This is a genomic window from Winogradskyella sp., assembly GCF_965656915.1.
Classification (GTDB): domain Bacteria; phylum Bacteroidota; class Bacteroidia; order Flavobacteriales; family Flavobacteriaceae; genus Winogradskyella.
Genome location: NZ_CBFHMI010000016.1, coordinates 1 through 51,531, shown reverse-complemented (window position 1 = coordinate 51,531; position 51,531 = coordinate 1). Strand labels below are relative to the sequence as shown.

55 protein-coding genes and 1 pseudogene are annotated in these 51,531 nt (G+C 33.0%); 17 read left to right on the top strand and 39 right to left on the bottom strand.

Annotation, left to right across the window (positions count from 1 at the left end; all coding sequences use genetic code 11):
* Positions 1 to 997, top strand: a 997-nt coding sequence (locus tag ACTG3Y_RS06605) for a glycoside hydrolase family 3 C-terminal domain-containing protein (protein WP_439152135.1), incomplete at its 5' end; no start/stop codon positions are given.
* 43 nt (positions 998 to 1,040) lie between these two features.
* On the opposite strand, the gene ACTG3Y_RS06600 is transcribed toward ACTG3Y_RS06605, so the two are convergent.
* The 6 genes from ACTG3Y_RS06600 to ACTG3Y_RS06575 all read right to left on the bottom strand — a co-directional run bounded on the left by ACTG3Y_RS06600 (position 1,041) and on the right by ACTG3Y_RS06575 (position 6,893).
* Complete coding sequence (locus tag ACTG3Y_RS06600; RefSeq protein WP_439152134.1) at positions 1,041 to 1,166, bottom strand: hypothetical protein; 126 nt, start codon at positions 1,164 to 1,166, stop codon at positions 1,041 to 1,043.
* Between the two features lie 241 nt (positions 1,167 to 1,407).
* On the bottom strand, positions 1,408 to 2,061 hold the full coding sequence (locus ACTG3Y_RS06595; RefSeq protein ID WP_439152133.1) for a 3-oxoacid CoA-transferase subunit B: 654 nt from the start codon (positions 2,059 to 2,061) through the stop codon (positions 1,408 to 1,410).
* Positions 2,062 to 2,063: 2 nt separating this feature from the next.
* Positions 2,064 to 2,765, bottom strand: a complete 702-nt coding sequence (locus ACTG3Y_RS06590; RefSeq protein ID WP_439152132.1) for a CoA transferase subunit A — start codon at positions 2,763 to 2,765, stop codon at positions 2,064 to 2,066.
* Between the two features lie 89 nt (positions 2,766 to 2,854).
* The gene (locus ACTG3Y_RS06585; protein WP_439152131.1) at positions 2,855 to 5,212 is read right to left on the bottom strand and encodes a penicillin-binding protein 1A; all 2,358 of its coding nucleotides are present in this window, start codon (positions 5,210 to 5,212) and stop codon (positions 2,855 to 2,857) included.
* Between the two features lie 3 nt (positions 5,213 to 5,215).
* Complete coding sequence (locus ACTG3Y_RS06580) at positions 5,216 to 5,722, bottom strand: gliding motility lipoprotein GldH (RefSeq protein WP_439152130.1); 507 nt, start codon at positions 5,720 to 5,722, stop codon at positions 5,216 to 5,218.
* Positions 5,706 to 6,893, bottom strand: coding sequence for a PSP1 domain-containing protein (locus tag ACTG3Y_RS06575; protein ID WP_439152129.1), 1,188 nt, complete (start codon positions 6,891 to 6,893; stop codon positions 5,706 to 5,708). The genes ACTG3Y_RS06580 and ACTG3Y_RS06575 overlap by 17 nt, the downstream gene beginning before the upstream one ends.
* A 140-nt stretch (positions 6,894 to 7,033) precedes the next feature.
* Here ACTG3Y_RS06575 and ACTG3Y_RS06570 point away from each other — a divergent pair, with 140 nt between their 5' ends.
* The 3 genes from ACTG3Y_RS06570 to ACTG3Y_RS06560 all read left to right on the top strand — a co-directional run bounded on the left by ACTG3Y_RS06570 (position 7,034) and on the right by ACTG3Y_RS06560 (position 8,488).
* Positions 7,034 to 7,240 carry a hypothetical protein gene (locus ACTG3Y_RS06570; protein WP_439152128.1) on the top strand — a complete coding sequence of 69 codons (207 nt, stop codon included), beginning with the start codon at positions 7,034 to 7,036 and terminating at the stop codon, positions 7,238 to 7,240.
* Between the two features lie 93 nt (positions 7,241 to 7,333).
* Complete coding sequence (locus tag ACTG3Y_RS06565; RefSeq protein WP_439152127.1) at positions 7,334 to 8,083, top strand: M23 family metallopeptidase; 750 nt, start codon at positions 7,334 to 7,336, stop codon at positions 8,081 to 8,083.
* A gap of 42 nt (positions 8,084 to 8,125) precedes the next feature.
* The gene (locus ACTG3Y_RS06560; RefSeq protein ID WP_439152126.1) at positions 8,126 to 8,488 is read left to right on the top strand and encodes a T9SS type A sorting domain-containing protein; all 363 of its coding nucleotides are present in this window, start codon (positions 8,126 to 8,128) and stop codon (positions 8,486 to 8,488) included.
* A 36-nt stretch (positions 8,489 to 8,524) separates the two neighbouring features.
* Here the strand turns inward: ACTG3Y_RS06560 and trhO are convergent, their stop codons facing one another.
* The gene (trhO, locus tag ACTG3Y_RS06555) at positions 8,525 to 9,595 is read right to left on the bottom strand and encodes an oxygen-dependent tRNA uridine(34) hydroxylase TrhO (RefSeq protein ID WP_439152125.1); all 1,071 of its coding nucleotides are present in this window, start codon (positions 9,593 to 9,595) and stop codon (positions 8,525 to 8,527) included.
* 383 nt (positions 9,596 to 9,978) lie between these two features.
* Between trhO and recA the strand changes: the two genes are divergently transcribed.
* The 4 genes from recA to ACTG3Y_RS06535 all read left to right on the top strand — a co-directional run bounded on the left by recA (position 9,979) and on the right by ACTG3Y_RS06535 (position 13,688).
* Positions 9,979 to 10,980, top strand: a complete 1,002-nt coding sequence (gene recA / locus ACTG3Y_RS06550) for a recombinase RecA (protein ID WP_439152124.1) — start codon at positions 9,979 to 9,981, stop codon at positions 10,978 to 10,980.
* Between the two features lie 123 nt (positions 10,981 to 11,103).
* Entirely contained in the window at positions 11,104 to 11,535 is a 432-nt protein-coding gene (locus ACTG3Y_RS06545; protein WP_439152123.1) for a hypothetical protein, read from the top strand.
* A 24-nt stretch (positions 11,536 to 11,559) separates the two neighbouring features.
* Positions 11,560 to 12,105, top strand: a complete 546-nt coding sequence (locus tag ACTG3Y_RS06540; protein ID WP_439152122.1) for an RNA polymerase sigma factor — start codon at positions 11,560 to 11,562, stop codon at positions 12,103 to 12,105.
* Positions 12,106 to 12,107: 2 nt separating this feature from the next.
* Positions 12,108 to 13,688, top strand: a complete 1,581-nt coding sequence (locus ACTG3Y_RS06535) for a hypothetical protein (RefSeq protein WP_439152121.1) — start codon at positions 12,108 to 12,110, stop codon at positions 13,686 to 13,688.
* Positions 13,689 to 13,760: 72 nt separating this feature from the next.
* Here the strand turns inward: ACTG3Y_RS06535 and ACTG3Y_RS06530 are convergent, their stop codons facing one another.
* Positions 13,761 to 14,513, bottom strand: a complete 753-nt coding sequence (locus tag ACTG3Y_RS06530; protein WP_439152120.1) for a lysophospholipid acyltransferase family protein — start codon at positions 14,511 to 14,513, stop codon at positions 13,761 to 13,763.
* 122 nt (positions 14,514 to 14,635) lie between these two features.
* On the opposite strand from ACTG3Y_RS06530, the gene trpS reads away from it, so the two are divergent.
* Entirely contained in the window at positions 14,636 to 15,607 is a 972-nt protein-coding gene (trpS, locus tag ACTG3Y_RS06525) for a tryptophan--tRNA ligase (RefSeq protein WP_439152136.1), read from the top strand.
* On the opposite strand, the gene dprA is transcribed toward trpS, so the two are convergent.
* Positions 15,604 to 16,707 carry a DNA-processing protein DprA gene (gene dprA, locus ACTG3Y_RS06520; protein WP_439152119.1) on the bottom strand — a complete coding sequence of 368 codons (1,104 nt, stop codon included), beginning with the start codon at positions 16,705 to 16,707 and terminating at the stop codon, positions 15,604 to 15,606. The genes trpS and dprA overlap by 4 nt on opposite strands.
* Before the next feature lie 108 nt (positions 16,708 to 16,815).
* Between dprA and ACTG3Y_RS06515 the strand changes: the two genes are divergently transcribed.
* The gene (locus ACTG3Y_RS06515; RefSeq protein ID WP_439152118.1) at positions 16,816 to 17,754 is read left to right on the top strand and encodes an SPOR domain-containing protein; all 939 of its coding nucleotides are present in this window, start codon (positions 16,816 to 16,818) and stop codon (positions 17,752 to 17,754) included.
* A 58-nt stretch (positions 17,755 to 17,812) separates the two neighbouring features.
* Here ACTG3Y_RS06515 and ACTG3Y_RS06510 read toward each other — a convergent pair whose 3' ends face one another.
* The 3 genes from ACTG3Y_RS06510 to ACTG3Y_RS06500 form a co-directional block, all read right to left on the bottom strand.
* Positions 17,813 to 18,412 carry a DUF6705 family protein gene (locus tag ACTG3Y_RS06510; RefSeq protein WP_439152117.1) on the bottom strand — a complete coding sequence of 200 codons (600 nt, stop codon included), beginning with the start codon at positions 18,410 to 18,412 and terminating at the stop codon, positions 17,813 to 17,815.
* Between the two features lie 11 nt (positions 18,413 to 18,423).
* Positions 18,424 to 19,497, bottom strand: coding sequence for a hypothetical protein (locus tag ACTG3Y_RS06505; protein ID WP_439152116.1), 1,074 nt, complete (start codon positions 19,495 to 19,497; stop codon positions 18,424 to 18,426).
* A 177-nt stretch (positions 19,498 to 19,674) separates the two neighbouring features.
* Positions 19,675 to 19,881 carry a hypothetical protein gene (locus tag ACTG3Y_RS06500; protein ID WP_439152115.1) on the bottom strand — a complete coding sequence of 69 codons (207 nt, stop codon included), beginning with the start codon at positions 19,879 to 19,881 and terminating at the stop codon, positions 19,675 to 19,677.
* Between the two features lie 429 nt (positions 19,882 to 20,310).
* Between ACTG3Y_RS06500 and ACTG3Y_RS06495 the strand changes: the two genes are divergently transcribed.
* Together ACTG3Y_RS06495 and ACTG3Y_RS06490 are read left to right on the top strand one after the other, a co-directional pair.
* Positions 20,311 to 20,820, top strand: a complete 510-nt coding sequence (locus ACTG3Y_RS06495; RefSeq protein ID WP_439152114.1) for an acyl-CoA thioesterase — start codon at positions 20,311 to 20,313, stop codon at positions 20,818 to 20,820.
* A gap of 145 nt (positions 20,821 to 20,965) precedes the next feature.
* Positions 20,966 to 21,181 carry a DUF6515 family protein gene (locus tag ACTG3Y_RS06490; RefSeq protein WP_439152113.1) on the top strand — a complete coding sequence of 72 codons (216 nt, stop codon included), beginning with the start codon at positions 20,966 to 20,968 and terminating at the stop codon, positions 21,179 to 21,181.
* 53 nt (positions 21,182 to 21,234) lie between these two features.
* On the opposite strand, the gene ACTG3Y_RS06485 is transcribed toward ACTG3Y_RS06490, so the two are convergent.
* The 14 genes from ACTG3Y_RS06485 to atpB form a co-directional block, all read right to left on the bottom strand.
* Positions 21,235 to 22,455: a murein hydrolase activator EnvC family protein gene (locus tag ACTG3Y_RS06485; protein WP_439152112.1), complete on the bottom strand. Its 1,221-nt coding sequence runs from the start codon at positions 22,453 to 22,455 to the stop codon at positions 21,235 to 21,237.
* Positions 22,455 to 23,246 (bottom strand): DUF4292 domain-containing protein, encoded by a 792-nt coding sequence (locus ACTG3Y_RS06480; protein ID WP_439152111.1) that lies wholly within the window; start codon positions 23,244 to 23,246, stop codon positions 22,455 to 22,457. Before ACTG3Y_RS06480 ends, ACTG3Y_RS06485 begins: the two co-directional genes overlap by 1 nt.
* Positions 23,247 to 24,608 carry a tetratricopeptide repeat protein gene (locus tag ACTG3Y_RS06475; RefSeq protein WP_439152110.1) on the bottom strand — a complete coding sequence of 454 codons (1,362 nt, stop codon included), beginning with the start codon at positions 24,606 to 24,608 and terminating at the stop codon, positions 23,247 to 23,249.
* A 46-nt stretch (positions 24,609 to 24,654) separates the two neighbouring features.
* The gene (locus ACTG3Y_RS06470) at positions 24,655 to 25,674 is read right to left on the bottom strand and encodes a sugar phosphate nucleotidyltransferase (protein WP_439152109.1); all 1,020 of its coding nucleotides are present in this window, start codon (positions 25,672 to 25,674) and stop codon (positions 24,655 to 24,657) included.
* Positions 25,675 to 25,699: 25 nt separating this feature from the next.
* Entirely contained in the window at positions 25,700 to 26,134 is a 435-nt protein-coding gene (gene dut, locus ACTG3Y_RS06465) for a dUTP diphosphatase (protein WP_439152108.1), read from the bottom strand.
* A 4-nt stretch (positions 26,135 to 26,138) separates the two neighbouring features.
* On the bottom strand, positions 26,139 to 27,599 hold the full coding sequence (locus tag ACTG3Y_RS06460; protein ID WP_439152107.1) for an oligosaccharide flippase family protein: 1,461 nt from the start codon (positions 27,597 to 27,599) through the stop codon (positions 26,139 to 26,141).
* Between the two features lie 116 nt (positions 27,600 to 27,715).
* Positions 27,716 to 28,243 carry a hypothetical protein gene (locus tag ACTG3Y_RS06455; protein ID WP_439152106.1) on the bottom strand — a complete coding sequence of 176 codons (528 nt, stop codon included), beginning with the start codon at positions 28,241 to 28,243 and terminating at the stop codon, positions 27,716 to 27,718.
* Positions 28,244 to 28,382: 139 nt separating this feature from the next.
* Positions 28,383 to 28,865 carry a hypothetical protein gene (locus ACTG3Y_RS06450; protein ID WP_439152105.1) on the bottom strand — a complete coding sequence of 161 codons (483 nt, stop codon included), beginning with the start codon at positions 28,863 to 28,865 and terminating at the stop codon, positions 28,383 to 28,385.
* A 108-nt stretch (positions 28,866 to 28,973) separates the two neighbouring features.
* Positions 28,974 to 29,834, bottom strand: a complete 861-nt coding sequence (gene atpG / locus ACTG3Y_RS06445; protein ID WP_439152104.1) for an ATP synthase F1 subunit gamma — start codon at positions 29,832 to 29,834, stop codon at positions 28,974 to 28,976.
* 78 nt (positions 29,835 to 29,912) lie between these two features.
* Entirely contained in the window at positions 29,913 to 31,493 is a 1,581-nt protein-coding gene (gene atpA / locus ACTG3Y_RS06440) for a F0F1 ATP synthase subunit alpha (RefSeq protein ID WP_439152103.1), read from the bottom strand.
* A gap of 27 nt (positions 31,494 to 31,520) precedes the next feature.
* Positions 31,521 to 32,057, bottom strand: coding sequence for an ATP synthase F1 subunit delta (gene atpH, locus ACTG3Y_RS06435; RefSeq protein WP_439152102.1), 537 nt, complete (start codon positions 32,055 to 32,057; stop codon positions 31,521 to 31,523).
* 6 nt (positions 32,058 to 32,063) lie between these two features.
* Entirely contained in the window at positions 32,064 to 32,558 is a 495-nt protein-coding gene (locus tag ACTG3Y_RS06430) for a F0F1 ATP synthase subunit B (RefSeq protein WP_439152101.1), read from the bottom strand.
* 78 nt (positions 32,559 to 32,636) lie between these two features.
* Positions 32,637 to 32,858 (bottom strand): ATP synthase F0 subunit C, encoded by a 222-nt coding sequence (gene atpE / locus ACTG3Y_RS06425; protein ID WP_439152100.1) that lies wholly within the window; start codon positions 32,856 to 32,858, stop codon positions 32,637 to 32,639.
* Between the two features lie 19 nt (positions 32,859 to 32,877).
* Positions 32,878 to 33,963, bottom strand: a complete 1,086-nt coding sequence (gene atpB, locus ACTG3Y_RS06420) for a F0F1 ATP synthase subunit A (RefSeq protein ID WP_439152099.1) — start codon at positions 33,961 to 33,963, stop codon at positions 32,878 to 32,880.
* A gap of 211 nt (positions 33,964 to 34,174) precedes the next feature.
* Here atpB and ACTG3Y_RS06415 point away from each other — a divergent pair, with 211 nt between their 5' ends.
* A complete protein-coding gene (locus ACTG3Y_RS06415; RefSeq protein WP_439152098.1) occupies positions 34,175 to 34,321 on the top strand; it encodes a hypothetical protein in 147 nt (48 codons plus the stop codon).
* A 191-nt stretch (positions 34,322 to 34,512) separates the two neighbouring features.
* Here ACTG3Y_RS06415 and ACTG3Y_RS06410 read toward each other — a convergent pair whose 3' ends face one another.
* From ACTG3Y_RS06410 to ACTG3Y_RS06390, 5 genes are all read right to left on the bottom strand, one after another.
* Positions 34,513 to 34,770, bottom strand: coding sequence for an AtpZ/AtpI family protein (locus ACTG3Y_RS06410; RefSeq protein ID WP_439152097.1), 258 nt, complete (start codon positions 34,768 to 34,770; stop codon positions 34,513 to 34,515).
* The gene (locus tag ACTG3Y_RS06405; protein ID WP_439152096.1) at positions 34,712 to 35,149 is read right to left on the bottom strand and encodes a bactofilin family protein; all 438 of its coding nucleotides are present in this window, start codon (positions 35,147 to 35,149) and stop codon (positions 34,712 to 34,714) included. Before ACTG3Y_RS06405 ends, ACTG3Y_RS06410 begins: the two co-directional genes overlap by 59 nt.
* A 14-nt stretch (positions 35,150 to 35,163) precedes the next feature.
* On the bottom strand, positions 35,164 to 37,773 hold the full coding sequence (locus ACTG3Y_RS06400; RefSeq protein WP_439152095.1) for a tetratricopeptide repeat protein: 2,610 nt from the start codon (positions 37,771 to 37,773) through the stop codon (positions 35,164 to 35,166).
* 188 nt (positions 37,774 to 37,961) lie between these two features.
* Positions 37,962 to 38,684, bottom strand: a complete 723-nt coding sequence (locus ACTG3Y_RS06395) for an ABC transporter ATP-binding protein (RefSeq protein WP_439152094.1) — start codon at positions 38,682 to 38,684, stop codon at positions 37,962 to 37,964.
* A gap of 14 nt (positions 38,685 to 38,698) precedes the next feature.
* Positions 38,699 to 40,177, bottom strand: coding sequence for a DUF5687 family protein (locus ACTG3Y_RS06390; protein WP_439152093.1), 1,479 nt, complete (start codon positions 40,175 to 40,177; stop codon positions 38,699 to 38,701).
* Positions 40,178 to 40,284: 107 nt separating this feature from the next.
* Between ACTG3Y_RS06390 and ACTG3Y_RS06385 the strand changes: the two genes are divergently transcribed.
* Entirely contained in the window at positions 40,285 to 41,343 is a 1,059-nt protein-coding gene (locus ACTG3Y_RS06385) for a 2Fe-2S iron-sulfur cluster-binding protein (protein WP_439152092.1), read from the top strand.
* Here ACTG3Y_RS06385 and ACTG3Y_RS06380 read toward each other — a convergent pair.
* Positions 41,340 to 42,374 carry a glycosyltransferase family 9 protein gene (locus ACTG3Y_RS06380; RefSeq protein WP_439152091.1) on the bottom strand — a complete coding sequence of 345 codons (1,035 nt, stop codon included), beginning with the start codon at positions 42,372 to 42,374 and terminating at the stop codon, positions 41,340 to 41,342. The genes ACTG3Y_RS06385 and ACTG3Y_RS06380 overlap by 4 nt on opposite strands.
* Before the next feature lie 45 nt (positions 42,375 to 42,419).
* On the bottom strand, positions 42,420 to 43,028 hold the full coding sequence (locus ACTG3Y_RS06375) for a DUF4254 domain-containing protein (RefSeq protein ID WP_439152090.1): 609 nt from the start codon (positions 43,026 to 43,028) through the stop codon (positions 42,420 to 42,422).
* 70 nt (positions 43,029 to 43,098) lie between these two features.
* Here ACTG3Y_RS06375 and upp point away from each other — a divergent pair, with 70 nt between their 5' ends.
* Positions 43,099 to 43,758 (top strand): uracil phosphoribosyltransferase, encoded by a 660-nt coding sequence (gene upp / locus ACTG3Y_RS06370; protein ID WP_439152089.1) that lies wholly within the window; start codon positions 43,099 to 43,101, stop codon positions 43,756 to 43,758.
* On the opposite strand, the gene ACTG3Y_RS06365 is transcribed toward upp, so the two are convergent.
* Positions 43,747 to 44,664, bottom strand: coding sequence for a DUF6427 family protein (locus ACTG3Y_RS06365; RefSeq protein ID WP_439152088.1), 918 nt, complete (start codon positions 44,662 to 44,664; stop codon positions 43,747 to 43,749). The two genes, upp and ACTG3Y_RS06365, sit on opposite strands and share 12 nt — an antisense overlap.
* 40 nt (positions 44,665 to 44,704) lie before the next feature.
* Between ACTG3Y_RS06365 and ACTG3Y_RS06360 the strand changes: the two genes are divergently transcribed.
* Positions 44,705 to 44,932, top strand: a complete 228-nt coding sequence (locus ACTG3Y_RS06360) for a DUF6341 family protein (RefSeq protein ID WP_439152087.1) — start codon at positions 44,705 to 44,707, stop codon at positions 44,930 to 44,932.
* Here ACTG3Y_RS06360 and purD read toward each other — a convergent pair.
* Positions 44,927 to 46,198 (bottom strand): phosphoribosylamine--glycine ligase, encoded by a 1,272-nt coding sequence (purD, locus tag ACTG3Y_RS06355; RefSeq protein ID WP_439152086.1) that lies wholly within the window; start codon positions 46,196 to 46,198, stop codon positions 44,927 to 44,929. The genes ACTG3Y_RS06360 and purD overlap by 6 nt on opposite strands.
* Positions 46,199 to 46,282: 84 nt before the next feature.
* Here purD and ACTG3Y_RS06350 point away from each other — a divergent pair, with 84 nt between their 5' ends.
* On the top strand, positions 46,283 to 47,590 hold the full coding sequence (locus ACTG3Y_RS06350) for a phenylacetate--CoA ligase family protein (protein ID WP_439152085.1): 1,308 nt from the start codon (positions 46,283 to 46,285) through the stop codon (positions 47,588 to 47,590).
* Here the strand turns inward: ACTG3Y_RS06350 and ACTG3Y_RS06345 are convergent.
* The 4 genes and pseudogenes from ACTG3Y_RS06345 to ACTG3Y_RS06330 all read right to left on the bottom strand — a co-directional run.
* Entirely contained in the window at positions 47,574 to 48,353 is a 780-nt protein-coding gene (locus tag ACTG3Y_RS06345; protein ID WP_439152084.1) for a glycosyltransferase family 2 protein, read from the bottom strand. The two genes, ACTG3Y_RS06350 and ACTG3Y_RS06345, sit on opposite strands and share 17 nt — an antisense overlap.
* 4 nt (positions 48,354 to 48,357) lie before the next feature.
* A complete protein-coding gene (locus tag ACTG3Y_RS06340) occupies positions 48,358 to 49,713 on the bottom strand; it encodes an undecaprenyl-phosphate glucose phosphotransferase (protein WP_439152083.1) in 1,356 nt (451 codons plus the stop codon).
* A gap of 380 nt (positions 49,714 to 50,093) precedes the next feature.
* On the bottom strand, positions 50,094 to 51,365 hold the full coding sequence (locus ACTG3Y_RS06335) for an O-antigen ligase family protein (RefSeq protein ID WP_439152082.1): 1,272 nt from the start codon (positions 51,363 to 51,365) through the stop codon (positions 50,094 to 50,096).
* Positions 51,349 to 51,531: pseudogene (locus ACTG3Y_RS06330) on the bottom strand (DUF1972 domain-containing protein); the annotation flags it as partial. The pseudogene ACTG3Y_RS06330 and the gene ACTG3Y_RS06335, both read right to left, overlap by 17 nt.

The following is a 51,531-nucleotide window of genomic DNA, read 5'->3' as shown; positions in this document are numbered from 1 at the left end:
CCCTTTGGGTAGTTGGAGAATCGCCTCTGATGATTATACTGCAGTTTCAGTGTTAGAAGGCATGAAAGCATATGAATGTAATACTATAAACAGTAGCAAAGGTGTAAATCTTTTTGAAGGAGAAACAGCCTTTATTAAAGAAGTAAAAATCAACACAACTGATAATTCTGGAATTAAAGAAGCTGTTGAAACAGCAAAATCTGCAGATGTTGTTGTTATTGTACTAGGGGAACACGGTTTTCAAAGTGGAGAAGCAAGAAGTAGAACTCAATTAAATTTGCCAGGCCTACAGCAAGACTTGTTAGAAGAGGTTTATAAGGCAAACAAAAATGTAGTTTTAGTACTAAATAATGGCAGACCGCTTGCTATTGAGTGGGCTGCTGAAAACATACCATCTATTGTTGTTGGTTGGCAATTGGGAACACAAACTGGTAATGCTATTGCTCAAGTACTATATGGAGACTACAATCCTAGTGGTAAACTACCTATAACATTCCCAAGAAATGTTGGGCAAATCCCAATTTATTATAACCATTTAAATACTGGTAGAGCTACAGACAGAGAAAATAATGTCTTTTGGTCTCACTACATTGACAAAGAAAACTCACCTCTTTATCCTTTTGGATTTGGTCTTAGTTATACCAAGTTTAAGTATAGTAACTTTAAGATTGATAAAGCTAATTATTCAATCAATGATACAGTAGAGGTAACAGTAGATATTACTAATATTGGTGATTTTGATGGTAAAGAAGTTGTTCAACTTTACATAAGAGACCTTTATGGTAGTATATCACGACCGGTAAGAGAGCTCAAAGGATTTGAGTTAGTACATCTCAAAAAGAACAGATCAAAAACCGTAACATTTAATTTGACAAAAGGTGAATTAGGTTTTTATAACAACAACGGAGAATATATAATTGAGCCTGGTGATTTTGAAGTTTTTGTAGGAGGTAGCTCTACTACAACCCTTAAAACTCAATTTACTTTAACAAAGTAATTTTTTACTATTAACATAAAATATTCATACTCTAAACAAATGTTTAAAGCATGAATATTTTTTTAGTTAATTTTAAAACACCTGAAATTACTCTCATGGTATTCTTTAAATTAGATAACATTACGTTATCTTCAAAAGTAGGTTCTGGTAGATTTGGTTTTGTTTTCATAAGCAGAAATTCATGATAGATTTGGGGCAAATCATAAATTGAGTTTATGGCAAATTTGGTTAATTTAATTTAGTTCGATTTGAGACTGCTAATATGAAATATATTTTCAATATATCAGTCAAGATACATTAAAAATCGATGAAATACATTGTTTTTTAACATTTTAATGTAGTAATGTAGATTTATCTTACAATTAAAGTTAACTTAGTGAAGAGGAAAGTACAAATCTTTTGTTTTATATTTATAAAGTCATTTCTGGAATTTCACCATCGATTATTAAATGACCTTCTGTAGCATTTTTAATATCATCAATTGAAACGCCAGGAGCACGTTCTAATAACCTAAACCCATCAGCAGTAACTTCTATAACAGCCATATTGGTTACAATTTTCTTCACACAAGCGACTCCTGTTAATGGTAATGAGCATTCTTCTAGTAGTTTAGAGGCTCCTGCTCTATTTGTATGCATCATGGCCACAATTATATTTTCAGCACTTGCCACCAAATCCATAGCTCCGCCCATTCCTTTAACCATTTTTCCAGGAATTTTCCAATTGGCAATATCTCCGTTTTCTGACACTTCCATAGCTCCAAGAATTGTTAAATCAACGTGTTGACCTCTAATCATTGAAAAACTCATGGCTGAATCAAAGAAAGAAGCTCCCGGTAGTGTTGTTATGGTTTGTTTCCCCGCATTAATAACGTCAGCATCTTCTTCTCCTTCAAATGGGAAAGGCCCCATACCTAAGACACCATTTTCACTCTGAAATTCTACTTCAATATCATCTCTAACAAAGTTAGCCACCAAAGTTGGTATACCTATTCCTAGATTAACGTAGTAACCATCTTTTACTTCCTTTGCAATTCGTTTTGCAATACCATTTTTATCTAACATAATTAATTGCGTTGTCTAACCGTTAAATTTTCAATTCGCTTCTCGTAACGTTCTCCCTGAAATATACGTTGCACAAAAATTCCAGGTATATGAATTTGATTAGGATCTAATTCTCCTGCAGGAACTAATTCTTCCACCTCAGCTACAGTAATTTTTGCGGCTCCACACATATTAGGATTAAAATTACGAGCCGTGCCTTTAAAAATTAAATTACCTGCTTCGTCTCCTTTCCATGCTTTTATAAACCCGAAATTTGCATTAAATGCTTGTTCTAAGACGTACATTTTTCCATCAAATTCTCGCGTTTCTTTTCCTTCTGCAACTTCGGTACCATATCCGGCAGGAGTATAAAAAGCTGGAAAACCAGCTTGAGCCGCTCTAGCGCGCTCTGCCAATGTACCTTGTGGAATCAATTCTACATCTAACTCACCATCTAACATCTGACGTTCAAATTCATCATTCTCTCCGACGTAAGATGAAATCATTTTTTTTATTTGCTTTTGTTGTAATAGTAGGCCAAGACCAAAGTCATCTACACCTGCATTATTAGATATGCATGTAAGTCCTTTTATATTTAGTCGTACGAGTTCTGCAATAGCATTTTCAGGAATACCTGAAAGTCCAAATCCACCAAACATAAAGGTCATATCATTGTCTACACCCTTTAGAGCTTCAGTGACAGAAGCTACTTTTTTATTAATCATAAATCACGAAATTTAGCTTCTGAAAAATACGAAACTAAGTGGAGAAATCATATGAAAAATATCCAAAAAAAGAGAAGAACTAATGCTAGTTATCGAAAATCTACCTCTATTTCATCATCATCAGATTCTTCCGTTTGGTCAACTAAATCACCCTCATCTTCTGCTGTACAATCTACATTTATCGATAGGTTAGAAGGTTTTTCAAAATTATCGGTTGAAACATTTAACGTTTCATCGGCATAGCACGCTTTCATATATAAGCCCCAAATTGGTAAAGCCATTGATGCACCTTGTCCATAGGAAATACTCTTAAAGTGAGCAGCCCTATCTTCTGCGCCAACCCAAACACCTGTTACAAGATTAGGTACCATTCCCATAAACCATCCATCACTTTGATTTTGAGTTGTTCCGGTTTTTCCTGCGATAGGATTTGTTAGTTCATACGGATAACCCGTGATAATCTCCCTATAGATAGCGTTCCATTTATCAAATCCTTTGTGTCTTAATCTTCTACCAGATCCTGCCTGAGTTACTCCTTCCATTAGATTGACTGTAACATAGGCAACCTCTTCACTTAATACATCTTTACTTTCTGGGGTAAACTGAAAAAGTACGGTACCATTTTTATCTTCAATACGTGTCACCATTACAGGTTTATTGTAGACACCTTTATTTGCGAATGTAGAATAAGCAGCAACCATTTCATAGACACTAATGTCGGGTGTTCCTAATGCAATCGCTGGTACAGGTAAAATTTCTTGTTCTACACCTAGTTTTTTAGCCATCTCAACAACAGGTTGTGGTCCAATTTCGTTCATAAGCCTTGCAGTTACCGTATTAGTAGAACTTGCTAAAGCATCTTTTAAGGTTTGTGTACCAGAATAATTACCATCAGAATTTTTAACGGTCCACGGTTCGGGGTTTCCGTATTTCTCTGCCTCAATGGTAATAGGTGTTCTCGGAAATGAATCGCATGGAGATAATTGTAATTGATCAATCGCCGTGGCGTAAACAAATGGTTTAAAAGTAGAACCTACTTGACGCTTTCCTTGTTTAACCATATCGTACTTAAAGTGCTTGTAATCCATACCTCCTACCCATGCTTTTACATGACCAGTTAATGGATCCATAGACATCATACCTGTGCGCATAAACGATTTATAATATCTCATAGAATCAATTGGCTTCATAACGGTATCTACCTCACTTGCTTTCCCATCTACCCACTTGAATACGCGCATTTCAGTCGGTTTCTTAAATGACGCTCTTATCTCCTTATCTGATTTTCCTTGTTCTTTTAATATTCTCCATCGTTCACCACGTTTCATACCATCATTCATCAATTTGGTGATTTCTGCTTGATCGAGTTCTAAAAATGGTGCGGTTTTATTTCTATCTGGTGTATTTTGATCGTCAAATTCTGCCTGAAGTTTGGGCATATGCAATGCCACGGCTTCTTCTGCATATTTCTGCATACGTGAATCTATAGTCGTATAGACTTTTAAGCCATCACTATACAAATCGTATTTGCTACCGTCTGGTTTACGGTTGTTTTTATCATTAGCCCAATCTTTCATAAAAGATCGCAAATATTCTCTAAAATAAGTCGCAATACCTTCTTTATGTGATTCTGGCGTATAGTTTAAATCCAACTCAGTATTTTGTAATGAATCCTTAACTTCTTCAGAAATGTATTCATACTTGTACATTTGGGCTAAAACCACATTGCGTCTGTTTTTAACACCAACAGGGTTTCTCCTTGGATTATAAAGCGAAGAATTTTTAAACATTCCAACCAGCATTGCCGATTCTTTCATATCCAAATCTTTCGGCTCTTTACCAAAATATATTCTTGAAGCTGATCTAATGCCATCACCATTATTTCCAAAATCATAAATATTAAAATACATCGCAATGATTTCTTCTTTGGTATACTGTCGCTCCAAGCGTATAGCAATAACCCATTCTTTGATTTTTTGAATAGATCTTTTAACAATATTTCCTGCAGCCTTCTTTGTAAACAATAACTTTGCTAATTGTTGGGTAATGGTACTTGCACCTCCTCTTTTTCCAAGGAAAAATGCTGCCCTCAGTGTTCCACGACCATCAATCCCAGAATGATCATAATAACGTGCATCTTCAGTAGCAATTAAGGCGTCTACTAGATTTTTAGGCAAATCATCATATCCTACTGGCGTTCTGTTATCATTAAAATAAAATTTTCCGAGTGTTTGCCCATCAGAGGAAATTATTTCAGTTGCTAAATTAGTTTCTGGATTTTCTAATTTAGTATGATCTGGCATTTCACCTAAAAGTTCCCAAGAAGCAAATAGAAATAACAATACAATTGCTAAGATTCCACCAGAAAACACCATCCAAAACCAACGTACGTATTTTGAAAAATCTAATTCCGTTTTTTTATTTTGAGTTGCTTTTTTTCTTGCCATATCTTAATTGTTTGCTACACTTTCAATTCTAAAACCAACGTCAGTTATTCCTTCTAAGTTTTCTACTCCATCAACTTCTCCATTTTTTCTCATAGCATGTTGAATATTGACTATATAGTCACCATTTTCAGTAAACTTAAATGGTGATTCGTATCCTTTGTACCACAATTTATTTTCTTTAATATCAGAAAATCCGGCGCCTAACAACTCTCCGTTAGGTGCCGCCATGTTATATTTTAGGGTATCCTTTACTGCTTTTCCATTAGGATAGTTTAATTCTACAATTAAAAATAAGTTATTGAATTGATAATCGTTTGTGTTTCTGAGATTCACAAAAAGATTGTAATTATTTAAAGTATCGGGTGCGGTAAAATTAAAACTAGCTAATGAATCTTTATGCCATTGATTTGGCACTGACTTATACTTATCAAAAACTGCATTAGAGTCGCAGCTTTGAAACAGAAAACATACAATAACAATTACAAATAACTCACTAATTCTTTTTTGCATTTTGTCTTTGATTTCTATTACGATTGTGGTTTTTGTTTCTACCCTTCCTATTGTTTTTACGTTTCCTTTTGGATTTTGGACTATCGAAACGTGTTAAACTATCTTGACCTACAACGTTTTCAAATTCATTTTTAGTGTCTTGTATGTGCTCTGCCGCATATTCTTCGAGACTTGCTACTTTTTCTTTTTTCTTATTTTTTTCGATTATTTCATTGGCTTGTTCTGTTGTAATTACGTGCCAATTCATCCATTCTCCTTCATAAGCGTACCACATTAATCCTTTAAAAATATCTGTTTTCTGACATACTGCAGTTCCTTTTTCAGTATACAGTTTAGTATCATTTTTTGGAAAAGCCTTTAAGGCATCTAAATAAGCGTCTAGTTCATAATTTAGGCAACACTTTAATTTGCCACACTGACCAGCTAACTTTAAAGGATTTAAAGACAATTGCTGGTATCGTGCTGCAGATGTACTTACGGATCTAAAATCTGTGAGCCATGTAGAACAGCAAAGTTCTCTACCACAAGACCCAATACCGCCAAGTCTTGCTGCCTCTTGTCTGAAACCGACTTGACGCATTTCAATACGTGTTTTAAACTCTCTGGCAAATACTTTAATGAGTTCTCTAAAGTCTACTCGCTCTTCGGCGGTGTAATAAAACGTAGCTTTACTACCATCTCCCTGATACTCAATATCAGAAATCTTCATCTTTAGATTAAGATCTATAGCAAATTGACGTGCTTTAACCTTCATGGGTTCTTCCTTGTCTCTAGAAGAGGACCATACATCAATATCTTTTTGAGAAGCTTTTCTATATATTTTTAACAAGTTTTCAGAGTCTTCAATATCTATTTTTTTTCGCTTCATTTGTACACGGACAAGTTCACCTGTAAGTGTTACCATACCAATATCGTGACCAGATTTTGCCTGGGTAGCGACGATATCTCCTATGTTAAGTGTAAGGTTTTCTGTATTCTTATAATAATGTTTTCTGCCGTTTTTATAACGTACTTCAACACCTATAAAAGGTTCTTGTCCGTTAGGAAGTGACATATTAGCCAACCAGTCAAAAACAGTAAGTTTATTGCAGCTATCTGTGCCACAAGTGCCATTGTTTTTACACCCTTTTGGTTGGCCATCTTTACCAGTTGAGCAACTGTTACAAGCCATAAAAAGTTATATATATTTAATCTAGAAGCTTAATCGACTAGATAAAGGATTCATAATTTATTAATAAGTAAAGATAAGATTATTTATTTAGTTAAATAACTAATTGTCTTTCAATACATTAAAATATATTCATTACCTTAATGCTCACATTTTCAGAATACTTCGATGTAAACATAAACCAACACATTAAAGACATGAAACCAAAAATTACTCTATTTTTCTTTCTGATACTTTTGTCAATTAGTTATTCTCAAAATCCCTTTTCTGAACTTGTACACGGAAAATACACAAATAACCCATCCGAAACACCTTGCTTAACTGCAGAACAACGCCATGAAGTAGAGTAATTAACTTCTGCAGGAATTGAATCGTTAAGATTACAAAACAGGTTAGGCTATAACGAAGCTAACCGAGGAACACATCCTTTATTTGCAAGGCCTGTGCAAAAAGCAACTAATGCCTCTTATAATGATGTTTGGGCAATTTCTAACTATGTAGATCATAATCCTGTTGCGCCAGACGCATTATCTGATTATAATTGTGGTCCTAGAACTTATGATACAACAAGTGGTTACAATCATCAGGGTTTAGATATTTTTTCCTGGCCATTTACCTGGCATATGATGGATAACAATTATGTAGAAATCATATCAGCAGCACCAGGACAAATCATTGCTAAAAATGATGGTCAATTTGATAGAAGTTGTGATTTTAACAGCAACTTTTGGAACGCGGTTTATATACAACATAACGATGGAAGCATTGCATGGTATGGGCACTTAAAAAATGGCTCATTAACTAGTAAAAATGTTGGAGATATGGTTTCTGAAGGAGAATTTCTAGGTGTTATGGGAAGTTCTGGAAATTCTACAGGACCACATTTACATTTTGAAGTTTGGGTTGATGCGACTTATACACAATTGGTAGATCCGTATATTGGTACATGCAATACAATGGATAGTGAAACCTGGTGGCAATCTCAGAAACCGTATGTTAATCCTGGGATAAATGCAGCCTTAACTCATTCCGATGCACCTGTATTCCCTAATTGCCCAACTCAAGAAATCACTAATATCAGTGAACAGTTTGATATAGATGACACCATTTATTTTGGTCTTTATTTAAGAGACCAGGTTATGGGTGAAAGTGTAAACTTAAAAATCATAAGACCAGATAATTCTATTTTATAAAATTGAAATTATACACTTACTGCAACTTATTACGCTTCATGGTTGTATTGGTTTTATCAAGGTGTATATAATATGGAAGGTGAATGGAAATGGGAAGCCACATACAATGGTGAAACAGTTACACACTCATTTAATATCGGAACTTTTAGTGTTGATGAAGAATCCTTAGAATCGACTTCAGTTTATCCTAATCCATCAAATGATGTTGTTAATATTTCTTCTACTTCTAAAATTAAGTTTGTACAAATTTTCGATGTCTTAGGAAAAAATGTGTTTACACAGGAGGATAGCACTGGAAATGGCATACAAAAAATGAATTTAACCAGTCTGTCGAAAGGAGTCTATTTTATTAAACTTGAAGGAGAACAAAATCAGACAAAAACAATAAAACTCATTAAGAAATAAACTAAAAAAGGCTCTAATTTAATTAGAGCCTTTACTTTATTTAGTTGTATTTAAGGTGTCAAAAATATTGCGTAAATCTTTTTTATAGGGCAAATAATCTGCTCTTCCTTTTTTAAATATATCATTACTATTGCCTTGCCCTTTTCGTAATACCTTTTGTTCTTCGTAAGGTAATTTTATAATGTCCTGACAATTGGAAGAACAGCAATTATCCATTTTTTCTTTGCACTCATCACATTGAATAAATAATAAATGGCAAGCTTCATTAGCACAATTTGTATGTAAATCTGCTGGTTTACCGCATTGGTGACAATTAGCAATGACATCATCTGAGATACGTTCCGAACGTCTTTGATCAAACACAAAGTTTTTCCCTATAAATTTATTTTCTATACCTTCAGATTCTACTTGTCTTCTATAATTAATAATACCACCTTCTAATTGAAATACGTTTTTAAACCCTTTATGCTTGTAATAGGCACTGGCTTTTTCGCAACGAATACCACCAGTACAATACATCACTAATTTTTTATCCTCTTTATGTTCTCTTAAGTCTTCCTCAATTAAGTCTAAAGATTCTCTAAAAGTGTCTACATCTGGAGTAATGGCATTTTTAAAATGACCGATTTCACTTTCGTAATGATTACGCATATCTACCAGTACTGTATCTGGGTCTTCAATTAACTCATTAAACTGTTCTGCACCAACGTGTATTCCTTTGTTAGTAACATCAAACGTAGTATCATTTAATCCGTCCGCAACAATTTTAAGTCTCACCTTCACTTTTAATTTTAGGAATGCGAAATTGTCGTGCTCAATAGCAATATTTAATCGTACATTTTCTAAAAACGTGATGGTATCCAGATGCTTTTTAAAAGCATCAAAATTTTCAGCAGGTACCGAGAGTTGTGCATTTATGCCTTCGTTGGCCACATAGATTCTACCTAAGACATCTAAATTATCCCAAGCTAAATACATGTGATTTCTAAAAATTTCTGGATTACCAATTTTGGCGTACTTATAGAAAGAGATTGTTAAGCGTTCTTTTCCCGCTTGTTTAATAAGTTCTGCTCTTTCTTTAGCACTTAAGTTATTGTACAGTTGCATGCTATACTAATTTTTAAGGTTAAAGAATAATAAAGGACAAAGGTATTATTTTTAAGCAATTAGGCATAAAAAAAGCACTTTGATAATGTCAAAGTGCTTTTTTAGATTAACTATAACTAAAACTAAATTTAAAAAAGGTTAATCTTTTGGCTTTACAGCTGCTGCATTAATCAGCAGCCGTTCTACCTTGTTTTTGCTAATTTGTGTTTAAAAAGTAGAAAATTTTTACAAGACCTATCTCGACTTTTTAAGGGGTTTTCATAGCAACTATTTCCTTTTTCATTTAGTAGATGCAAAAAGTGCAAAATGGTTGCGTCATAAAATTGAAAAAATTAAAATAAGTGGTATTTTTGATGTCAATATAATTTAGAACATAGAAAGAAATGAGTAGTGAAAAAGACGCAAAATTAAAAGCCCTAAAACTTACGTTAGACAAATTAGATAAAGCCTATGGTAAGGGTACCGTAATGAAAATGAGTGACCAGGCGATTGAAGATGTTGACGCTATATCTTCTGGATCATTAGGCTTAGATATCGCATTAGGTGTAGGTGGTTATCCAAGAGGTAGAGTAATAGAAATCTATGGACCAGAATCATCTGGTAAAACAACTTTAACGCTTCACGCTATTGCAGAGGCACAAAAAGCTGGTGGAATTGCTGCATTTATAGATGCAGAACATGCCTTTGACCGTTTCTATGCTGAAAAATTAGGTGTGGATATTGATAATTTAATTATTTCACAACCAGATAATGGAGAACAAGCTTTAGAAATTGCAGATAATTTAATCCGCTCTGGAGCTATCGATATTGTTGTTGTTGACTCCGTTGCAGCATTAACTCCTAAAAGCGAAATTGAAGGCGAAATGGGAGATTCTAAAATGGGTTTACATGCACGTTTAATGTCTCAAGCTTTAAGAAAATTAACGGCGTCTATAAGCAAGACGCATTGTACTGTAATATTCATTAACCAATTGCGTGAAAAAATTGGTGTGATGTTCGGTAATCCTGAAACCACAACGGGTGGTAATGCATTAAAATTCTATGCTTCTGTACGTTTAGATATTAGACGTTCTACTCAGATTAAAGATAGCAATAGTAATGTAATGGGTAATAAAACAAGAGTTAAGGTGGTAAAGAATAAAGTAGCACCACCTTTTAGACTTGCTGAATTCGATATTATGTATGGAGAGGGCATTTCTAAAGTGGGTGAAATTCTAGATTTAGCTGTTGAGTACGAGATTGTAAAAAAGAGCGGCTCTTGGTTTAGTTATGAGGACACCAAGCTCGGTCAGGGAAGAGATGCTGTAAAATCTCTAATTAAAGATAATCCAGATTTAATGGATGAATTAGAAGAAAAAGTAAGGGCCTTGATAAACGAAGCTTAATACATAAAATAGAAATCCTGAAAAAAAATTCAGGATTTTTTTATTTTTAGACGCAACCATTTAACACTTTTTGCATCTACAGAGTGAAATTGATTATAATTATTTATGAAAAGATGCTTTTTATTGGTTTCAATATTCATTCTAACTTTAACCTCGTGTTCTGTTGAGAATGAGGAACGACAAGAGTTTCAGCTCGAAGTCTTACCAATTGAAAGTGTTGAAGTACCTAAGCAATTTGTACTCGGAAATACTTATGAAATCAATGTCACTTATTACAGACCATCGTCTTGTCATGAGTTCAATGATTTCTATTATGAAGTTAGCGGTAATGAAAAAACTATTGCAGTAATTAACACGGTTTATAAAGACCTAAATTGTGAAACTACTGCAGAGAAAGTTACAGTAAGCTTTAATTATGTAGCTACTGAGGTTGATACAAGTGTATTTAATTTTTATCAAGGTGAAGATGCCAACGGTAAAGACAAGTATCAAAAACTAGAAGTTTCCGTAACAGATAGCCAAACAATCAAGAATGATGTAGGAGAGATAAAATAATTATTAATTAATTCCAGCTAAAATGTGAGTTTAGAGAGACTCATAGAAAATTGTATTAAACAAGATGCTAAAGCTCAAAGTCAATTATACAAGCAATTTGCAAGTAAATTATTTTCACTTTGTCTTAAGTACTCTAAAAATTATGTAGAAGCAGAAGATAATCTGCACGATGCATTTATAACTGTATTTAGTAAAATAGATCAGTATAACAATAAAGGTTCTTTTGAAGGTTGGTTAAAACGAATAGCAATTAATACATCATTGCAACGCTACAGAGAAAATGTTGGCGTTTATGATATCATCAATGAAGGTAACATTGCAGATGTAGATGTAGAAATTGATGACGAAGGTTTAAGCATTGATTTTTTATTAAAAATCATACAGGAATTACCAGATCGTTACAGGTTAGTTTTTAATCTTTATGTATTAGATGGTTACTCTCACTTAGAAATCAGTGAGTTAATTAACATTTCAACAGGAACCTCAAAATCTAATTTAGCACGAGCTAGATTAATTTTAAAAGAAAAAATAGAAGATTACAAGTCGAATGCAAATTCGCAGTCAATATAAAAATGAATAATAAGAAAAACATAGACAGACTTTTTCAAGAAAAGTTTAAAGATTTTGAAGTCGCACCAAATGATGCGATGTGGGATCGTATAAGCCAAGGTCTGCCTAACAAAAAGGAAAAACGCAGAGTAATACCTATCTGGTGGCAGATTGGTGGAGTTGCTGCAGTTATTGCTATTCTATTAACGGTTGGTGTTTCTGTTTTTAACTCTGGTAATATTAATAATGATTTACCTATTGTTGATACAAAACAAAATAGCACTCAAAAAGAGAATATTAATTCATCTTCTAATGATAAACAGGACAAGTTAAAAACTTTAGAAAATCAAGAGCTTCAGGTTACAGAAGCAAATAATAATGTTGGGTCTAGCATAAAAGAAGAAGAAAATTCAGTAAAGAATACTTCTAACAAACAATCACCATCAAATCAGTTAACTGTACCAAATAAAACACAGTTAAAATCTTCTAACGCGGTAGTTAATGCCGTTAAAGAAAAAGTAGGTAAAACTGAGGATGAACAAAAGCGAAATGTTTTAACAGCCCTACCGAATAAAGAGAACAACACAAAGGTTGCTGCTAATACTAAAAAGACATCTTCTAATTCTAAAAAGACAGAAAATAAAGATGGATCTAGTATTAACAAATCTGACATAAAATCGGCCATCAAGAAAACGTTAGAGAATAATTCTACTGAAGTTGCAGAGAACACAACATCTAAAAATTTAGAATCTTCTAATACTGATGGTACTGACACAAAGAATTCAGATATCGAAGACACAAAAAACACAATAGTTGAAGATCCTGAAAAGCAGTCTATAGAAGATGCTATTGTAGAAAACACAATTGAAAAAGAAGATAAACAAAACAGGTGGAGCATCGCTCCGAATGTTGCGCCTGTTTATTTTGGGTCTTTAGGCGAAGGTTCACCTATTAATGATCAATTTGTAATGAACTCTAAGAGTGGTGATATTAATATGAGTTATGGTATTGCTGGTTCTTATGCTGTATCTAAACGTTTAAAAGTACGTGCTGGTATTAATAGAGTTAATTTAAATCACGTTACAACCAATGTTGTTGCATTTACAGGTACTGAAGCTTTAATGCGAGGGGAAAGTACGCATATGTCAAATGTTAAATACAAAAATCACAATTATACGGTTTCTTTTATGGATGCTAAGAAATATAAGAGTATTTCTAAAGCAGAAATTATTAACACCAAGATCGCAGGTGAAATTGATCAACGTTTTGGATTTATAGAAGTGCCTTTAGAGTTAGAGTATCGTTTATTAGATAAGAAGCTTGGTATTAACGTCATTGGCGGTTTTAGTACATTCTTTTTAAGTAACAATGAAATATATGCCGACATAGATGGTATAAGTACTTTAATCGGTGAAGCCAATAATATTAATAGCACAAGTTTTAGTGCAAACTTTGGATTAGGTTTAGATTATAGCCTATCAAAGCAATGGAATATAAATCTTGAACCACAATTCAAGTATCAACTGAATACCTTTAATAACACGTCTGGTAATTTTAGACCATTCTTTATTGGAGTGTATACAGGATTAAGTTTTAAGTTTTAGGTAAAATTTATATTAGGTTATTGCAGTACAAAAAGCAATGATGAATGCAATGATGACAAAAGCTACTCCTGGTTAGAGTGGCTTTTTTGTTTTTACTGTTTGACTTAATTCTTCTAAGATTAACTGCCTTGTGCTTACATTTAGTGTTTTGGTGTCTTCAATGGTTAATCCTTTAGTATCGAAGAATTTGTGGATTTTAGCACGCATCCTTCCAGGACCACCACTAAAGAAGGTATATGAAAAACGTTTTTTGTTGTCGTAAAACGTAATGGGTACTACTGGTATTTGATGGTTAATGGCCAACCGAAACGCTCCATCTTTAAAACTATCTAAAACTATATGCTCTTCTGGCACACCACCTTCCGGGAAAATACAAATACTGAGACCTTGTTTCAATCTTCGCTGGGCTCTCAAAAAAACAGCTTGTCTACTTTTTGCACTACTTCTATCTACCAAAATACAGGTGCGTTTATAGAAAAATCCAAACAATGGAATTTTGACTAATTCTTTTTTGCCCACAAAAACAAAGGGGTTTTTTACAGTTACCAACATTAACATAATATCTACCATAGACGTGTGGTTGGCAACAAACATGTAACTACGTGCAGGATCAGGGTTTTGTTCTTTCTTAATTTTATAGGCAAACCCCATCCCAATAAGTATAAATTTTGCCCAAAAACGTGCAAATTTAAAGAAAAATGGGTACCATTTCTCTCTTGAAATTGAGGCTAGAAGAATTGGGAATAGAATAATAATCGGTAAGGCTACCAAAATGTAGAACCAAATGCGATACAAAACCCAAAACGGATATTTAAATATAGCCATGGCATCAAAACTAAGTATTTAATTCAAATAGCTTCACATAGTTCTCTCAAAAATTTATCTTTGTTTTAGATTTTCGAATTAAGTTTAATTTAATGAGATTCCCTGTTTTTTGGGAAGTTAACATGGCAAGAATACTAACAGGCATACAAAGTACAGGTACACCACACTTAGGAAACATTTTAGGTGCTATTTTACCAGCAATAGAAAAAGCAAAGAACGAAGCAAATGATTCGTATTTGTTTATTGCAGATTTACATTCTTTAACACAAATAAAGAATGCCAATACACTTAGAAGTAACACCTACTCCACTGCTGCTACCTGGTTAGCTTTTGATTTAGACATTGATAAAACCGTGTTTTATCGCCAGAGTGATGTACCACAGGTTACTGAACTCGCTTGGTACCTCAACTGCTTTTTTCCGTTTAAACGTTTAGAATTGGCACATAGTTTTAAAGATAAAGCGGATCGGTTAGACGACGTTAATGGTGGCTTATTTACCTATCCAATGTTAATGGCTGCAGACATTTTGTTGTATGATTCTGAAATTATTCCTGTTGGAAAAGATCAGGAGCAACATATTGAAATGACGCGCGATGTTGCTTCTCGTTTTCATGCAAAAATGGGTGGAGAAACATTTGTATTGCCAAAAGCAGATATTCAAAAAGATACGATGCTTATTCCTGGTACTGATGGTGCTAAAATGAGTAAGAGTAAGGGTAATATTATCAATATCTTTTTACCAGAAAAGAAATTACGCAAGCAGATAATGACTATCCAAACCGATAGTACACCGCTTGAAGAACCAAAAGACTGGACTACTTGTAACTGTTTCGCTATTTATAATTTATTAGCATCAGATGAGCAAATAGCAACTATGAAAGCTAATTATGAAGGTGGTAATTATGGTTACGGCCATGCTAAACAAGCTTTATATGAATTGATTATAGAGCGATTTGCAGAACCAAGAGAACGCTATAATTATTATATGGACAACCTCAGCGAAATTGATGCAGCTTTAGCCAAAGGCGCTGCAAAAGCAAAGGTTGTAGCTAATGATGTTTTAAAACGTGTTAGAACAAAGGTTGGGTATTAAATCACCTCAAACAACTTACCTGGCAAAGGTCTAATCACACCTTTTAATTCCATATTGAGTAATATACTAGCTAACTTATATGAAGGTATACCACATTCAAAAGCGATGACATCTAGTAACTCCTTGTCATGTTCTTTTAGATAGTTATAAATGGTTTTTTCATCTGGTTCTAACTCAACGAACAGTTGTTTTTGCACCACTGGTTTTTCATCCTTTTCGAGTTGCCAATTCAACAAATAAGGTATATCTAATGGATTTGAAAGCAAATGTGCTTTCTGAAACTTTATTAAATTATTACAGCCTACGCTTTGACTATCCGTAGTTCTACCAGGTACAGCAAACACCTCTCTATCATATGAATTAGCGATGTCCGCGGTAACCAAACTTCCACCTTTCTCAGCCGATTCTATAACTATGGTAGCTTCACTAAGACCTGCGATTATTCGGTTTCGTTTTAAAAAGTTATTTCTATCAAAGGTGTCTGTACTCCAAAAGTCGCTATAAAAACCACCATGACGTTCAATATCTGCCACATATTTTTTATGTGCTTTAGGGTAAATCTGGTTTAAACCATGCGCCAAACATCCTATAGTCTGGAGATTATGCCTTACGGCAGCTTTTTGTGCGGTAATATCCGTGCCATAAGCAAAGCCTGATACAATGACTGGATTAAACTGTGCCAATGTCTCCACTAATTTTTCACAAAACGCAATACCGTTTGTGGTGATTTTTCGAGCACCAACAATACTAATAATGGGTTGATCTTTTAGATTAATATTACCCGATTGAAACAACACTATTGGTCCATCAACACAATGTTTTAATTTTCCAGGATAAGTATCATCGGTAAAATAATGGGCAAAAATGTTATTGTCTCTAACAAACTGTAACTCGCGCTCAGCTTCTTCAAGATGAAATTTATCAAAAAGCCCTTCTATTGTAATAGTACCAATGCCATCAATTTTTAAAAGTGTAGATTTCTTTTCATTTAATACAGCTTCAGCAGATCCGCAATGATTTATTAATTTTTTAGCCGTTGTAGCACCAATCTTTGGTACATGCTGTAAAGCCAAAGCATAAATTAATTGCTGATCTGTCATTTTTAATGTATTGATTTCAAACATACAAAAAACAAAATTTTTCTGATGTTAATAACTAAATCGCTTCAAATTTTCATCAGAATTAAAAAATTTTAACTTTGCTATACTATGCAGTTAGAGACTTACATAAGCGACCTTTTATACCGATACGATTGTGTAACTGTACCAGAGTTTGGAGCATTTTTAACCAATCGTGTTTCGGCAAAAGTACATGAAACGACACACACATTTTATCCACCTAAAAAAGTATTGTCTTTTAATGAGCAGCTACAGAATAACGATGGCTTATTAGGCAATTACATCGCTGAGGTTGAAAAAATACCTTATGAGGTGGCTATTACCAAAATCGCGAAACAAGTAAAATCTATTAAGTCGTATTTAATAGAAGGTGAAACCATTCAGTTTGAACATATAGGCGAATTAATTCTTAACGCAGATGGTAAGATTGTTTTTGATCCGTCTAGCCACATTAATTACTTAACGGATGCGTTTGGTTTATCGCATTTCAGTTCCACAGATATTAAGCGCGAAGTTTATAAAGAGACTGCTGAAGTTATAGTAGAAAAAGCACCAATTGCGTTTACACCAGAAAAACGTTCTAATAACGGATGGATAAAATATGCTGCCGCGGCAGTCATCGTTTTAGGTCTAGGTGGTTATTTTGGCTATAACTACTATAACAACAGTATTGAGAGCCATAATCAACTTGCGCAAGAAGAAGCTAATGCACAGCTTGATGCTAAAGTGCAGGAAGCGACATTTGTAATTAGTAATCCATTACCAGCCGCTACATTAACCGTTGAAAAACAAAGTGGTAATTACCATATCGTTGCTGGTGCTTTTAGGATTGAAGCCAACTCAGATAAGAAAGTAAAGCAATTAAGAGCTAAAGGTTACAAAGCCAGAAAAATTGGTGCTAACCGTTATGGGTTGCATGAAGTGGTTTATGCCAGTTTTGAAACCAGAGTTGAAGCGCAACGCGAACTTTATAAAGTTAGGCGTGAGCATAACCGTGATGCCTGGTTGCTGATTAAGAACTTAGATTAATTTTTGATTACAGATATATAAAAAACCCTTTCAATTATGAAAGGGTTTTGTGTTTTATTTAATCTTGTTTTACCATTTCGTAGTAACCATCTGGCACTTCTATTCTGGCATTAACATCATCTGCAAGTGTTGTATAATCATAAACACACACCTGTATTTTTTCTACACCATTATCGTTGATATATCTTAAAATAAGCCTTCCTTCAATATCATCGTCATCTGGACTAACAATAAACAGCTCAATTTTTATTTCAGTAACATCACTATTGTCTAGGCAATTATCTGGCAATTCATGCACAAATATACCGCCACTAATTCTGTGATCATAACCAGATAGTGTAGTACTGTCAAAATCTGACAAGGTATTTACTTTTTGTATACCATTTTCAATATATTTATATTCGCCAACTAACATATCAGTGTAATAATTTGAAGGAGATAAATACTGCTCTTCCTTTTTAAGTTTAAAAGTTAGTTCAGTATCTCCGTTAGTATAGCTCCAGGTACCTGTATATTTGCCAAATTCATTATTAACATCTTTTTCATAATAATCAGGTGAATGCACAATATCCTGATTGCCTCCAAGAGGTATAATTACCGATTGTGCTTTGCAAGAAATAAAACTTACAGTTATTAATATTCTTAATATATTTTTCATTGTATTTTATTTTAAGTACATGGTATTTTTATGGTAGTATCATTTTTATCAACTTTATCCCAACTGTCTATATTCCAATCTTCAGCATTAAAATTAACTTCAAAGATTGTCATATTCAAGCCATAATCCTCTAATACTTCATAAAGATGAGCTTGTTGTTTTGATATTGTAGTTTCATCAGTGTAAGTCGAATAATTCCAATCATTTTGATAAGCATTTTTTATTCGTCTTTTAAATTCACGTTGTTTACGTTTATTATTCCTTACATGTAATAATACCTGAATACTCTGGATGTCGTCAAAACGAATCGCAAAAAACCCAAAGGTATTATTTTCTCTATAAACAACCATTTGAGTAATATTCAAATATTGCACTGTACTTACACCAAAATCTTGTATCCGTTGAACAATCTGGACTAGTTTTAAAATATCATCTGCCGAAAACATTTTATATTTAACACTTGTTGGATGTGAATGGACTACAGCAGTTGTTTGATGATGTACCGAGATATTTGCATGGTTTGAGCCGTTATTGTCTTCAATAATTGGACTAGGCAAATATTCGCCTGTATTACTGTTTATATCAATTCTAAAAATTTTCTCATGATTTCCTGAATCCTGTTGTACCGTTTGTAACTTTGATTTTATTGATGGTACATCTGATAATGCTTTAAGTCTACCACATTCATTAGCACAATCTGTATCACTACCTCCATTTGCTTTACATTCACAAAATTCTGGGCTATTTCCACTTAAAATACAATCTTTTATATCTACCACACAATCACCATTCAAATCACCTGGCGGTGGATTATCACATTGCTCAGGATTTGAATCATCTACAATTGTAGTGTATGAACCATCATCCTCTCCATCATTTGGTCCATTAGGATTTGGTACTCCATCATCTCCATCTCCTGTGCCATTATCGTTTGTATTTGTTGAGTTATTAGAACCATCATTATTACCGCCAAAATCAAAAGGAAAACATTGATAAGTAGGAATCATCTCCCAATAGCCAGGAGAACTGCACGGACCATTACATTCACCTGGTGCATGAGGTGGTGTGGCACAACCACATGGCACCGCTCTAAAAACGAAGGTTGTTTCTACATACCCATCACAATCTGTTGGATACTCATCCGTTGTTGTAATGTTGCCTATAATTATACCAGCACCTCCATCTGGTGGAAACTCATTAGTAATTACATCTATTCTTGCTGTTTTTACATTTCCTTCGTATGGTTTGCTTTTATCATTTTTCTATTCTTCTGTTGGTGTATATTTGGTCATAAACATAGCTTCAACACCATTTTTATCTTCAATAGTAAGGTTATAAAAGTTTTCACTATCAGAGTCTGGCAAAACTATTCTCATTGTGTACGAGGTGTAATCATCTATAGTGATTTCTTTTATATCATCAATATAAATTGTAATGCCTAAAGTATCTATTGTTTCTCTAGCAAGCACATTAGATACACTTTCTAGCTGTAGATATTCATCAAGCTGAAATTTGCTTTTTAATTGATTAAACTTATTACCAACATTGGTATAAGATACATTTTTAATAGTTGGTGTTATTTGCCCATTATTTGTCTTAATCTCTTACTTTTCTTTGACGATTACCTCATCTTTTTCGCAATTAAAGTAGACCAACAGCAGTCCTAGGCAGAGAAATGCCCATAAAAACTTGTTTTTCATATGTATATAACGATTATAATTAGTACTCTAATTCATCGCTATTAATAATCCTTAGGAGGGAATACTTAAAATTAATAATACCTCCTGTTAAAATAAAACTGGTAAATGTTAAACTATAAGAAAATACATTGTTTTAATTACGGTAAAACCGTATTGGCTATCTAAAATCCAATTATCTTTGCAGAAATTTTAAAGTTTATGCAATCCAAAACAGCGTTTCAGTCTAAAACTACTCTTACAGATTTAGTATTACCAAGCGAAACTAATCCTATAAATAATCTTTTTGGTGGTGAGTTGTTAGCACGTATGGATCGTGCAGCAAGTATCGCAGCAAGGCGTCACTCCAGACGTATTGTAGTAACAGCATCTGTTAACCATGTGGCTTTTAATCGTGCTATTCCGTTAGGTAGCGTGGTTACGGTTGAAGCTAAAGTGTCTCGTGCGTTTTCGTCTTCTATGGAAGTCTATTTAGATGTTTGGGTTGAAGATAGAGAATCTGGTGAGTCTATTAAGGCTAATGAAGCGATTTACACCTTTGTTGCTGTAGATGAGACGGGAAGACCTGTTAAAGTGCCAGAGCTTATCCCAGAATCTAATCTGGAAAAAGAGCGCTATGATGGTGCGCTAAGAAGAAAGCAATTGAGTCTTGTACTTGCAGGCAAAATGAAACCTTCTGATGCTACAGAACTTAAGGCCATTTTTGAGTAACTCTTTTGTCATTACTGCGAAGACGCAGGAAACCAGATAACATAGTTTTTGATTAAAATAGATTCCTGCCTTCGCAAGAATGGCTGGTCTGATTAAACTTTTTTGTATTTGAATGGTCTTATCATTAAACCAAATTTATTTAATGATGAGACATATCGTATACACCTTAGTATTTGTATTTGCATTAAGCTTTACATCTTGTGCAACTCGTGTCGTTGTAAAACAACCTGCTTCAGTAACCGTAGTAAAAAAATTACCTAGACCATATAAAGTAGTACGTGTAAAAGGAAAGCGCTATTACTTTTTTAATGGTAAACACTATAGAAAAACCAGAAATGGTTATGTAATAGTACGAGTATAGTTTAAAATTGAGTTAGTTGGTTTAATCCTTAAGGCATTTGCGTTAAGGATTTTTTATTTTGCTAACCAATACTGTGGGTTGAGTTTTTGGCTGTTTTTATAAATCCTGAATCCTAACATGGCTTCACCACTAGATTTGCTGGTAAACACCTGTCCTATAACCTGACCTGTTGTAATTTTATCACCTGACTTTACGTAAATCTTAGAAAGGTTAGTATATATAGTTAGGTAATTACCATGTCTTACAATAATAGCAGGATTACCATTTTTTACAATGACAATTTTAGAAACTTCTCCGTTAAAAACTGCTTTTACATCAGCATTGGCTTCTGTGGCAATTTTAACTCCAGGATTATTAACCTCAACGGAACTATCCGTTAAAGACCGTCCTTTTCCAAATTTAGATTTAATAACTCCTCTAGATACAGGCCAACCCAATTTTCCTTTATTTGATTCAAAATTATCACCAACTATTTTATCCGCAGGTGTTAAGACAAATTTTCCGGTAGAAGTGGCTTTTCCTGCTTTTTTATTAGATGCCGCAATAGCTTCTCTAATTAATCGGTTAATCTCTTTGTCTAAGCGATCTGCTTCTTGTTGTTTCTTTTTTATCTGAGCGGCAAACTTGCTCATATCAGATTTAATAGAAGCCATTAATACTTCACGCTCTTTTAATTCCTTTTCTAATTCGCGCTTGGCTACTCTATTTTCTTCAATAAGCTTTTGCTTGTCTTCTTTTTGCTTTGACAGCTGTATGTTTAAATCTTGTAATTCTTTGGTCTTTGCCTTAATAGCTTCTGCTTGCTCTTTCTGGTAATTAGCGTATTGTTTAATATACTGTAATCGCTTATAAGCTTGTTTAAAGTTATCCGAAGACAATAAAAACATCACCTTACTCTGCTCAGATTTACTTTTATAGGCCTTTACTAACATTGCAGCATAATCATCCTTTAATTCTTGTAGCTGCGTTCTTAGGCTTGTAATCTCTTTTTGATTGGTATTAATTTCTCTGGTCAATAAATTAGCTTGTTCATTAGTCACTCTAATAAGGTTTTGTCGTTTTCTTACCTTATAGGTTAGGTCTTCAATTAATGAAATTTCAGATTTCTCTTCTTTCTTTTTTCCTTGTAGAATAGCCCTAAATTCCTTTATTTCCTTTAAAATCTGTTGACGTTGCTGCTCTAAAGCTTTTTGTTTGTTAGATTGTGCGTCTAACGACAACGTAGATAGTAAAAATCCTAAAAGGATATAAATATAAAGTTGCGTGTGTTTCATTATCTAATGACTATTTCTTTATAACCTGAAGGAATTCTGAACGGAAACCGTACTTCTTCATTAAGTGAAACGGATTTAAACTCCATAGTAATGGCGACTTCATCAGATTCTTCAACGGCAACAATTCTTATATTTTGAGGTAAGATTTGTTTTTTAACTTCTTGATAGGACGCATAATCGACCTGAAGCATACGTTTTTTTAATTGCTGAAATAACTGAAGGCTATCCATCTTAAAATGAGATGGATTAACTAAATAAAATAGCTCTAACAGCACGTTTTGATCTTTAGGCTGTAAAGCATAAGAATTGTTGTTGACAGATACATTGTGAGGTTCCTCTTTGAGATTGTAAATGGCCTGTCCTAAAAGGATGTTTTGCACTTTATTGAAGTCTAATTCTACTCCAACAAAGTCACTTAACAACTTATAATCTCCATCAAAATACTCGTTGTCCAATTTATTATAAAATCGAACACGTTCTGGTGTAATCATCATCCTAGCCAAACCTAATTTTGCGCTTAACCAAATCACTTTATCTTTCTCCATACGCATATTAAACGTAGACCCTTGTTCTTTTTGATTTTGAATTATGTCTATTTTTACTTTTGCTTGAAAAGTTTTAAAATCAGTTTGCGTTTTTTGATGTTGTCTTATTACCTGTTTGGCAGAAAGTTTCTCACTCGCTTCACCGGAAGCTATTACACTTTTAGCAGACTTACAACCAACTAAGAATACCACTAAAAATAAGCTTAGCATTAATTTGAAACCCGTATGAAATTTTATTAGCCTCATTTATTGTTCTGCTTTTATGGCTTGTGCCTTTTTAGCAAACGTTTCAGATTTGGTAATATTATTTAAACCTTTGTAAGCAATGCTAAGTTCGGAATAAAAATCTGCTTCCATATTTGGGTTGTCAATCAGAAAATCTAGACCCATTTCTAAGCTGTCACGTGCTTTTTTGTATTTATTTAATTTATTCTGTGCCACACCATTAACCAAGTATAAAATTGGTTGAGCTGGATATAATTCTAAAGCGTTTTCGCTATCCGTCACCACTGTTTTATAATCTTGTAAATCTAACTGCAATAACAAGACATCCTTAATGAGTTTAAAGTCATTTGGGTTTTGATTTAATGCAGCTTTATAGTTACTGAGTGCCTTAACCTTATCTCCTGCCTTGAGGTAATATTCAGCCAAATCACTGTGTGTTTGGGCGTCTTTATTTTCATCGACCAAAGATGTTATATCAATTAAATCTGATTCGTATTCAGGGTTTTTTGACACAAAACTCACAAAGTCTTTAAGCACTTTTGCTTTAGCATCTGCATTTATTCCCGGACTTGTTAATGCTATTTTAACTGAGTTAATAGCGTCACCTACTCTGTCATCTTGCAGATAAAACTTATATAAAGCTAAATGGACAAATTTAGAATCTGGTTTTATTTTTAATAGATTCTGCGCCGCTTTATAGGCTTTCTTTTTGTCTCCTGTTTGGCTGTATCTATAAATAAGTTTTAGGTGATTATCTTCATTATTTGGGTTACTTGCTATGCGTTGTTCTAGATTTTCAATACGATCTTCTGCATTGCCTGTTATGCTGTAAATGTCATTTCGCATAGCATCTCTAGATTCACTTAGCCCATACTCTTCATCTAAGTCATCTAATAATTCTAAAGCCTGCTTATATTTCTTTTCTCGCACATATAATGCTGCTAAGTCTTCTTTATAATCTGGATGATATTTTACTAATTGCTTAATTGTTTTAATAGCATTATCTATATCTTCTTGTTGATAGTATACGTCGTAAAGCTCATCTAAAAACCACTCATTGTCTGGTTGCATATCAATGGCTTTTTTGAGATTTTCTTCTGCAGCTCCAAAGTTCTTTAGCTTACTGTAGTTTTTACCTAACTCAAAATAGATAACTGGCTTTTTACTATCAAGATTAAGGCATTTGAAAAGAGCTTCAATCGCTCTGTCATAGTTTTCAATACCTTTTTGTTTTAAGGCTTCAAAAAAGTGCTCTTGAAATTCGTCTTCTACATTGCCCAGGTCATCATCTGGTCGTTTGTTGAAGTCAACTTGAGCCATAGCAAGCATCGGCACTACTAAAAGTGCAATGAAAAGTCTTTTTATTTTCTTATTCAATTTCATTTGAGATTCTTCTCTATCGCTCTGAATGACATTATTAGTTCAAAAGTTATTCCAAAACTGTATAATCGCCAATACTAATTTTAGTAAACTCGCCATTATAAGTTACATGATTACCAATCATGGCTTCGTCTAAATTAGCATTTTTAATACTGGTTTGATTCTGTATTAGGCTATTTTTAACGGTTGTGTTTTCTATAACACAATCTTTTCCTATGGAAACATATGGCCCAACTGTAGTGTTCTTTAATACTGTTCCTTTTCCTATACAGCAAGGTTCAATAACTTTGGCATTATCTAAAACGACGGAAGCATCTATTAATTGTTCTTCGTTGTCTGCTGCTAAGAATCCTAGCATTTTAGCATTGGTCTCTAAGGTCACAGTTTTATTACCACAATCCATCCATTCGTCTACAGTACCTGTTTTAAATACTCTACCATCAGCCATCATGCGCTTAATACCATCATTAATTTGGTATTCACCACCATTCATTACATTTTCGTCGAGCACTTCCTGTAGTTTTTCTTTTAAAACCGAAACGTCTTTGAAATAGTAAATTCCAATCACAGCTTGATCACTTACAAAGGTCTCAGGTTTTTCAACAAGTTCTACTATATTTTCATTTGAATCAAGCTTCACCACTCCATAGGCTTCTGGATTAGCAACACGTTTTGTCCAAATAACGCTATCTGCTGAAGGGTCTAAATCAAACTCAGCTCTAATCAGTGTATCTGCATAGGCAATAACAGCAGGACCAGATAAAGATGGTTTTGCACTCATAATAGCATGACCTGTTCCTAAGGGTTGATCTTGTCTGTAAATTGACGCTTTAGCACCTAAGTCTTTAGCTAATTCAGTTAAACTTTCCACAACATCATCACCAAAAAATGCCTGATCACCTAATACAAAGGCAATTTCTTCTATGGGTTGTTTTAATACTTTAGCAATATCCTTTACTAAGCGATGGACTATAGGTTGACCTGCAACTGGTATTAATGGTTTTGGTACGGTTAAACTATGTGGTCTAAGGCGAGAACCTCTGCCTGCCATTGGTACTATTATTTTCATTTTTTAAGTTTATGCGTTTATCTGTTTATTTGGTACCTGTACTTCCGAAACCACCTTCTCCTCTGTCGGTCGAGGATAATTCTTGTACTACTTCCCACTCAGCACGTTCATGCTTGGCTATCACTAATTGTGCGATACGTTCTCCATTATTAACAGTAAAATCTTCATTAGATAGATTAACTAAAATCACGCCTATTTCCCCTCTGTAATCGGCATCAATAGTACCAGGTGCATTGAGTACCGTGATTCCATTTTTTGCTGCTAAACCACTTCGTGGTCTTACTTGCGCTTCTGTACCGATAGGAAGTTCTATAAATAAACCTGTACCGACGATGGTGCGTTCAAGAGGTTTAAGCGTTCTAGATTCTGTTAAACTAGCACGTAAATCCATTCCGGCAGATGCAATGGTTTCATAATGTGGTAAATCGTGTCTCGATTTATTTATAATTTTAATTTTCATGCTTTCAACGTTTGAAGATTTTTTTTAGTTGGTTCTTTTCCAACATAATAACCAATCCCAAAAATACAATTAACATTGCAATTCCTATAAGGAATTCTCCACGATATCGATAGAAAGATAACGCAGATAAACCAATAGAAATAACTAAGTATAATCCAATCTTTTTGAGATTATAAGGTATTGGGTAATATTTTCTCCCAAAGTAATATGATAATAACATCATAGTTGCGTAAGCTATAAGTGTAGCAAAAGCAGATGCTTTGTAACTATACGCTTCTATAAACATAAAATTTATTATTAGCGTTACGATGGCACCAATGACCGAAATATAAGCACCAAATTTTGTACGATCGGTAATCTTGTACCATACAGAAAGATTGTGATAAATCCCTAAACAGAAATTAGCCAAAAGTATTATTGGAACAATCCACATCGCTTCCCAATAGGCTTCACTTCTAATTATAAAAGGTTTAATTATATCGGCAAATACAACAACAGTTAACAGAATTATAGATCCAAATGCTACAAAGAATTCCAAAATATTAGCATAATTTTTTTGTGGATTTTGAGTCTTTGCATGACTAAAAAAATAAGGCTCTATTCCTAGTCGATACGCCGTCGCAAAGAGTGTCATAAATAACGCCAATTTGTAGCAGGCTGAGTACATGCCTATTTCATTCTCGGCAACATCTGCTGGCAATAATTCTTTAAGCAATATTCTATCAAAGGTTTCATTGATAGAGAAGGCGATACCAGCTATTAAGACAGGCAATGCGTATCGCATCATTTGTCTCCAAAGTTCTTTATCAAACTTGTATTTGAGCTTGGTATAGAACGATAACATTAATACAAGTGTAAATGCGCTGGCTACTAAATTTGCGATGAATATATAACTGATTTCATAGTTAGGTTTGTAAATACTCTCTAATAACCCTTCTTTTTGCGCTAAGTCTTTTAAGGCTAACAAGAAAAATAGATTTAGGCCTATATTGATTATAACATTGATTATTTTAATAATGGCATATCGCGCGGGCTTTTCGTTAGCTCTTAACCATGCAAATGGAATAATTACTAAAGCATCTAGAAGCAATATCCAAATTACCAGGTTGATATATTTTGTGTCAATACCAATGTATTGAGAGATTTGATTCTGAAATAGTAATGCAACACTAAAGAATCCAACAGAAGAAACAATTAATGAGATTGTAGACGTTCCTATGACTTTATCTTTGTTATCTTCTTTATTGAAGAACCTAAAAAAAGCCGTCTCCATACCATAGGCTAATATGACATTGAATAACACAAAATACGAGAATATTACTGATACTTTACCATATTCTGCAGGATTTGCAAGAACAGCTTCGCTTGTATATAGTGGCACCAATAAAAAGCTTAACATTCTGGGCAGAACCGTTGCTAAACCATAAATGAATGTTTGCTTAAAAAGTGACCTAAATCCGCTCAATCGTATAAATTATTGTCTTGTCCAAAAGTATTAAATATAAATTGGTCATGTAGTCTCAACCCATAAAAAAGCCTTACCATAAAAGTAAGGCCATTAAATAATTTAAAGTTAACTACTTACTCATCATTCTCTTCGTCTAAAGTAGCTAAACCCGATGCGCTTTGTCTTACATAAATTGAAGGTGGACCATTTTCGTAATACGTACCAGCAAATTCTGTGATTTCATTTATTTTGTAATATTTTATTACACCTTGTTCTGTATAGCTTATGACACATTCATTGATTCCTAAAGTAAATGGGTAATTTTCTGGTTTTTCAGGAATCCCAAATGCGTAATTCTTTGATGGGTTTTTTAGAATGGCTATATATTTACCATTTTGCTTTGTTAAGCGTCCTTGTAAATTTCTAAAGAAAATATTCTCTATTGAAACGTTCTTTGCCTTGTCAGATATAGGCACAAAAATATTAATTCCTGTACCTCCAACTTTAGTACCTGCATACCATTCTTGGAAGGATACAGGTTTTACATTAAATGGAATCTCATCTTGAAAAGCAATAGCAGTTTGAGTACTTGCGCATTGGTAAGTTGTAGAAATAAATACCGTAAATAATAGGGCGTAGCTCGCTTTTTTAAGTAGTTTCATAACATTATAGGTTAAGGTTAAGGTTAAGGCAACCAATATATAATATTCATCTTTTAAGCGGCATTATCTGTATTTCATCGATAAAATGCAAAGAAAATACCAATACAACTAAGAAGTTAAGTTGGAAAATGGCAAGTGTCTACAAATTGTTTGGAGAGCCTTCAGGGTAATACACTCCTTCCTTTTCTCTTAGTTTAGATATTTTAAGGTATTTAATTTCCCCAGATTCAATGTAGCTTATAACACACTCCATTCTGTTCAATTCAAAAGGGAAAAATGGTTTTTCCTCTTTTTTGTTAGCTGCCTCTATGCTCATATCTCTATCATAAGGGGATGGAGGATTATTTAATTGCGCTTTGTACATAGCAGCGCCTTTTACTAGCTTAGCTTTTAAGTCTCTAAAATAGACACTGTCCATAGTAACTTTTTCATCAGGATTTAGATTAGGAAAGTAAATATGATAACCAGATCCGCCTTTCCTTATACCCGCTGTCCAGGTTTGAAAATATGGTCCTTTTGGTGATAAAACAGATTCTTTTTGAAGTTTGTACTTAGAACTTGAACAGTGAAATAAAGTGAATGTGATGCTATACAACACTAAAGTGGTAATAAATTTCTTCATTGTTAAGAATTAAGACTTTAGTCTCAAAGTTAATAAATCTAATTATTACGTATAAAAAAACCTAGCTTCATTAAGCTAGGTTTCAATATTAATAAAATTTATATAGATTTAATTATTTAAAGCCTCAGCACCACCAACAATTTCAAGTATTTCGTTAGTAATTGCTGCCTGACGAGCTTTATTGTAAGTTAACTTCAATTGATCTCTCAATTCTGTTGCATTATCCGTTGCTTTGTGCATCGCTGTCATGCGTGCTCCATGCTCTGATGCAAATGAATCTCTAATCCCTTTAAATAGTTGTGTCTTTAAAGATTTAGGTATTAATGTTTCAACTATTTCTTGTTTAGTTGGTTCATAAATATAATCTAAATTTACATTAGCATTACCTTCAACTGGAACAATTGGTAAGAATTGTTCAGTCATTACAATCTGAGTTGCAGCATTCTTAAAACTATTGTAAACAATCTCAATTTTATCAAAATCACCCTCAACAAATTTTTCCATTAACATCTCTGCTATTTCTGCTACATTGTCAAAAGTTAAGTTATCAAATACTTCGCTTTTATTTGCAATAACTCTATCCTGCTTAGCAAAAGCATCATTTGCTTTTTTACCTATTGCTAATACTGATACTTTCTTATCTGAATAAACATCTTCAATTAATGCATTTGTCTGCTTAATGATGTTAGAGTTAAAAGCACCACACAACCCTCTATTAGATGTAATAGCTACAATTAAAACGTTATTAATCTCTCGTTGTACAGAATACTTACTCCCAGAATCTGCATCTAATGTTGCACTTAAACTCTGAAGTAACTCTGTTAACTTATTAGAGTAAGGACGCATAGCAGTAATTGCATCTTGAGCTTTCTTTAACTTAGCAGCAGATACCATTTTCATGGCACTTGTTATCTGCATCGTTGAAGATACTGAAGATATTCTGTTACGTATTTCTTTTAAGTTTGCCATCCTTTATATTCTAAAGACTCTTCGTTAATGTGCTTCGACTAGCTCAGCATGATACTCAGAGTGACATTAATTTAATTATTAAGCTCTATACTTTCCTGTAAGGTCTTTTGCAACACTTGTTAATGTATCGATAACCTCATCAGTCAATTTACCTGACTTTAATGTATCAAGCGTATCTCTATGCTTAGCATTTAAGAATTCGATATAATCTCTTTCAAATTCTTTTACTTTCTCAACAGGAACATCTCTTAATAAATTCTTAGAACCTGCGTAGATAATTGCCACCTGATCTTCTACAGTAAACGGATCATTTTGTGCTTGCTTTAAGATCTCAACGTTGCGCTTACCTTTTTCAATTACATTTAAAGTAGATGCATCTAAATCTGAACCAAACTTAGCAAATGCTTCCAACTCACGGAATTGCGCCTGATCTAATTTTAATGTACCTGAGACTTTCTTCATTGATTTAATCTGTGCGTTACCACCAACACGTGATACAGAAATACCTACGTTAATTGCCGGACGAACACCAGAGTTAAATAAATCACCATCTAAGAAGATCTGACCATCTGTAATAGAAATTACGTTAGTTGGGATATATGCTGATACGTCACCCGCTTGTGTTTCAATAATTGGTAGAGCGGTTAAAGAACCACCACCTTTTACCATTGGCTTAAGAGCTTCTGGTAAATCGTTCATCTCTTTAGCAATAGCATCATCATTGATAATTTTTGCAGAACGCTCTAATAATCTTGAGTGTAAGTAGAAAACGTCACCAGGATACGCCTCACGTCCTGGAGGACGACGTAATAATAATGACACCTCACGGTAAGCAACGGCTTGTTTAGATAAATCATCATAAATGATTAATGCCGGTCTACCAGTATCTCTAAAATATTCTCCAATAGAAGCTCCGGTCATAGGTGCGTATACTTGCATCGCTGCAGGATCAGATGCGTTGGCCGCTACAATTGTAGTATAAGCTAATGCACCTCTTTCTTCTAATGTTTTTGCAATGTTCGCAACTGTTGATGCTTTTTGACCAACGGCTACATATATACAATAAACAGGCTCACCTGCATCGTAAAATTCTTTTTGATTTAAGATGGTATCAATACAAACTGTAGTCTTACCTGTTTGACGGTCACCAATTACCAACTCACGTTGCCCTCTACCTACAGGAATCATAGCATCAATTGCCTTAATACCTGTTTGTAATGGTTCTGTTACTGGCTCTCTATAGATAACACCAGGCGCTTTACGCTCAACTGGCATCTCATAAGTTTCACCTGTAATCGGTCCTTTACCATCAATAGGATTTCCTAAAGTATCAACAACACGTCCTACAATCCCTTCACCTACTTTTACAGATGCGATACGCTCAGTACGTTTTACTGTAGAACCTTCTTTTACTCCTACTGAAGTACCTAAAAGTACAATACCTACATTGTCTTCTTCAAGGTTAAGTACAATTCCTTCTGCACCACCATCGAATTCTACTAACTCACCATATTGTGCATTAGCTAATCCGTAAGCACGTACAATACCATCACCTACAGTTAATACTGTTCCTACTTCGTCTAATGAAGCACCTGCTTCAAACCCTGAAAGTTGTTGTTTTAAGATTGCTGATATCTCAGCTGGTTTTACTTCTGCCATCTTTATTTATATTAGATAGATATTATCTTAATTTAATGTAAATTCTTTTTTTAATTTATCGAGTTTATTTGAAATACTAGCATTATATTGTATATCTCCAACTCGTAAAATGAAACCACCTAAAATGCTCTCATCTATTATATTTTCAACTTCTGCTTCTTTACCAGTAAGTTCTTTTACTTTTGCTAAAACTTTTGTTTTTAAATCTGATGTTAAGGGTACTGCCGTAGTTACTGTTGCAACTTGAGAGCCTCTCATCTGATCATATAAATGTATATAACTAGCCGCTACATCATTCAATAGCGCTAGTCTTTTATTAGATATTAGAGTATCTATTAAATTGGTTGTAGCCACATTAGCATTTTTAAATACTGATGACAATACACCCTTTTTATCTGAAGATCTTACTACAGGACTTTGAAGCATTTGACTTAATTCTTCACTTTGACCGATAGTGTAAGTGATTAATTTCATATCACTATTTACCACCTCAGCAGATTTTTGATCTGTTGCTAAGCTTAAAACTGCTTTTGCATAACGTATTGCTGCTCTTGATCCTGACATTTATTCTTAGTTTAAAGTTGCTTCACCTAACATGTCTTCAACCAACTTCAATTGCTTGTCTTTGTTAGATAATTCATCACGTACTACTTTTTCAGCTATATCCAATGATAATCCTGCTACATGACTTTTTAATTCTGCCATAGCCGCTTTTTTCTCACTTTCTATTGCTACTTGTGCCTGCTCAATCATTTTATTTGCTTGAGCTTGAGCTTCATCTTTTGCATCAGTTATCATTTTGTTCTTCATTTCACGGGCATCTTTTAACATTGCTTCGCGCTCCGCACGTGCTTCTTGTAAAATACGCTCATTATCTGCATGAAGATTCTCCATCTCTTTACGTGCTTTTTCAGCAGAAGCTAAGGCATCTTTTATACCTTCTTCTCTATCGCTAACAGCACCCAAAATAGGCTTCCAAGCAAACTTTCTTAAAATAAAAAGTAAGATTAAGAACGTAATTGCCGTCCAAAAAACTAATCCAAAACCTGGTTGTACTAAATCCATTTCTTTTGTGTTAAATAATTTAAATTTTATACACAGAAGCAACCAACCGTTACTTCTGTGTATAATTTAGTGCATTACTTATGCTGCTGGTGCTGCTTGTAATAAAGCAACAACAACACCAAATAGTGCTACCGCTTCTACGAAGGCTGCTAAGATTAATGCAGAAGATTGAATCTTTCCGTGCATTTCTGGTTGACGAGCCATAGCTTCCATAGCTGACCCACCAATTTTACCAATACCTACACCAGCTCCAATCGCTGCTAAACCAGCTCCTAACGCTGCAATTCCATAAATAGTCATAATATAAAATTTAAATTAATTAATGATGCGCTTCTTCAGTTGCCATCCCAAAATAAAGGGCTGACAATATTGTAAAAATATATGCCTGTATTGCTGTTACAACAATTTCTATAACCGTAATAAATAATGAAAAGGCTACAGATACTGGTGCTATTGCTACAGATTTAAAAATAAATATTAAAGACATTAACGCTAAAATGATAATGTGACCTGCTGTAATGTTGGCAAACAAACGAATCATTAACGAAATTGGCTTTGTGAACATACCTATGATTTCTATAGGCATTAAAAATATTTTCATTGGTACAGGAACGCCTGGCATCCAAAAGATGTGTTTCCAGTAATTCTTGTTACCACTTAATGTTGTAATAATAAAGGTGAATATTGCTAATACCATTGTAAATGCAATATTTCCACTTAGATTAGCGCCATTTAAAATTGGTATTAAACCAAAAATATTGTTAATCCATATAAAGAAGAATATGGTTAACAAGTACGGCATGTATCTCTTGTATTTGTGTTCGCCAATCATTGGCTTTGCAATCTCATCTCTAACAAATACAACTAATGGCTCTACAAAACTTCCAATTCCCGAAGGTACATTGTTTTCGCTTTTTCTGTAACTGCGTGCAGCTGAAAAGAAAATAAACAATAATACTGCTACAGAAACCCACATCATAAATACGTTTCTTGTAATAGAAAAATCTAAAGGTTTTGTTCCGTTAATTATATTGTGCTTCTCATCAAACTTAGCCTCAAAAGCTCCTTCGTTTAATTGATAAATTTTTTCGTGAAACTTTACAAACTTAGCACCGTTTCTTTCAACGACTTCATGACCAGAATCATCGTGATGAAAAGCAGAGGACAAAAAAGTCGTTAAGCCATTATCTGTCCAAAGAATAATTGGTAAAGGTAATGAAACAGGTTTTTCATTCCAGTCAATAATATGAAACTCATGAGCATCTTTTACGTGATGCATAATCATTTCTTTTGGATCAAATGTTTCATCATCTCCTCCTTCTTTCGTGTCTTTGGCAAAACCAACGCTACATACTGATAAAAACAGAACGGTAAATACTATACGTTTAAAGTTGCTTAATGTCATTATCTACGGCTTTAAAATACCATGCTTTAAATTCCGTGCAAATGTACGTACATTATATGAATTGACAAACAATAATTTTGCGATAATTTTTTAAGGTCTTTCATCGATAAAAACCTTTGATATATAGACTGTTTTAAAAATTATGTCTTAAGGCTTTTGAAGAAATTTTGTAAGTGCAAAAACCTCGAAAAATAAATACAAGAAATAAGGGATGAAAAAATTGAAAACGTCTGGTTGTTTGTTTTTAAAATCAGACAATATTAGTGGTAATAGAAATAATATTGCCAATACCATTTTTATGATGGTCATAGCCATGAATAAATTAAATATGTCTTTTTTTCCAGAGGAATATCTATAGTTAATAAAAGTAAATAATAAAAAAGTAATAATAAGGTGGAAGGAATATATCTGCCACATAGGGAAAAAGAACGTTATGTCCCCTGCAAAATTATGTAATAGATAACTATGAATTGCAAATAAAACGGCACTTACACCTACTAATTGAAGTAGAAAAATAATTTGTCTTTTTTTAAACTCTTCCATTTTTATTTATGAATTGTCTTTTGAAGCTGCAATTATACGTCTTATTACAAAAACAATAGATAAAATAACTGACAATAACGATAATACTAGTGTATAGAGATTGTGTTTATTCGGATAATATTCATCCAGTTTTACACCTAAGTATGTACCTATTCCAATGATTGCAAACATTTGGATAGCAATACTTGAAAAACGAGCATATGAATTAAGCTTGTCTTTCTGTTCTTTGGGATTGTGAGGATTGTTGTGATTTGATTGGCTCATTAGATAATGCTTTTACCGCTCCCTTCATGCTACAGGTCGCATTAAAGGTTGCTCCTGGTTCTACAGCTAATTTGCTTACCTGAACCTCACCTTCTATGTGTGCTGTTGCTTTTAATGACAGCGTGCCTGAAAGAATGAGCTTACCAGAGAATTTACCTTCAAAATCTGCATTTTCACCTTGTAATGTGCCTTTAATGATGCCAGATTTACCGACTACAACTTTACCTGTAGTTTTTAAATTTCCGTCTATTGTTCCGTCTATTCTAAAAGGACCTTGGCTTTCAATATCACCAACTATTTTTGTGCCTTGTGCTATAATATTCTGCGATGTCGTAGTTTCCATACTTGGTTTGGTTTTTTTATTGTCTGAGGAAAACATGATTACTAATTTTTTTACTGTAATTTTAAATACGCACTTAAGTTTTTGTGTCGTTGAATAATAGAATAATTCGGTGATGAAATAGCAAAGTAGGGTTTGGTAATTTTCGGTTTAACTGGTCTACCTCTTTTATCTTTTTCATCGGTTTGTAAAAGTTGGGCAAAACCACTTGCTCCCGCAATACTTTTTAATCCATGCACCACCACAAAGGTAGTATTTTCATCATAGACATCTTTAGAGGTTGTTAAATCAAAGTATTTAACTTTTGCTACTTCCTCATCTAATATCTTTATAAAGGCATCTATATCTTCGTCAGAATTGTTTTCAAATTTGTAGATGACATTAAAGTATTCCGCTTTGTCATCTGGTAAAAATTCATTCTTAGCCAATGCTGGTATGGCCTCTTTCATTAACTGTTGCGCTTTTTTACCTTCTTCTGTATTGGCATATGTTAATGCGATATAGTTTACACCTTCCTTATAGGCTTCAAATCCGTAGAGTCTTCCTTTGGCTGAAGCTTTAAGGATTTCAAATTTAGGCACAAAAGGGTCACCTTCCAGTCTTTTTATTTGTGTTTGAGCAGCTTCTATAACAGCAGCATACTCTTGGTTATTAAATTGTTCGTAAAGCTTGGTATAAATTGCTTCCGGACTATTTTCGTCTTTCGATAATTCAGATTGTGGATTTAGTAAAATTTCTGCGTATCGAGAGTCTGGATAATTCTTAATAATATCTGCTTTAACCAACTCAGCTTTTCTACTTAAACCTAACTCTTCGTAAATACGATATAAATTATATTTAGAAGGTAGGACTAAACGATCTTCAGGGTTGTTTTCAAGAAGTGTTTCTAATTTATTTTTAGCAAGCACAAATTCCTTGAATTTTTCCTTATAAATAATTCCCAATTGATAGTAAGCGTAATTGCGCTCTTTAAAAATACTGTCTATTTCTTTTTGTTCTGTTGGTAGTTGTGCTAAATAAAATTCGGGCGAAAAACGTTCTTCTTTCTTTTTTGATTTAACAACTTCCTTTTTAGCTGTGTTTTGAGTTGATACCAGTTGTTTAGATAGTCTCCAATTATCTTGCAGCTTTCGTTCTCCCCAAATTCGGATAAATTCATTCTTACCGTATGCAACAGTAGATGGGTTGTAAAAATAAAAACTACTTGCACCTCTTTTATTTGAATTCCCTATAGAAAGTGCATTAGGATTTCTTCCAATCTTTGCTTTGCCTTTATCAAACTTACTGTTTGCTTTATCTGAAGCCGACTTGTTTTTTCGCTTCTCTAAAATCTCTTGTTTCTTTTGTTCTTCTTCTATAGCTTTAGCTTTTAATTGCTCAGCATATTCCGTATAAATTGCTAATTGTTCTTCTTTAGGTAAACTAACCATATTAAGAATACTATCGTTAGTTTGCGCTATACCTTCGTAATAAATAACATCGTCTAGATTCTCTCTTTTCTTTTTAATTATACGATATGGTCTAGAATTCTCTACCATAGCTGTCATAGTACTATCATAATATTCACCAGCAGTTTTATAACTATTGCGATCAAAATACATGTTCCCTAAAGTCTCATAATTTAAAGCCGTTAGGTAATTGTCGCCTTTACTTTTTGTGAGTGACTTATTGTAATAGACTTCAGACAAACTATCTGAGGCATTCTGACGATGAAACTCTGCAATACGATAATATATCTTGTCTAAATAAGGGCGATTTTCTCTGTTTTCTTCTAAATCGGTGAGGTATTCTGTAAACTCATCTAGGTTTCCATTCTCAGGATCAAAATTGTAAGATTTTTGTAAATGTGCATTGATGTAAAAAGCACGTGGAATTTGACGATGCATGTCTATAACAGCATCAAACTCTAAATTAGCACTATCCTTTTTTCCAAACTCATTAAACAACTGTCCTCTAATAAAATGATAACGAGCTTTTTCACTTTTAATCTTGGTGTTTTTTGCAGCAATAGCCAATTCTGCCATAGCACTATCTTTGGTTTCTATATTAATATAGGCTTGTGCCAGAGTTGCCGTTGCGTCTGCTAAGTCTTGATCCTCCAAGAGCTCTTCTCGCATTAAACGTTTTAGTTTTTTAATGGCAATCTGATTATTGTCTAAACGCATATCTGCTTTTTCTCGCCAAATCTTAACCTGATTAATTTTGTCGCTAGTTGGATATTTGTTTAAAATATTATTGAAAGCTGCAAGTGCTGGTACAAAACGTTGATCAAAATACCTAGCTTTCCCAAGCAATAAATATGCTTCGTCTATTTGAGGATTTTTCTCTTTTCCTTCGATATTCATGCCATGCAACTGAATAGCTTTTATGGCCTTTTCTTCAGCACGCTCAAAATCTTCATTTTTGGTTTGTCCAGGAAGAAAAACATCATCCTTAACGTCAATTCTCTCTATCGGTAGTAATTCCCAAAAATTCTCAGTGTACTCATTATTAACAGCTGCTTTGCCTCTTTCTAGCGCTATATTTCCATTATACAAAACATTGTATTTGGTACCTAAAGCATGAAAGTTCCTGTTAATAAACGTGTTTTTTTTACGCGAACAACTTTGGGTAATAAGCGCAACACAAAAAAGAGATAATATGATTTTGAAATGGGTCTTCAACGTTGGTTCTATTTGATTAATAGATAACTAAATTCTAACGTATTTAGTGTGTTAAGTGGTAAAAATAAACATCTTTTTGAATTTTAGGCTTAATTTGAAGGTTTTTCAGGGTCTTAGAACTTCTGTAATAAGAAAACCCACGATAAATATTTATCGCGGGCCAACTTGAATCTTTAGGTTTTTAATCTTTATTCCTCTTCTTGTGAAGCTATCATGTTACTAGAAAAATATGCTTCTAATTCCTTCAATGTGGCAGGGTTAGTTTCTAAATCTTTAACTATCTCTCCTTTTTCTAACACAACTATGCGTTCGCAAACATCAGTAACATGCATTAAATCGTGACTAGAGATTAAAATGGTTACCCCTTGTTTTTCTGCCAAATCCTTCAAGACTTGCTTTAAGCGAATTTGTGTTGTAGGGTCTAGATTAGCAAACGGCTCATCTAGAATAATCACATCTGGGTTTCCAATTAAAGCGGCTACAATACCAGCTTTCTTTTGATTACCCTTACTTAAATCTCTTAGATATTTCTTTTTACCTATAATTTCTCCATTAAAGAAATCTTCAAATTTAGACGTAAGCGCATCCACATCTGCCTTGTTCTGACCTCTTAAATCGCCAATGAAGTAAAAGTATTCTTCTGGAGTTAAGTAACCAATTAAAAAACTTTCGTCAATAAAGGAGGATGTAAATGGTTTCCAATCTTCACTCTCATCTACAACAACGCTATTATTTGTAATATTTCCGGTTGTTGGCTTTATAAGATCTAATAATAAACTAAAGTAAGTGGTTTTACCTGCTCCATTATTTCCTACTAATCCGAAACTTTGACCTTTAGGTATACTTAATTCTTCTACTTTTAAAACAATTGTTCCATTATATGCTTTTGTGATGTCTTTTGTATATATCATGATGTATTCTATTATTAATTATCTTGACTAAAAGCGTCAATCATTTTATATTTTGAGTCTAAGTAACGTTTTGTAATCTTTTTCATTAATTTTTTATGAAGTACAATACCTGTAATACCCATTAATATAAGTACGGCAATACCCACTTCAAAACCAACCAACCAATTGAGCAAAGCGAATATTAGCATTGGTAGTATCATTAACGGTAATCCAATAATCCATTGCACAGCTCCAGTGCCTTGATAATTAAATGCAGCTCGTTGATTCAGGTCTATTTTCTTTCGATTAAACGAACCACCATAGAGCATTACATGCGAGTTAATACCAATATTATATATGGCTGCAGCAAAATGTGCGACTAATATTTTCCAACCAAAATATACATATGGAATACTGAGTACAAACATAATTCCTACGCTTAGTACCATTAAAATAAATTTAGATCGCAGATACTGTTCGTATTTGATATTTTGGCTCATAAGCATCTTGTAATAGCCGCTGTCCCAAGCCGGAATAAACTGGCCAAAATTGATTAGAAAAATACCTGTAACAAATATGCCTATAAAAGGAAATAACCAAACCATTTCTCTATACATAGGTTGTGGATAGAAAAATAATCCATATAACAAACCAATAACCATAATAAATACCGATGATTTTGTGCGCTTATTTCTCCAGATTAATTTTAAGTCTAATTGCATAAAAGGTGCAATATTCCCAAAACGCTTCGTCCATGATAAGTCTGCCGCTTTTACTTCGGTAACTTTTGATTTTAATGAGCTATCTAAGAAGAGTTTTTCTCTAAGAATTTTAAAATTATACCAATAGCAAAGCAATAAAATAGCTATTGGAATAAGTATTAATATGGGACTATTTGCAACGGCTAATAAAGCGTCTCCGATGGCTGATTTTATTGGTAGTACGTTAAAATAATCTAAAGCATATAAAGTTCCTACAACTATTATTAAAGGTAGAAATGATAGTTCGGTCTCTGCAGACAATGCTTCAATAATAAAATTTAGAAAATTTATAATTAAGACAACAATGATCATTGTGAACATCCACGTTAAAATCATAGCTGCTGAATAACCCTGAGTAATGAGTACAATACTGAACGGTATTATTGCAAATAAGGGTAAAAAATTAAAAAAAGATAGCGCTGATTTCCCTAAAACATAATGCACAACCGTAGAACGCTTAATAGGTAATGTCAATAAGGGTTTTACACTCATTACAGGTAGTTTCTGCAGAAAGAAGCGCATCATGAGGTCTACCATGATCCAGAAAAATAAAAACCCGTTAGCAATAATGAAAGGGTCTTGATCTGGATAGATCTTTTTAAGTATAGGAAATAATCCAAACCCTAAGGCTAAAAATACAACGATAAAATACAAAGCAAAAAACACCATAAGTATGTTTAATGCTAAGTTTTTTTGCCAATAAGATGAACGGAAATATTGTTTCCATTCTAAATTAATAAAATGCTTTATCATAGCGTTTTCGGTTAGTTTTTTCTATTAGTAAACATAATTGTTAATTTGTTACAAACAAATATAAGTTTATATCTCCGCTTCCTTATTTTTGCACAAAAAATATTGTAATGGCACAATTTCATTCACTACACATAAAATCAGTAGATAAAATAACTGAGCAATCTGTTGCTCTTACTTTTGACGTACCCGAGCGCTTAAAAGACTCATTTTTGTTTAAAGCTGGTCAGTATATTACTTTAAAGACAACCATAAATGGTGAAGATGTTCGTAGAGATTATTCTATATGTTCGTCACAAAGTAGCGGAGAACTCACTGTAGCTGTTAAAGCAGTTGAAAACGGAATGTTTTCAGTTTATGCAAACAAAAACTTAAAACCAGGTGATAGTTTGGAGGTTGCAGAACCTAATGGTCGTTTTATATTTGAAGCTAATGAGGCGAAAACAAGAACTATAGCTGCGTTTGCTGCTGGAAGCGGTATTACTCCTGTTCTAAGCATTGCTAAAACACTTTTAGAAGACGAGCCTTATAGCAATTTTATTTTGGTTTATGGAAATAAGTCCGTTAAAGACGCCATGTTTTTTAAAGACTTAATGGCATTAAAAAATACATATGGTAATCGCCTGCATGTACATTTTATTTATAGCCAATCTAGAGAAGAAGATGCTTTATTTGGGCGTATAGAAAAAAGTACGGTTAATCTGATAGTAAAGAATAAATATAAGGACGTTACTATTGAAAAATTCTATTTGTGCGGACCAGAACAAATGATTCATACCGTGAAAGATGTATTAGTTGAAAATGGTGTAAAAGAAAAAGCTATATTATTTGAATTATTTACTGCTCCGGTTGAAGCTGAAAGTGATTCTAACACTGAAGTGCCATCCGGAAATTCAAAAATTAAAGTTCTCGTTGATGACGAAGACTTTGAATTTGAAATGTCTAAAGAACAATCAATTCTAGAAGCTACGTTAAAGCAAGATATTGACGCCCCATATTCTTGTCAAGGTGGTATTTGCAGTAGTTGTATTGCAAGAATAACTGAAGGTGAAGCTAAAATGCGTCAGAATAATATTTTAACCGATAATGAAGTTGCTGAAGGATTAGTATTGACATGCCAGGCACATCCAACATCTTCAATTGTTGTGGTAGATTATGACGATGTTTAAATCTTAATGTTTTTTTCTGAAATAACTTTATTCACTTTTGAAATAATTTTGCTTACAAGAATACTTCCTGCCGCATTTTCATAACCCTGTGGATACTTATTACCATAGACAGACGTTGGTATTAACGGATATGCTTCTCTATCTGCAACTAAAGCAAAATCTTTTGGTTGGTTAAAAGGTTCAAAACCAGCATAAGGATGTGTTACGCCCCAAATTGTAATCACTTTATTTCCTAGCATTGCAGCTAAATGCGCATTACCAGAATCCATAGACAACATCACATCTAAGTTCGATATTAATGCAAGTTCGTCTTCAAAGTTAAATTTTCCTGCTATGGAGATTACATTCTTGAATTTACTTTCGATTTTATTTAAAAGCTTAGCCTCACTTTTTCCACCACCAAATAAAATAATAGTATTATCCTTTGAAAGCTCTGCAATCACCCTATCCATTTTTTCTAATGGATACATTTTACTCTTATGCGCCGCAAATGGTGCAATACCAATTATTTTATTTGGTGGTGGAATAAGCTTTTTTAATTCTGAAGATAGGTTTGCTTTTGTCGGAAATATTGGTTGTGATAAGTCAACAGCATATCCTAAAGCATCAAATACATCAGCATAGCGTTGATGAGTAGTTTTTAGTTGTTCAAATCTTTTGCCAGAAATAAGAGATGTCTTTTCACTTCTACCCTTATCTATTTGAATAACTTTTTTACCAGTAAAAAAGAACTTTAAAATTTTACTCCGCATTACATTATGTAAATCAGCTACAACATTGAATTTTAAAGCTTTTAATTCTTTTGATAATCTATAAAGGCCAAAAAGACCTTCGTGCTTTCCTTTTAAGTCCGCTTCAAAAACAGTAACATTTTTTAATTCATTAAAGAAGGGTTTAAAAAATGCTCTTGTTACAACAGTAATCTTTAAATCAGGATATTGATTGGTTAATGCTCGTAACACAGGAACTGTCATAGCTACATCTCCCATGGCGGAAAATCGAATGACTAGTATGTGGTTTGGGTTTGGCATTTATTTTCAGAATGCGAGATCCTGAAACGCGTTCAGGATGACAAATTATTTTTGCCCTCTTAAAACCGGGTTTAACTCATCATCATTGTACATTTTCATCTGCTTATAAACTTTCATGTACTTATCTCCATTTGCAATGTCATTTAGCAAATCATCAATAGCTGTACTTAGATCTTTTCTTTGCTCTAACAATACATCTAACTTTTTCTGGCATGTAGCTCTATGAGCATCTGAAGCGTCGTCTCTGACTGTTTCTAAATGCATATGATAAATCTTAAGCGCCAAAATAGATAATCTGTCTATTGCCCAAGCAGGACTTTCAGAATTGATTTTTGCATTAGGTTTTACCTCGACATTATTATATTTTTCTAAGAAGTAACTATCTATATATTCAACTGTATCAGTTCTGTCTTGATTAGAAGCATCAATCTTTCTTTTAAGTTTTAATGCGGCAACCGGATCTATGTTCGGGTCTCTGATAATATCTTCGTAAGCCCATTGTACTGTATCAATCCAACATTTCCTGTACAATAAATGTGCGATTAAATCATCGTTTTTATCATACTTATTAATAAAGGATTGATCAACCGTATTTAATACTTTATATGTCTTAATAACGTCTTGAAAAATGGAATTGGCTTTGTCTGAAAACATTTTGAAAAAATTTAGAATATGCAAATATAGTTTGAATTATTAACTTAGCCATTCATCTAAACACGCATCTATGTATATTCATAACCTCTCAGATACACCCTCAATATTAAATACATTTATTTCAGAAATACGAGATAAAACAATTCAAAAAGACAGTATGCGTTTTAGACGAAATATTGAAAGAATCGGTGAAATATTGGGGTATGAAATGAGTAAATCGCTCAACTTTAATGCTTATGAAATCGAAACTCCTTTAGGAACTTTCAACACCAAATTACTAAGCAATGATATCGTTCTTTGTTCAATTCTAAGAGCTGGGGTACCATTACATAATGGACTGCTTAATTATTTTGATACTGCAGAAAACGCATTTATTTCTGCTTACAGACAGCACAAGCACAATCCTGAAAGTTTTGAAATTATAGTTGAATATTTGGCTTGTCCAAGTTTAGAAGGTAAAACGTTGATACTTGCAGATCCTATGCTGGCAACAGGACAATCTATGGTTGCTACTTATGAAGCTTTAAAGCCTTTTGGAAATCCTAAAGAAATTCATTTGGTTAGTGTTATTGGAGCACAAAAAGGGGTAGATTTTGTTAAAAATAATTTTGACTCTAATTCACATTTATGGATAGCTTCAATAGACAAAATCTTAAACGTTAATGGTTATATTATTCCTGGATTGGGTGACGCTGGTGATTTAGCTTTTGGAAATAAATTACAGAACTAGACTAAGAATAGGTACTATAATAAATAAGGCAACAAAAATTTCTTTGAACCAGCGTTCCGATATGGCCTCAATATAATTCGCCATAATTATTGAGAAAGGAGCAAATAAAAATATAAATTCACTACCATTTTTATTTGGTGATATTATAGCGACTAATATAGCTATAACAGAAGCACATGCTATTATAAAATATGAAGGCCTTAGTTTTTTACTCTTATCAGGAAATATTCTAAAATAATAAATGAGAGTCCAAACAAATGAGGTGAACAAGACCGTGAATTTCAATATGCTTTCTTTCGCGTTATAAGGCGTATAATCTAAACTGGCTGATCTGCTGAAGTTTGCAGGTTGTATATAAACATCGTGAAAAATTATATTGTAGATGAGAAGTAAGATTAACACTGTAACTAGGCCAAATAGAGGAATTATAGTGTTTTTTATATCGTTCTGGGAATAATAAATTAAAGCCACAATAACTAGAGAGAAAAACAGGATAGACCAGAAATAAAATAAAGCTGATAATGCTATCCAAAAACCTGCATCATATAACTTCTTTTTAATATGAAATTTTGAATGCATGCTTATTAATCTTCTTAGAGCAAAGACAATAAATAGGTTTGAAAATAATAAATCAGAATATTTTAATGCCTCAGGAAACATGCCAAACAACAAGCCAAATGTCATAATAGCATAACTGTTTTTCTGAGTAAGATTATTTTTAGAAATGATAAAATCGAGAACAAATACCAAAAATAAAGTCACAAAGAGCTTTAGAAAGTGCTCAACTGTAGTATTAAATTCTATAAATAAGGTGGAATAATTGGTTATTACAAAAAGTAAAATGATAAAAACTGCAACGAGGATGAAGTTTATGGGTTTAGATTTACTAAAAATGCTTGTAATCATTAACTCTTTTTGTATTTTTGCTCTGTAAATTTAAAAAGTTATGAAGGATTTCTTTTACGGAATAGAAGATTTATTTGTAGGTGTCTTATTTGCACCTTTTGATGCCTTAAGAGCATTAGAGTTAGAAAGTTGGTTTGCTGCTAATACAATTTCATGGATATTTATGCTTATTGGTTTTGTTGCATTTGTATATTGGATGATGAAATTAGGAGAATACAACTCTAATAATGAGGAAGATAAAAGTGTGACAGCACATTCTTATCTATAAGTCAAAACCTATATCCTTTCTATAATACATCTTATCAAAACATAATAAATTTATGCTTTGATAAGATTTTTTTATGGCTTCTTCGTAACTATTCCCGTAAGAAGTCACAGCCATAACACGGCCGCCAGAAGTTACAATTTTTTCGTTTTCTGATTTTGAACCTGCGTGAAAAACTATAGACTCAGAGATGTTTTCTAATCCGAATATTTCTTTTCCTTTTTCATAAGCCTCTGGGTAACCACCTGAGACCAACATAACGGTTGTTGCAGCACGATTATCTATATCAATGTCTACTTTTGATAAAGTTTGATTAGACATTGCCTTAAAAATTTTCACAATGTCCGTTTTAAGTCTTGGAAGTACCACTTCCGTTTCTGGATCACCCATTCTTACGTTATACTCAATAACCTTCGGATCATCACCGACTTTTATAAGACCAATAAATATAAAACCAACATATGGTAAGTTATCTTTTTTCAACCCTTCGACCGTAGGTTTTACAATTCTGTTTTCAATCTTATTCAGAAACTCTTCAGTTGCAAAAGGCACTGGAGATACCGCACCCATACCACCTGTGTTCAACCCTATATCACCTTCACCAATTCTTTTATAGTCTTTAGCTGTAGGTAATATTTTATAATCGTTACCATCAGTTAGCACAAAACAACTTAATTCTATACCGTCTAAGAATTCTTCTATTACTACTTTAGTACTTGCATCACCAAATTTCGCATCAACCAACATGTTTTTTAATTCTGTTTTTGCTTCATTAAGATTATCTAATATCAATACGCCCTTTCCAGCAGCAAGCCCGTCTGCCTTTAGCACATAAGGCGGTTTTAAAGTTTCTAAAAACTTATAGCCTTCTTCAACATTGTCCTTCTTAAAACTCTGATAAGCCGCGGTTGGAATATTATGACGCTTCATAAATTCTTTAGCAAATTCTTTACTACCTTCTAATTCCGCTGCTGCTTTTTGAGGTCCGATAACTGCCACATTCTTTAAATCTAAATCGTTTAAAAAGAAATCGTGTATGCCTTGTACCAAAGGATCTTCCGGGCCAACGATGACTATGTCTATTTTATTAGTGATTACAGCGCTTTTAATAGCTTCAAAATCTGTAACTCCTATATCTAAATTTGTAGCTAGAGCCTTAGTACCCGAATTTCCTGGTGCTACAAAAAGCTTTGAGCAATGTTTGCTTTGTGCAATTTTCCATGCAAATGTATGTTCTCTTCCTCCAGATCCAAGTACTAAAATATTCATGATTAAATTTTCTTTGGGCAAAAATAATTGGTTTTAAGTTGAAAAAACAATTAATTTACAGAAACCTTAATTGCTCTATTTATCTTGAGACTTTTTGATTTTTCTCTTAAAATAAATGGCTTTGACATTGACAAAGCCAAAATAGAACTTGCTAAAATTCAAGAAAAAGATGATTTAACATTCTCAAAATATATTAAGGACCAAAAAAAGGAAATTATATCCTATCATTTGCAAAATAATCCATTTTATAAATCATTTGGAAGATCCATAAACAATGAGGACTGGAATTCTGTCCCAATTCTAACTAAACGCCATTTGCAGTGCCCCATTTCACAACGGTTAAGTGCTGGTTATACGTCAAAAAATGTTTATCTTAATAAAACTTCTGGTAGTTCTGGAGATCCTTTTGTATTTGCAAAAGACAAATGGTGCCATGCAATGACCTGGGCAGAAATTACAAATCGATTTTCTTGGTATAATATTGATTTCAATACTTCTAAACAGGCCCGTTTTTATGGTATTCCATTAGACAAAAAAGGCTATTATAAGGAGCGCTTAAAAGATTGTTTCAGTAATCGGTACAGGTTTTCTGTATTTGATCTTAGTGACCAAGCTTTTGAAAAAGTGTTAGATAAATTTAAGTGCACTTCTTTTAACTTTATAAACGGTTATACGAGTCCTATTGTACAATTTGCTAAATTTTTAAATAGACACAATATCATTTTAAAAGATGCCTGTCCATCTCTTAAGGTGTGTATTGTAACTTCTGAAATGTTATTTGATGACGATAGGGCTTTAATGCAACATCAGTTTGGAGTGCCTTTAGTTAATGAATATGGTGCTTCTGAATTAGATTTGATTGCTTTTGAAAATAAAGACAACCTTTGGCAAGCAAATAGTGAGACACTTTATGTCGAAGTGATAGACGAAAACAACAATGTGTTAGAATATGGTAAAGAAGGCCGAATAGTAATCACCTCGCTTTACAATAAAGCACACCCATTTATTCGCTATGATATTGGTGATATTGGTTCCTTGTCAGTGACTAGTACCGATAGATTACCCATACTTGAAAAGCTTTCTGGAAGAACCAATGACATAGCAATACTTCCAAGCGGTAAAAAAGCAGCAGGCTTAACTTTTTATTACATTACTAAAAGTATTATTGAGGACGATGGCAACGTAACAGAATTTATAATTGAACAAGTTGCTTTAAATCATTTTAAAATATATTACGTGAGTCTGAAAGAATTAATACCTGAGAAAAAAGAATTTATTACTAAAGAAATGAAGCACTATTTAGAGCCTGGAATTAAGGTTAGTTTCCTAAGAGAGGACAAACTGGTTAGAAGTAAATCGGGTAAATTAAAGCAATTTATTTCTCGCTTATAGTCTTTACCAATCGTTGTTTTATTATAAGTTGCTCATAAAAAAATTCTACCATTAAAAATGCCGATTTAAAAAATGACAAGCCTAAACCTTTTCTGTAAACATTAAAATTGTGCTTAATTAAATTGGTTTTATTAGATGATAATGAGCCTTCAGAAATACGATAATAAGCAATAGTCTCTTCTATGCCTATTGCTGGTTTTTCACTTCTTTTTAGAGCTTCTAACCAAAGCAACCAATCTTGCCTTTTCTTTAGGTCTTTGGTATAGATTTTTCCAAGGTTTTTGCAGTTATAAATCCCTGTTGAATTCCCTATATAATTGGCTTTTAATAGCTTCTTATAAGATAACCTAGGAAGGGCTTGTACCTTCTTATGGAGTGGCCTACCTTTTGAATCAATATGTTCGTAACTACCAAAGCAGATATCAGTAGTATCCGATTCTAAGATTTTTACTTGTTTTTCCAATTTATTTTTTTCCCATAAGTCGTCAGCATCTAAAAATGCAATATAACTTCCATTGGCATTTTTTGTTCCTAAATTTCTAGCTTCTGCGGCACCTTTATTTTTTTTTTTACTAAATAGGTGTATTCTACCATCGTTTGGCTGAAGTGACTCTACTATACTTTTTGTATCGTCATTGGAGGCATCATCGACCAATAAAAGTTCCCAGTTTTTATAAGTTTGGTTTAATACGCTTTCTATTGTTTCTGTAATAACAGCTTGGTTATTATACATTGGTGTTATTACAGAAACTAATGGTTGCATTTATTTAATAGGCTTTATCTTCACCTTTAACAATATTGATGAACGTCTGAAAAATAATTTTTAAATCTAAAAGTAACGACCAATTCTCAATGTAGAAAATATCGTATTTCACTCGGCCAATAATATCTTTATCTGTTTCAACTTCTCCTCTAAAACCACTTGTTTGAGCCAGCCCAGTAATCCCAGGTTTTACAAAATGACGCACCATAAATTTGTCAATACGTTTGGCATACATATCAGTATGACTTACCATATGTGGTCTTGGGCCAACTACTGACATACTACCAAATAATACATTAAAAAACTGCGGCAACTCATCAATACTGGTTTTTCTAATAAATTTACCTATTTTAGTTACCCTTTGATCATTTTTTGTAGCTTGATATAGGTGGGCTTTCTCATTTGGAGTCATTGATCGAAACTTATAACAATCAAATTCCCTGTAATTAAAACCATTTCTTGATTGCTTAAAAAATACTGGCCCTTTAGACTCTAACTTTATCAATATAGCAATTAACGGTGTTAACCAAGATAGAATGAAAACAATAACTAAGATAGAAAATATAATATCAAAGCCACGTTTAATAATGGTGTTTACAGAATCTTCTAACGGAATTGTTCTTAAGGTTAGGATTGGAATGTAATCGTAATACTCATATCGAAGCCTTTTTGAATAAATCTCCCTACTATCTGGTATAAACTTTAAAATCTTAAGGTTATTATCGGCAAAATCTACAATGTCTGCAATCTGAGAATTGGTGAGTTCAGAGATAGAACAATATATCTCGTCGACTTTCTCATTTAAAATATATTCAAAACACTCATTAAGAGCATTCTCTTTATTATTAAAGTTATAGGTCTTCTTATGTAAATAGCCATATTCAGGGTTTTTATTGAAAAAATTCTCTAAAGCTAATGTCTTGTTGTTTAAACCTACAATTACTGTTGACCTATAATTTCCACCAAATGAAACCCTATATTTCTGTAATAAATAATAAACTGTAAATTTTAAAATAGTTATGAATAAAAAGCATGCTAAAGTATATTTAACTATTGGTCTAGGATATATTTTCATCTCATGGTAAAGTCCAGAGAATGCAAATACAAAAAGTAAAAATAGAATTGATTGTTTTAATAATAGAGATAAAATATTTACTGGCCTTGTATACCTATATACCTCATAAAACCTAGAATAAACAGATAATAAAACCCATCCAATTGATATAAATATTGCAAAAACAAGTAGGTCTTTAGCATCTAACAAATAAAGAATAGCCACAACATTAATGACACTTAAGTCAATTAAGTATGAAATAGGTCTTAAGTAGCCTGAATATCTTCCGTGTTTAAATAAGCTCAAATTACTCTTCAATATTGAAATTAATCCATGTAAAACAGGAATTTAAGTTGATTTAATTTATAAACCAAAAAAGTGACTTTAATTCCTTAAAAAAAATAAAAACGCGATTTACTTTACTTTGTGATATAAAAATACCCAATACTTTCTTTTAACGGTTCTCCTATGGCATTTAATAACATAGAGTCTCTGAAATAATCTGCAATGACTAATATATATTATATATTAAACGAGGAAGTGCATCTGCATCTTGTGGCAAGGCTAAAACTAAAAATATCACAAAAACTCAAATCCTTTGCTACAGAGAGGTGTTAAATTTTAATCCAAAAGCTTTAATATTTTACTCAAAAACAACACCTGAATTAGTATGTTTACTTATATTATTAGTAATTAGAGAGTTTTTTGGTTTTACTCTTTATTACTTCTTTTATTTTGGGAAAATCTGTTCTTTGAAATATGCAATTCATAATCACAAATAAAAACACGCCTCTATGTACCCACAAAAAAGATTCAGTAATGAAAATCATTACCATTAAAAAATAAAACATGAGCATAAAAAAAGACTTTGCTTTAAAAGATTTCTTAAATCCTAGGCCTAAAATTACTAATAGTGTTAGCAGCCCAAATATTCCTAACTCTGAAAGAATCTGAGCATACATATTATGATAATTATACCTATGAAAACCATAATATGTGTTAAAAGCAAGGTGTCTTTCGCTTAAATTTTTTCTAGATGCAAATAAACCAAATCCTTTCCAAAAAATCCCATCTTCTTCAATTTGTCCTTTTAAATTTCTTAGTTGAAGTAACCTAATAGATGTTCCTGTCCATGGATAGACCCTATTAAACTTTTCTCTATTAATAACTTCTTCAAGATTAGTCGTGGATTCAATAAGTATTCGGTTTACAATTTCACGAGACGCAAATGAAAGCACCACAATTGTAACTAAAAGCACTCCTATTGTTTTTTTAGATTTTAAAGCTCGTATCCCTTTATAAATAAAAAAGTATATAAGGTTCCCTAAAAGAAAAACAGCAATTGTGGATTTTGATGATAATAATAAAATAAGTACTCCTAAAAATAAAAGACCAAAATAATCAAAACGTTTTTTTATTTGTTTAGACAGTAAAAAGAAGTAGCTTAATGTATAAAACACCGAAACATAAATAGCATTAAGATCTAAAACCTGAACAAAATCATGGTATGTAAACACCGTTGCATTTCCATTCTTAAAATAGTTTACAAATGCCAGTACTAAGAAAAAGAAGCCTAATAAAATGTTAGATATAGTAAATCCATTTAGAACAGTTTGAAATGATCTAAATGTAAATCTTGGAATAATACTGAATATTAGAGGTAATAACACAAACAAAAAAAGTCTTCCTAATCCTTTTAGTGTCAATGCTTGGTCAACTGTCCAAAAATAAGATGCACAACACAACACATAAAGTAACATACATAGTGATAGTAAGGGTGTTAATTCAAACTTAATTTTGTTTTTTAATGCATATCGAATCGCAAACAAACAAAATAAAACCATGGCAATACTACTTGGCGCATAACCTACTAAAAGTGTTGAAAGTGTTAACGCAAGTAAGTAATTTAAAAAATCCTTATGATTAATTACAGATTCTATTTTACTTTTTACACTCATAAAAAAAGTTTAAATATGCTTTATTTATAATGTCCCAACTAAAATGTTTCTCAATATCATTAAAACAGTTTTCAACCATGTCTAAATGCTCTGTTTTAGAAAGGTTATCTAAATATTCTTGAACCTCATTTACGGTTTTAAAATAAAAGGCGTTGTTTTTTAAAAT

Bases quoted from the DNA above. Each gene is read 5' to 3' on its own strand.
- ACTG3Y_RS06600 (WP_439152134.1), bottom strand. From the start codon at position 1,166: ATGAAAACAAAACCAAATCTACCAGAACCTACTTTTGAAGATAACGTA.
- ACTG3Y_RS06595 (WP_439152133.1), bottom strand. From the start codon at position 2,061: ATGTTAGATAAAAATGGTATTGCAAAACGAATTGCAAAGGAAGTAAAA.
- ACTG3Y_RS06590 (WP_439152132.1), bottom strand. From the start codon at position 2,765: ATGATTAATAAAAAAGTAGCTTCTGTCACTGAAGCTCTAAAGGGTGTA.
- ACTG3Y_RS06585 (WP_439152131.1), bottom strand. From the start codon at position 5,212: ATGGCAAGAAAAAAAGCAACTCAAAATAAAAAAACGGAATTAGATTTT.
- ACTG3Y_RS06580 (WP_439152130.1), bottom strand. From the start codon at position 5,722: ATGCAAAAAAGAATTAGTGAGTTATTTGTAATTGTTATTGTATGTTTT.
- ACTG3Y_RS06575 (WP_439152129.1), bottom strand. From the start codon at position 6,893: ATGGCTTGTAACAGTTGCTCAACTGGTAAAGATGGCCAACCAAAAGGG.
- ACTG3Y_RS06570 (WP_439152128.1), top strand. From the start codon at position 7,034: ATGCTCACATTTTCAGAATACTTCGATGTAAACATAAACCAACACATT.
- trhO (WP_439152125.1), bottom strand. From the start codon at position 9,595: ATGCAACTGTACAATAACTTAAGTGCTAAAGAAAGAGCAGAACTTATT.
- recA (WP_439152124.1), top strand. From the start codon at position 9,979: ATGAGTAGTGAAAAAGACGCAAAATTAAAAGCCCTAAAACTTACGTTA.
- ACTG3Y_RS06535 (WP_439152121.1), top strand. From the start codon at position 12,108: ATGAATAATAAGAAAAACATAGACAGACTTTTTCAAGAAAAGTTTAAA.
- ACTG3Y_RS06530 (WP_439152120.1), bottom strand. From the start codon at position 14,513: ATGGCTATATTTAAATATCCGTTTTGGGTTTTGTATCGCATTTGGTTC.
- trpS (WP_439152136.1), top strand. From the start codon at position 14,636: ATGGCAAGAATACTAACAGGCATACAAAGTACAGGTACACCACACTTA.
- dprA (WP_439152119.1), bottom strand. From the start codon at position 16,707: ATGACAGATCAGCAATTAATTTATGCTTTGGCTTTACAGCATGTACCA.
- ACTG3Y_RS06515 (WP_439152118.1), top strand. From the start codon at position 16,816: ATGCAGTTAGAGACTTACATAAGCGACCTTTTATACCGATACGATTGT.
- ACTG3Y_RS06510 (WP_439152117.1), bottom strand. From the start codon at position 18,412: ATGAAAAATATATTAAGAATATTAATAACTGTAAGTTTTATTTCTTGC.
- ACTG3Y_RS06495 (WP_439152114.1), top strand. From the start codon at position 20,311: ATGCAATCCAAAACAGCGTTTCAGTCTAAAACTACTCTTACAGATTTA.
- ACTG3Y_RS06490 (WP_439152113.1), top strand. From the start codon at position 20,966: ATGAGACATATCGTATACACCTTAGTATTTGTATTTGCATTAAGCTTT.
- ACTG3Y_RS06485 (WP_439152112.1), bottom strand. From the start codon at position 22,455: ATGAAACACACGCAACTTTATATTTATATCCTTTTAGGATTTTTACTA.
- ACTG3Y_RS06480 (WP_439152111.1), bottom strand. From the start codon at position 23,246: ATGAGGCTAATAAAATTTCATACGGGTTTCAAATTAATGCTAAGCTTA.
- ACTG3Y_RS06475 (WP_439152110.1), bottom strand. From the start codon at position 24,608: ATGAAATTGAATAAGAAAATAAAAAGACTTTTCATTGCACTTTTAGTA.
- ACTG3Y_RS06470 (WP_439152109.1), bottom strand. From the start codon at position 25,674: ATGAAAATAATAGTACCAATGGCAGGCAGAGGTTCTCGCCTTAGACCA.
- dut (WP_439152108.1), bottom strand. From the start codon at position 26,134: ATGAAAATTAAAATTATAAATAAATCGAGACACGATTTACCACATTAT.
- ACTG3Y_RS06455 (WP_439152106.1), bottom strand. From the start codon at position 28,243: ATGAAACTACTTAAAAAAGCGAGCTACGCCCTATTATTTACGGTATTT.
- ACTG3Y_RS06450 (WP_439152105.1), bottom strand. From the start codon at position 28,865: ATGAAGAAATTTATTACCACTTTAGTGTTGTATAGCATCACATTCACT.
- atpG (WP_439152104.1), bottom strand. From the start codon at position 29,834: ATGGCAAACTTAAAAGAAATACGTAACAGAATATCTTCAGTATCTTCA.
- atpA (WP_439152103.1), bottom strand. From the start codon at position 31,493: ATGGCAGAAGTAAAACCAGCTGAGATATCAGCAATCTTAAAACAACAA.
- atpH (WP_439152102.1), bottom strand. From the start codon at position 32,057: ATGTCAGGATCAAGAGCAGCAATACGTTATGCAAAAGCAGTTTTAAGC.
- ACTG3Y_RS06430 (WP_439152101.1), bottom strand. From the start codon at position 32,558: ATGGATTTAGTACAACCAGGTTTTGGATTAGTTTTTTGGACGGCAATT.
- atpE (WP_439152100.1), bottom strand. From the start codon at position 32,858: ATGACTATTTATGGAATTGCAGCGTTAGGAGCTGGTTTAGCAGCGATT.
- atpB (WP_439152099.1), bottom strand. From the start codon at position 33,963: ATGACATTAAGCAACTTTAAACGTATAGTATTTACCGTTCTGTTTTTA.
- ACTG3Y_RS06415 (WP_439152098.1), top strand. From the start codon at position 34,175: ATGAAAAAATTGAAAACGTCTGGTTGTTTGTTTTTAAAATCAGACAAT.
- ACTG3Y_RS06410 (WP_439152097.1), bottom strand. From the start codon at position 34,770: ATGAGCCAATCAAATCACAACAATCCTCACAATCCCAAAGAACAGAAA.
- ACTG3Y_RS06405 (WP_439152096.1), bottom strand. From the start codon at position 35,149: ATGTTTTCCTCAGACAATAAAAAAACCAAACCAAGTATGGAAACTACG.
- ACTG3Y_RS06395 (WP_439152094.1), bottom strand. From the start codon at position 38,684: ATGATATATACAAAAGACATCACAAAAGCATATAATGGAACAATTGTT.
- ACTG3Y_RS06390 (WP_439152093.1), bottom strand. From the start codon at position 40,177: ATGATAAAGCATTTTATTAATTTAGAATGGAAACAATATTTCCGTTCA.
- ACTG3Y_RS06385 (WP_439152092.1), top strand. From the start codon at position 40,285: ATGGCACAATTTCATTCACTACACATAAAATCAGTAGATAAAATAACT.
- ACTG3Y_RS06380 (WP_439152091.1), bottom strand. From the start codon at position 42,374: ATGCCAAACCCAAACCACATACTAGTCATTCGATTTTCCGCCATGGGA.
- ACTG3Y_RS06375 (WP_439152090.1), bottom strand. From the start codon at position 43,028: ATGTTTTCAGACAAAGCCAATTCCATTTTTCAAGACGTTATTAAGACA.
- upp (WP_439152089.1), top strand. From the start codon at position 43,099: ATGTATATTCATAACCTCTCAGATACACCCTCAATATTAAATACATTT.
- ACTG3Y_RS06365 (WP_439152088.1), bottom strand. From the start codon at position 44,664: ATGATTACAAGCATTTTTAGTAAATCTAAACCCATAAACTTCATCCTC.
- ACTG3Y_RS06360 (WP_439152087.1), top strand. From the start codon at position 44,705: ATGAAGGATTTCTTTTACGGAATAGAAGATTTATTTGTAGGTGTCTTA.
- purD (WP_439152086.1), bottom strand. From the start codon at position 46,198: ATGAATATTTTAGTACTTGGATCTGGAGGAAGAGAACATACATTTGCA.
- ACTG3Y_RS06345 (WP_439152084.1), bottom strand. From the start codon at position 48,353: ATGCAACCATTAGTTTCTGTAATAACACCAATGTATAATAACCAAGCT.
- ACTG3Y_RS06335 (WP_439152082.1), bottom strand. From the start codon at position 51,365: ATGAGTGTAAAAAGTAAAATAGAATCTGTAATTAATCATAAGGATTTT.